The 55,903-nt window shown below is 60.3% G+C and carries 50 protein-coding genes, 2 tRNA genes and 3 rRNA genes (2 of these 55 cut by a window edge); 27 read left to right on the top strand and 28 right to left on the bottom strand.

All coding sequences use genetic code 11. The annotated features are described in order from the left end of the window. Together clpA and clpS are read right to left on the bottom strand one after the other, a co-directional pair. Nucleotides 1-2,036: the 5' portion of an ATP-dependent Clp protease ATP-binding subunit ClpA gene (gene clpA, locus ACMGGN_RS05700; RefSeq protein ID WP_414156515.1), read on the bottom strand. 235 nt of this gene lie to the left of the window's left edge; only the first 2,036 of its 2,271 coding nucleotides appear in the window; the start codon lies at nt 2,034-2,036; its stop codon lies beyond the left edge, outside the window. Between the two features lie 30 nt (nt 2,037-2,066). Continuing rightward, nucleotides 2,067-2,429, bottom strand: a complete 363-nt coding sequence (gene clpS, locus ACMGGN_RS05695; RefSeq protein ID WP_012315251.1) for an ATP-dependent Clp protease adapter ClpS — start codon at nt 2,427-2,429, stop codon at nt 2,067-2,069. A gap of 230 nt (nt 2,430-2,659) precedes the next feature. On the opposite strand from clpS, the gene cspD reads away from it, so the two are divergent. Then, complete coding sequence (gene cspD / locus ACMGGN_RS05690) at nt 2,660-2,911, top strand: cold shock domain-containing protein CspD (protein WP_046788266.1); 252 nt, start codon at nt 2,660-2,662, stop codon at nt 2,909-2,911. Nucleotides 2,912-2,981: 70 nt separating this feature from the next. On the opposite strand, the gene icd is transcribed toward cspD, so the two are convergent. Continuing rightward, nucleotides 2,982-4,238 (bottom strand): NADP-dependent isocitrate dehydrogenase, encoded by a 1,257-nt coding sequence (icd, locus tag ACMGGN_RS05685; RefSeq protein ID WP_012315253.1) that lies wholly within the window; start codon nt 4,236-4,238, stop codon nt 2,982-2,984. Between the two features lie 416 nt (nt 4,239-4,654). Between icd and ACMGGN_RS05680 the strand changes: the two genes are divergently transcribed. The 8 genes from ACMGGN_RS05680 to ACMGGN_RS05645 all read left to right on the top strand — a co-directional run bounded on the left by ACMGGN_RS05680 (nt 4,655) and on the right by ACMGGN_RS05645 (nt 14,708). After that, the gene (locus tag ACMGGN_RS05680; RefSeq protein WP_414156514.1) at nt 4,655-6,880 is read left to right on the top strand and encodes an NADP-dependent isocitrate dehydrogenase; all 2,226 of its coding nucleotides are present in this window, start codon (nt 4,655-4,657) and stop codon (nt 6,878-6,880) included. A gap of 113 nt (nt 6,881-6,993) precedes the next feature. Then, the gene (locus ACMGGN_RS05675) at nt 6,994-7,434 is read left to right on the top strand and encodes an NUDIX hydrolase (RefSeq protein ID WP_046788268.1); all 441 of its coding nucleotides are present in this window, start codon (nt 6,994-6,996) and stop codon (nt 7,432-7,434) included. 59 nt (nt 7,435-7,493) lie between these two features. Next, nucleotides 7,494-8,618, top strand: a complete 1,125-nt coding sequence (mnmA, locus tag ACMGGN_RS05670; protein ID WP_046788269.1) for a tRNA 2-thiouridine(34) synthase MnmA — start codon at nt 7,494-7,496, stop codon at nt 8,616-8,618. Then, a complete protein-coding gene (gene hflD / locus ACMGGN_RS05665; RefSeq protein ID WP_012315257.1) occupies nt 8,615-9,241 on the top strand; it encodes a high frequency lysogenization protein HflD in 627 nt (208 codons plus the stop codon). The genes mnmA and hflD overlap by 4 nt, the downstream gene beginning before the upstream one ends. 191 nt (nt 9,242-9,432) lie before the next feature. Next, nucleotides 9,433-10,803: an adenylosuccinate lyase gene (gene purB / locus ACMGGN_RS05660; RefSeq protein WP_046788271.1), complete on the top strand. Its 1,371-nt coding sequence runs from the start codon at nt 9,433-9,435 to the stop codon at nt 10,801-10,803. Nucleotides 10,804-10,884: 81 nt separating this feature from the next. Continuing rightward, entirely contained in the window at nt 10,885-12,051 is a 1,167-nt protein-coding gene (locus tag ACMGGN_RS05655) for a cupin domain-containing protein (RefSeq protein ID WP_039604938.1), read from the top strand. Continuing rightward, a complete protein-coding gene (locus tag ACMGGN_RS05650; RefSeq protein WP_012315260.1) occupies nt 12,044-12,478 on the top strand; it encodes a GNAT family N-acetyltransferase in 435 nt (144 codons plus the stop codon). Before ACMGGN_RS05655 ends, ACMGGN_RS05650 begins: the two co-directional genes overlap by 8 nt. A gap of 265 nt (nt 12,479-12,743) precedes the next feature. Then, entirely contained in the window at nt 12,744-14,708 is a 1,965-nt protein-coding gene (locus ACMGGN_RS05645) for a DNA topoisomerase III (protein ID WP_414156513.1), read from the top strand. Between the two features lie 24 nt (nt 14,709-14,732). On the opposite strand, the gene ACMGGN_RS05640 is transcribed toward ACMGGN_RS05645, so the two are convergent. From ACMGGN_RS05640 to ACMGGN_RS05625, 4 genes are all read right to left on the bottom strand, one after another. Then, nucleotides 14,733-15,311 (bottom strand): DinB family protein, encoded by a 579-nt coding sequence (locus ACMGGN_RS05640; RefSeq protein WP_115274330.1) that lies wholly within the window; start codon nt 15,309-15,311, stop codon nt 14,733-14,735. A gap of 12 nt (nt 15,312-15,323) precedes the next feature. Beyond that, nucleotides 15,324-16,430 (bottom strand): cell division protein ZapE, encoded by a 1,107-nt coding sequence (zapE, locus tag ACMGGN_RS05635; RefSeq protein ID WP_115274329.1) that lies wholly within the window; start codon nt 16,428-16,430, stop codon nt 15,324-15,326. Nucleotides 16,431-16,548: 118 nt separating this feature from the next. Further along, nucleotides 16,549-17,697 carry a PQQ-dependent sugar dehydrogenase gene (locus ACMGGN_RS05630; protein WP_046788276.1) on the bottom strand — a complete coding sequence of 383 codons (1,149 nt, stop codon included), beginning with the start codon at nt 17,695-17,697 and terminating at the stop codon, nt 16,549-16,551. Between the two features lie 22 nt (nt 17,698-17,719). After that, the gene (locus tag ACMGGN_RS05625; RefSeq protein ID WP_046788277.1) at nt 17,720-18,037 is read right to left on the bottom strand and encodes a hypothetical protein; all 318 of its coding nucleotides are present in this window, start codon (nt 18,035-18,037) and stop codon (nt 17,720-17,722) included. A gap of 264 nt (nt 18,038-18,301) precedes the next feature. Between ACMGGN_RS05625 and ACMGGN_RS05620 the strand changes: the two genes are divergently transcribed. Then, a complete protein-coding gene (locus tag ACMGGN_RS05620; protein ID WP_046788278.1) occupies nt 18,302-18,790 on the top strand; it encodes an LEA type 2 family protein in 489 nt (162 codons plus the stop codon). A gap of 14 nt (nt 18,791-18,804) precedes the next feature. On the opposite strand, the gene ACMGGN_RS05615 is transcribed toward ACMGGN_RS05620, so the two are convergent. Then, nucleotides 18,805-19,068: a hypothetical protein gene (locus ACMGGN_RS05615; RefSeq protein WP_012315267.1), complete on the bottom strand. Its 264-nt coding sequence runs from the start codon at nt 19,066-19,068 to the stop codon at nt 18,805-18,807. Nucleotides 19,069-19,193: 125 nt separating this feature from the next. Between ACMGGN_RS05615 and ACMGGN_RS05610 the strand changes: the two genes are divergently transcribed. Beyond that, a complete protein-coding gene (locus tag ACMGGN_RS05610) occupies nt 19,194-19,514 on the top strand; it encodes a DUF883 family protein (RefSeq protein WP_115274327.1) in 321 nt (106 codons plus the stop codon). A 34-nt stretch (nt 19,515-19,548) separates the two neighbouring features. Here ACMGGN_RS05610 and ACMGGN_RS05605 read toward each other — a convergent pair whose 3' ends face one another. After that, a complete protein-coding gene (locus tag ACMGGN_RS05605; protein ID WP_119687457.1) occupies nt 19,549-20,166 on the bottom strand; it encodes a tRNA-(ms[2]io[6]A)-hydroxylase in 618 nt (205 codons plus the stop codon). A 154-nt stretch (nt 20,167-20,320) separates the two neighbouring features. Here ACMGGN_RS05605 and ACMGGN_RS05600 point away from each other — a divergent pair, with 154 nt between their 5' ends. Continuing rightward, a complete protein-coding gene (locus ACMGGN_RS05600) occupies nt 20,321-21,184 on the top strand; it encodes a universal stress protein (protein WP_174142248.1) in 864 nt (287 codons plus the stop codon). A gap of 65 nt (nt 21,185-21,249) precedes the next feature. Here the strand turns inward: ACMGGN_RS05600 and rrf are convergent. From rrf to ACMGGN_RS05575, 5 genes are all read right to left on the bottom strand, one after another. Then, nucleotides 21,250-21,365: ribosomal RNA gene (gene rrf, locus ACMGGN_RS05595) — 5S ribosomal RNA — on the bottom strand. A gap of 131 nt (nt 21,366-21,496) precedes the next feature. Further along, a 23S ribosomal RNA gene (locus tag ACMGGN_RS05590) occupies nt 21,497-24,388 on the bottom strand. A 236-nt stretch (nt 24,389-24,624) separates the two neighbouring features. After that, nucleotides 24,625-24,700, bottom strand: a tRNA-Ala gene (locus tag ACMGGN_RS05585). A gap of 24 nt (nt 24,701-24,724) precedes the next feature. Next, nucleotides 24,725-24,801 (bottom strand) — tRNA-Ile (locus ACMGGN_RS05580). Nucleotides 24,802-24,887: 86 nt separating this feature from the next. Further along, nucleotides 24,888-26,424: ribosomal RNA gene (locus ACMGGN_RS05575) — 16S ribosomal RNA — on the bottom strand. Together the 16S, 23S and 5S rRNA genes with 2 tRNA genes alongside form the textbook arrangement of a ribosomal RNA operon. A 607-nt stretch (nt 26,425-27,031) precedes the next feature. Here ACMGGN_RS05575 and rhtA point away from each other — a divergent pair. Both rhtA and ACMGGN_RS05565 read left to right on the top strand, forming a co-directional pair. Then, nucleotides 27,032-27,919, top strand: a complete 888-nt coding sequence (gene rhtA, locus ACMGGN_RS05570; protein WP_046785186.1) for a threonine/homoserine exporter RhtA — start codon at nt 27,032-27,034, stop codon at nt 27,917-27,919. Between the two features lie 190 nt (nt 27,920-28,109). Further along, complete coding sequence (locus ACMGGN_RS05565) at nt 28,110-28,391, top strand: hypothetical protein (RefSeq protein WP_039602547.1); 282 nt, start codon at nt 28,110-28,112, stop codon at nt 28,389-28,391. A 56-nt stretch (nt 28,392-28,447) separates the two neighbouring features. On the opposite strand, the gene ACMGGN_RS05560 is transcribed toward ACMGGN_RS05565, so the two are convergent. Then, nucleotides 28,448-30,256, bottom strand: a complete 1,809-nt coding sequence (locus ACMGGN_RS05560; protein ID WP_414156825.1) for an aminopeptidase P family protein — start codon at nt 30,254-30,256, stop codon at nt 28,448-28,450. A 216-nt stretch (nt 30,257-30,472) separates the two neighbouring features. Between ACMGGN_RS05560 and ACMGGN_RS05555 the strand changes: the two genes are divergently transcribed. Further along, nucleotides 30,473-31,591, top strand: a complete 1,119-nt coding sequence (locus tag ACMGGN_RS05555) for a DUF3182 family protein (protein ID WP_115275506.1) — start codon at nt 30,473-30,475, stop codon at nt 31,589-31,591. Next, entirely contained in the window at nt 31,575-32,345 is a 771-nt protein-coding gene (locus ACMGGN_RS05550) for an alpha/beta fold hydrolase (protein WP_119687458.1), read from the top strand. The genes ACMGGN_RS05555 and ACMGGN_RS05550 overlap by 17 nt, the downstream gene beginning before the upstream one ends. On the opposite strand, the gene ACMGGN_RS05545 is transcribed toward ACMGGN_RS05550, so the two are convergent. Next, nucleotides 32,324-32,704 (bottom strand): antibiotic biosynthesis monooxygenase, encoded by a 381-nt coding sequence (locus tag ACMGGN_RS05545; RefSeq protein ID WP_115274323.1) that lies wholly within the window; start codon nt 32,702-32,704, stop codon nt 32,324-32,326. The genes ACMGGN_RS05550 and ACMGGN_RS05545 overlap by 22 nt on opposite strands. Before the next feature lie 86 nt (nt 32,705-32,790). Here ACMGGN_RS05545 and soxR point away from each other — a divergent pair, with 86 nt between their 5' ends. Next, complete coding sequence (gene soxR, locus ACMGGN_RS05540) at nt 32,791-33,243, top strand: redox-sensitive transcriptional activator SoxR (protein ID WP_046785190.1); 453 nt, start codon at nt 32,791-32,793, stop codon at nt 33,241-33,243. Nucleotides 33,244-33,310: 67 nt separating this feature from the next. Beyond that, nucleotides 33,311-33,859 carry a cysteine hydrolase family protein gene (locus ACMGGN_RS05535; protein ID WP_115274322.1) on the top strand — a complete coding sequence of 183 codons (549 nt, stop codon included), beginning with the start codon at nt 33,311-33,313 and terminating at the stop codon, nt 33,857-33,859. A gap of 4 nt (nt 33,860-33,863) precedes the next feature. Here ACMGGN_RS05535 and ACMGGN_RS05530 read toward each other — a convergent pair whose 3' ends face one another. Beyond that, the gene (locus ACMGGN_RS05530; protein ID WP_414156512.1) at nt 33,864-34,427 is read right to left on the bottom strand and encodes a helix-turn-helix domain-containing protein; all 564 of its coding nucleotides are present in this window, start codon (nt 34,425-34,427) and stop codon (nt 33,864-33,866) included. An 83-nt stretch (nt 34,428-34,510) separates the two neighbouring features. Here ACMGGN_RS05530 and ACMGGN_RS05525 point away from each other — a divergent pair, with 83 nt between their 5' ends. The 7 genes from ACMGGN_RS05525 (at nt 34,511) to ACMGGN_RS05495 (ending at nt 41,663) form a co-directional block, all read left to right on the top strand. Next, on the top strand, nt 34,511-35,455 hold the full coding sequence (locus ACMGGN_RS05525) for a DMT family transporter (RefSeq protein ID WP_414156511.1): 945 nt from the start codon (nt 34,511-34,513) through the stop codon (nt 35,453-35,455). A gap of 150 nt (nt 35,456-35,605) precedes the next feature. Further along, nucleotides 35,606-38,521, top strand: a complete 2,916-nt coding sequence (locus ACMGGN_RS05520; protein WP_115274320.1) for a monovalent cation/H+ antiporter subunit A — start codon at nt 35,606-35,608, stop codon at nt 38,519-38,521. After that, nucleotides 38,521-38,865 (top strand): Na+/H+ antiporter subunit C, encoded by a 345-nt coding sequence (locus tag ACMGGN_RS05515; RefSeq protein WP_012315281.1) that lies wholly within the window; start codon nt 38,521-38,523, stop codon nt 38,863-38,865. The genes ACMGGN_RS05520 and ACMGGN_RS05515 overlap by 1 nt, the downstream gene beginning before the upstream one ends. Beyond that, entirely contained in the window at nt 38,862-40,541 is a 1,680-nt protein-coding gene (locus tag ACMGGN_RS05510; RefSeq protein ID WP_115274319.1) for a monovalent cation/H+ antiporter subunit D, read from the top strand. Before ACMGGN_RS05515 ends, ACMGGN_RS05510 begins: the two co-directional genes overlap by 4 nt. Continuing rightward, the gene (locus ACMGGN_RS05505; RefSeq protein ID WP_046785196.1) at nt 40,538-41,026 is read left to right on the top strand and encodes a Na+/H+ antiporter subunit E; all 489 of its coding nucleotides are present in this window, start codon (nt 40,538-40,540) and stop codon (nt 41,024-41,026) included. Before ACMGGN_RS05510 ends, ACMGGN_RS05505 begins: the two co-directional genes overlap by 4 nt. Beyond that, the gene (locus tag ACMGGN_RS05500) at nt 41,023-41,301 is read left to right on the top strand and encodes a K+/H+ antiporter subunit F (protein ID WP_012315284.1); all 279 of its coding nucleotides are present in this window, start codon (nt 41,023-41,025) and stop codon (nt 41,299-41,301) included. Before ACMGGN_RS05505 ends, ACMGGN_RS05500 begins: the two co-directional genes overlap by 4 nt. Further along, nucleotides 41,298-41,663, top strand: coding sequence for a Na+/H+ antiporter subunit G (locus ACMGGN_RS05495; RefSeq protein WP_414156510.1), 366 nt, complete (start codon nt 41,298-41,300; stop codon nt 41,661-41,663). The genes ACMGGN_RS05500 and ACMGGN_RS05495 overlap by 4 nt, the downstream gene beginning before the upstream one ends. A 12-nt stretch (nt 41,664-41,675) precedes the next feature. On the opposite strand, the gene ACMGGN_RS05490 is transcribed toward ACMGGN_RS05495, so the two are convergent. Further along, nucleotides 41,676-41,888 (bottom strand): hypothetical protein, encoded by a 213-nt coding sequence (locus ACMGGN_RS05490; protein ID WP_115274318.1) that lies wholly within the window; start codon nt 41,886-41,888, stop codon nt 41,676-41,678. Next, the gene (locus ACMGGN_RS05485) at nt 41,885-42,355 is read right to left on the bottom strand and encodes a hypothetical protein (RefSeq protein ID WP_039602828.1); all 471 of its coding nucleotides are present in this window, start codon (nt 42,353-42,355) and stop codon (nt 41,885-41,887) included. Before ACMGGN_RS05485 ends, ACMGGN_RS05490 begins: the two co-directional genes overlap by 4 nt. Before the next feature lie 307 nt (nt 42,356-42,662). Between ACMGGN_RS05485 and ACMGGN_RS05480 the strand changes: the two genes are divergently transcribed. Beyond that, nucleotides 42,663-42,848 (top strand): hypothetical protein, encoded by a 186-nt coding sequence (locus ACMGGN_RS05480; protein WP_080952080.1) that lies wholly within the window; start codon nt 42,663-42,665, stop codon nt 42,846-42,848. A gap of 7 nt (nt 42,849-42,855) precedes the next feature. Here ACMGGN_RS05480 and ACMGGN_RS05475 read toward each other — a convergent pair whose 3' ends face one another. Beyond that, nucleotides 42,856-43,050, bottom strand: a complete 195-nt coding sequence (locus ACMGGN_RS05475) for a hypothetical protein (RefSeq protein WP_046785199.1) — start codon at nt 43,048-43,050, stop codon at nt 42,856-42,858. Nucleotides 43,051-43,232: 182 nt separating this feature from the next. After that, on the bottom strand, nt 43,233-43,637 hold the full coding sequence (locus ACMGGN_RS05470) for a TraR/DksA family transcriptional regulator (protein WP_043213866.1): 405 nt from the start codon (nt 43,635-43,637) through the stop codon (nt 43,233-43,235). Nucleotides 43,638-44,136: 499 nt separating this feature from the next. Between ACMGGN_RS05470 and ACMGGN_RS05465 the strand changes: the two genes are divergently transcribed. Then, nucleotides 44,137-48,468, top strand: a complete 4,332-nt coding sequence (locus ACMGGN_RS05465) for a hypothetical protein (RefSeq protein WP_414156509.1) — start codon at nt 44,137-44,139, stop codon at nt 48,466-48,468. A 45-nt stretch (nt 48,469-48,513) separates the two neighbouring features. On the opposite strand, the gene ACMGGN_RS05460 is transcribed toward ACMGGN_RS05465, so the two are convergent. From ACMGGN_RS05460 to ACMGGN_RS05430, 7 genes are all read right to left on the bottom strand, one after another. After that, entirely contained in the window at nt 48,514-49,287 is a 774-nt protein-coding gene (locus ACMGGN_RS05460; RefSeq protein WP_115274315.1) for an enoyl-CoA hydratase, read from the bottom strand. Nucleotides 49,288-49,300: 13 nt separating this feature from the next. Further along, entirely contained in the window at nt 49,301-50,428 is a 1,128-nt protein-coding gene (locus ACMGGN_RS05455) for an acyl-CoA dehydrogenase (RefSeq protein ID WP_404601418.1), read from the bottom strand. 8 nt (nt 50,429-50,436) lie between these two features. After that, a complete protein-coding gene (locus ACMGGN_RS05450; RefSeq protein ID WP_115274313.1) occupies nt 50,437-51,630 on the bottom strand; it encodes an acetyl-CoA C-acyltransferase in 1,194 nt (397 codons plus the stop codon). Nucleotides 51,631-51,642: 12 nt separating this feature from the next. Next, nucleotides 51,643-52,410 (bottom strand): SDR family NAD(P)-dependent oxidoreductase, encoded by a 768-nt coding sequence (locus ACMGGN_RS05445; protein WP_115274312.1) that lies wholly within the window; start codon nt 52,408-52,410, stop codon nt 51,643-51,645. A gap of 13 nt (nt 52,411-52,423) precedes the next feature. Then, nucleotides 52,424-54,067 carry an AMP-binding protein gene (locus ACMGGN_RS05440; RefSeq protein ID WP_414156508.1) on the bottom strand — a complete coding sequence of 548 codons (1,644 nt, stop codon included), beginning with the start codon at nt 54,065-54,067 and terminating at the stop codon, nt 52,424-52,426. 178 nt (nt 54,068-54,245) lie between these two features. Beyond that, the gene (locus tag ACMGGN_RS05435; protein WP_115274310.1) at nt 54,246-55,256 is read right to left on the bottom strand and encodes an AraC family transcriptional regulator; all 1,011 of its coding nucleotides are present in this window, start codon (nt 55,254-55,256) and stop codon (nt 54,246-54,248) included. Between the two features lie 64 nt (nt 55,257-55,320). Next, a protein-coding gene (locus ACMGGN_RS05430; RefSeq protein WP_119687466.1) for a LysR substrate-binding domain-containing protein crosses the window boundary here: on the bottom strand, nt 55,321-55,903 show its 3' portion. 281 nt of this gene lie beyond the right edge of the window; 583 of the gene's 864 nt are visible here — the last part of the coding sequence; the start codon falls outside the window, past its right edge — the gene reads right to left on this strand; it ends in the stop codon at nt 55,321-55,323.

The following is a 55,903-nucleotide window of genomic DNA, read 5'->3' as shown; positions in this document are numbered from 1 at the left end:
TCTTCCAGCTGCGCCTGAAGCTCGATGAGGAACTTGTCGACGATGCTCTTGATCGTCTCGTGACTCAGGCGACCGAACTGGATGATTGTGTCCAGACGGTTGCGAAACTCCGGCGTGAAGCTCTTGCGAATGACTTCCATCGCATCGGACGCATGGTCCTGATGAGTGAAACCGATGGAAGCGCGTGCCGCAGTTTCAGCGCCGGCATTGGTGGTCATGATCAGGATCACGTTGCGGAAGTCCGCTTTGCGCCCGTTGTTGTCGGTCAGGGTACCGTGGTCCATCACCTGCAGCAGCAGGTTGAAGACTTCGGGGTGCGCCTTCTCGATTTCATCGAGCAGCAGCACGCAATGCGGCTGCTTGGTGATCGCCTCGGTCAGCAGGCCACCCTGGTCGAACCCGACATACCCGGGAGGAGCGCCGATCAGGCGCGACACAGTGTGCCGCTCCATGTACTCGGACATGTCGAAGCGCACCAGCTCAACGCCCAGTGCCTTGGCCAACTGCCGCGCCGCTTCGGTCTTGCCCACCCCGGTAGGGCCGGCGAACAGGAACGAGCCGACCGGCTTGTTCGGTGCCTTGAGGCCTGCACGGGACAGCTTGATTGCCGTAGCCAGCGAGTCGATCGCCTGGTCCTGGCCGAACACGGTCAGTTTCAGGTCACGCTCCAGGTTACGCAGCAGCTCCTTGTCGGAGCTGGTGACGTGCTTCGGCGGAATCCGCGCGATCTTGGCCACGATATCCTCGACTTGCGGCACATCGATACGCTTGACCCGATTCGCCTCAGGCTGCAGGCGCTGATACGCCCCGGCCTCGTCGATCACGTCGATGGCCTTGTCCGGCATGTGGCGGTCATTGATGTAGCGTGATGCCAGCTCAGCGGCGGCGCGCAGGGCTTCATCGCTGTACTCGATGTTGTGATGGCTTTCAAAGCGCCCCTTGAGGCCGCGCAGAATGCCCACAGTGTCCTCGACGGACGGCTCGCTGACATCCACCTTCTGGAAGCGCCGCGCCAAGGCACGGTCCTTCTCGAAGATGCCGCGAAACTCCTGGAAGGTCGTCGAACCAATGCAGCGAATCTCGCCGGAAGACAGCAGCGGCTTGAGCAGGTTGGACGCGTCCATCACGCCGCCCGACGCAGCACCGGCACCAATGATGGTGTGGATTTCGTCAATGAACAGGATGGCCTGTGGGCGTTTGCGCAGCTCACCGAGCAACGCCTTGAAGCGCTTCTCGAAGTCGCCGCGGTACTTGGTACCCGCCAGCAGTGCGCCAAGGTCGAGGGAATACACCACGCTCTGCGACAGCAGGTCGGGCACCTGGCCATCGACGATGCGTTTGGCCAGGCCTTCGGCGATGGCAGTTTTGCCCACACCAGCCTCACCGACCAACAGCGGGTTGTTCTTGCGCCGACGGGCAAGGATCTGCGCCACGCGCTCGACTTCCTGCTCGCGCCCTACCAGCGGGTCGATCCGCCCAGCGCGGGCCAGTTCATTCAGGTTGCTGGCGTAAGCATCCAGCGGGTTGCTCGAGGACGACGTCTCGCCGCCCTCCTCGTCCTGCATTTCCGGGTCGCTGTCGCTGTGCGAGCCGTGGCCCGGCACCTTGGAAATGCCGTGGGCAATGTAGTTGACCACGTCGATACGGGCCACGCTCTGCTGCTTGAGCAGGAACACGGCCTGGCTTTCCTGTTCGCTGAAAATCGCCACCAGCACATTGGCACCGGTGACTTCGCGCTTGCCAGAGCTTTGCACGTGGAACACGGCACGCTGGAGCACACGCTGGAAGCCCAGGGTCGGCTGGGTTTCGCGATCCTCGTCGTTGACGGGAATCAGGGGAGTGGTGGAATCGATGAACTCTTGCAGGTCATGCTTGAGTTTGTCGAGATTGGCGCCACAGGCGCGCAGAACGGTCGCAGCAGCCTCATTGTCAAGGAGTGCCAGCAGCAGATGCTCGACGGTCATGAACTCATGACGCTTCGAACGAGCCTCCTTGAAGGCAAGATTGAGGGTGACTTCGAGCTCGCGGTTTAACATAGCTTCACCTCATACCCAAGTGGTCGGCGATTAACCGTCCTTCTCGATTTCACAGAGTAGCGGATGCTGGCTTTCCCTGGCGTATTGGTTGACCTGCATGGCCTTTGTTTCGGCGATGTCCCGGGTAAACAATCCGCACACTGCCCGCCCTTCGGTATGGACGGTCAGCATGATCTTGGTCGCCAGCTCGCGGTTCAGACTGAAGAACGTTTCGAGCACTTCGACGACGAAATCCATCGGCGTGTAGTCATCGTTGAACAAAACCACCTTGTACATCGGTGGCGCCTGCAGGATCGGCTTGGCTTCCTGTACCGCAAGCCCTGAGCCGTCGTCCTCATTCGATTGCGGGCGATCCTGATTGAATGTTAGTCGAATCTCGCTACGTGCATGCATGGAAAGAATTTCATCATGATCGACAGGTTAAGGTTGTGAGTTGACCGCTCAAGCCGCAGCCCGCGCGAAGACGGGGCGACCTTGACTATCGGCAAAACGGTGTTACAACCAATAAGAACCCACCGTGGTCGATAAAGATCCGCGCAGTCAACCAGATTTTTCGCAAGGTTCGTATGCGGATGAAGTGGATGATACTCCAGTGATGGAGTCCTTTGCAGAGGGACATAGGGATGGCAAGCGGTAAAGTCAAGTGGTTCAACAATGCCAAGGGCTACGGATTCATCAATGAAGACGGCAAAACCGACGATCTGTTCGCCCATTATTCGGCGATCAAGATGGACGGTTACAAAACCCTGAAGGCCGGACAAGCCGTGACTTTCGAGATCGTGCAGGGCCCCAAGGGCCTGCATGCGACCGAGATCGCCAACGCTGTTGCCAGCACCTCAACAGGAGCCTCGCAATCATCGACCGCTGAAGCCTGATCCCTGCTTTGCGTCGGCATAAGAAAAAACCGGCCGCCCCCTCAACAGGGGCGGCCGGTTTTCAATTGTTTCACATATGCTTGATCATTTCGTCGCCGAAGCCTGAACTACCCACCAGCTTCGCACCTTCCATCAGCCGCTCGAAGTCGTAGGTAACCGTCTTGGCCCCGATCGCGCCATTGGTGCCTTTGATGATCAGGTCGGCCGCCTCGGTCCAGCCCATGTGGCGCAGCATCATCTCTGCAGAGAGGATCACCGAGCCCGGGTTGACCTTGTCCTGGCCGGCATACTTGGGCGCCGTGCCGTGGGTGGCCTCGAACATGGCCACGGTGTCGGACAGGTTGGCGCCTGGCGCGATACCGATCCCACCCACTTCCGCCGCCAGTGCATCGGACAGGTAGTCGCCGTTGAGGTTGAGGGTGGCAATCACGTCATACTCGGCCGGGCGCAGCAGGATCTGCTGAAGCATGGCGTCGGCAATGGCGTCCTTGACGATGACCTCGCGGCCGGTCTTGGGGTTCTTGAACTTCATCCAAGGGCCACCATCGAGCAGCTCGGCGCCAAACTCATCCTTGGCCACCTCGTAACCCCAGTCCTTGAAGGCACCTTCGGTGAACTTCATGATGTTGCCCTTGTGCACCAGGGTCAGCGACTCACGGTCGTTGTCCACCACGTATTGCAGGGCCTTGCGCACCAGGCGCTTGGTGCCCTCGCGGGAAACCGGCTTGACGCCGATGCCGCAGTCCTGGTCGAAACGGATCTTGGTGACGCCCATTTCCTCCTTGAGGAACTTGATGACCTTGTTCGCTTCGGGCGAGCCGGCTTTCCATTCGATACCGGCGTAGATGTCCTCGGAATTCTCGCGGAAAATCACCATGTCGACATCGCCGGGCTTCTTGACCGGGCTAGGCACGCCTTCGAACCACAGCACCGGCCGCAGGCACACATAGAGATCAAGTTGCTGGCGCAGCGCCACATTCAACGAACGGATGCCCCCGCCGACCGGAGTGGTCAGCGGCCCCTTGATCGATACGACATAGTCGCGCACCGCGTCCAGGGTCTCCTGCGGCAGCCAGGTGTCCTGGTCATAGACCTGGGTAGCCTTTTCCCCGGCGTACACCTCCATCCAGGCGATCTTGCGCTTGCCGCCGTAGGCCTTCTGCACGGCAGCGTCCACCACCTTGATCATCACCGGTGAGACATCGACGCCAATGCCGTCGCCTTCGATATAGGGAATGATGGGGTTGTCGGGCACGTTGAGCGAATGGTCTGCATTGACGGTGATCTTGGCGCCGTCGGTCGGAACCTTGATTTTCTGGTATCCCATGCTTGCACTACTCCGCTTTCGGGTGTGATTGGACATCATGCGATCCCACTGAGCCTAAACCACATCTGCCGACCTGCAAGCGCTGCGACATCACGCCACATTGCCGCTACGTCTTTGGTCTTATAAATGGCGCCGATGTCACTTCGCCTTGCTGAATAGCCCGATTGGTTTGATATACTGCGCCGCGACCGAAGGGTCATCGGGGCGAATCCCAGGAAAATGCGGCTCGCCCTCGGCCAGTAACTGGCCAAAAAGCCTGAGCTGTTACCGCAGTTCAGCACTTGACGCTCGACTGATGCATCCACCATCACCGCTCGCAGCCTCTCGACTTTCCGCTCATGGCGTCGCCAGGGCGAAGCGCCTACCCTGCGCACCTCGAGACTCGAGTACGCTCAGCACATAGAGAGTTAACCCGCATGCCCACCCGTTCCAAGATCATCTATACCTTCACCGACGAAGCCCCCGCCCTCGCCACCTACTCGCTGCTGCCGATCGTCGAAGCTTTCACCGCTTCGGCTGACATCGCCGTCGAAACTCGCGACATTTCCCTGGCTGGCCGCATCCTCGCGGCATTCCCGGAGCAACTGGGCACCGAGAAGCAGGTAGGCGATCACCTGGCGGAACTGGGCCAACTGGCTACCACACCTGAAGCCAACATCATCAAGCTGCCGAACATCAGCGCCTCGGTACCGCAGCTCAAGGCCGCGATCAAGGAACTGCAAGGCAAGGGCTTCAATATCCCGGACTACGCCGACGAGCCGGCCACCGCGGAAGAAAAAGAATCCCGCGCGCGCTACGACCGCATCAAGGGCAGCGCCGTGAACCCGGTACTGCGCGAAGGCAACTCCGATCGCCGCGCACCCCTGTCGGTCAAGAACTACGCGCGCAAGCACCCGCACAAGATGGGTGCCTGGGCCGCCGACTCCAAGTCGCACGTTGCCCACATGACCCAAGGCGACTTCTACGGCAGCGAAAAGGCCGCACTGATCGAGGCTGACGACAGCCTGCGCATCGAGCTGGTCGCCAAAGACGGCAGCACCACCGTGCTGAAAGAAAAGACCGCCGTCAAAGCCGTCGAAATCATCGACTGCGCAACCATGAGCCGCAAGGCACTGAAAGCCTTCATCGCCGAGCAGATCGCCGATGCCAAGGCCTCCGGCGTGCTGCTGTCGGTGCACCTGAAAGCCACCATGATGAAGGTTTCGGACCCGATCATGTTCGGCGTCATCGTCGAAGCCTTCTACGGCGAAGTGCTGGCCAAGCACGCTGCCGCGCTGGCCGAAGTGGGCTTCAATGCCAACAACGGCATCGGTGACCTGTATGCCCGCATCAAGGATCTGCCAGCCGACAAGCAGGCCGAGATCGAAGCCGACATCCAGGCCCTGTACGCCGAGCGCCCGGCCCTGGCCATGGTCAACTCCGACAAAGGCATCACCAACCTGCACGTGCCGAGCGACGTGATCGTCGACGCCTCGATGCCGGCCATGATCCGTGACTCGGGCAAGATGTGGAACACCGCTGGCGAGCTGCAGGATGCCAAGGCGATCATCCCGGACCGCTGCTACGCCGGCATCTACCAGGCCACCATCGAAGACTGCAAGGCCAACGGCGCGTTCGACCCGACCACCATGGGCAGCGTACCGAACGTCGGCCTGATGGCACAGAAGGCCGAAGAGTACGGCTCCCACGACAAGACCTTCCAGGTCAAGGCTGACGGCGTCGTGCGCGTGGTCGATGGCAAGGGCAAGGTCGTTCTGGAGCAGAACGTCGAAGCCGGTGACATCTTCCGCATGTGCCAGACCAAAGACGCGCCGATCCAGGACTGGGTCAAGCTGGCCGTCAACCGCGCCCGCCTGAGCGACACCCCGGCGGTGTTCTGGCTGGACCCAGCCCGCGCCCACGACGGCGTGATGATCGAGAAGGTGCAGAAGTACCTGAAGGATCACGACACTGCAGGCTTGGACATCCGCGTTCTGGCGCCGGTCGACGCCATCAAGTTCTCGCTCGCCCGCATCCGCGAAGGCAAGGACACCATCTCGGTGACCGGCAACGTGCTGCGCGACTACCTGACCGACCTGTTCCCGATCATGGAGCTGGGCACCAGCGCCAAGATGCTGTCGATCGTGCCGCTGATGAACGGCGGCGGCCTGTTCGAAACCGGCGCTGGCGGTTCGGCACCCAAGCACGTGCAGCAGTTGGTTGAAGAAAACTTCCTGCGTTGGGACTCGCTGGGTGAATTCCTGGCCCTGGCCGCTTCCCTGGAGCACCTGGGCAACACCTACGACAACCCGCGCGCCAAGGTCCTGGCCAACACCCTGGACCAGGCCACCGGCAAGTTCCTCGACACCAACAAGTCGCCTTCGCGCAAAGTCGGTGGTATCGACAACCGTGGCAGCCACTTCTACCTGACCCTGTACTGGGCAGAAGCGCTGGCCGCCCAGACTGACGACGCCGCCCTGCAGGCGCGCTTCGCACCACTGGCAAAAACCCTGGCCGAGAACGAAGCGACCATCGTCGCCGAGCTCAACGCCGTGCAGGGCAAGCCGGCCGACATCGGTGGCTACTACGCTCCGGATGCCGAGCTGACCGCCAAGGTGATGCGCCCAAGCCAGACCCTGAACAGCGCCATTGCCGCCCTGTAAGGCTCGCTTGAGGTAACAGCACAAACCCCGGCCACGCACCGGGGTTTGTGCTTTCTGAAGCACAGACGCGCCAGCTGTGTAGGAGCGGCCCGCGCCAACCATAGGAAATGCCCATGTCCTGGCAACCCCACATCACCGTCGCCACCATCGTCGAGCACGCAGGCAAATTTCTCTTCGTCGAAGAGTTCAAAGCCGGCCAGCACGTGTTCAACCAGCCCGCCGGCCACCTGGAGCCAAACGAAACACTGCCCCAGGCCGCCCTGCGCGAAACCCTGGAGGAAACCGCCTGGGAAGTCGAGCTTACCGGCGTGGTCGGCATCTACCTGTACACCGCACCCAGCAACGGCGTGACCTACCAGCGCATCTGCTTTGCCGCACGCCCCGTGCACCACCACGCCGACCTTGCGCTGGACAGCGACATCGTCCGTGCCGTCTGGCTCACCCGCGAGGAACTGTTGGCTGCCCCCGACCGCTGGCGCAGCGAGCTGGTACCACGCTGCCTGGATGACTACCTTGCAGGCCCGCTGCATAGCCTTGATTTGCTGCGCGACTGACGCGCAGCCTCGGGTTTGGTAGACTCGGCGCTTTTCCCCCTTGATACACATCGGTAGCCATGACCAGCCCAGCACTCAAAGACCCCGCCAAGACCCGCGTCATCGTCGGCATGTCCGGCGGCGTGGACTCTTCCGTCTCCGCCCTTCTGCTCATGGAGCAGGGCTACCAGGTGGAAGGTCTGTTCATGAAGAACTGGGAAGAGGACGACGGCACCGAATACTGCACTGCCCGTGAAGACTTGGCAGACGCCCAGGCCGTGTGCGACCGCATCGGCATCAAACTGCACACCGCCAACTTCGCTGCCGAATACTGGGACAACGTTTTCGAGCACTTCCTCGAAGAGTACAAGGCCGGCCGTACACCCAACCCGGACATCCTCTGCAACCGCGAAATCAAGTTCAAGGCGTTCCTCGACTACGCGCTGTCGCTGGGTGCAGACCTGATCGCCACTGGCCATTACGTGCGCCGCCGCGACACCGGCGCGATCACCGAACTGCTCAAGGGCCTGGACCCGAACAAGGACCAGAGCTACTTCCTGCATGCCGTCGGCGGCAAGGAAATCGCCCGCACCCTGTTCCCGGTCGGCGAACTGGAAAAGCCCGAGGTTCGCGCCATCGCCGAAAAGCACGGCCTGGCCACTGCCAAGAAGAAGGACTCCACCGGTATCTGCTTCATCGGTGAGCGCCGCTTCAGCGACTTCCTCAAGCAGTACCTGCCGGCCCAGCCAGGTGAGATACAGACCACCGAAGGCGAAGTCATCGGCCGCCATCACGGCCTGATGTACCACACCATCGGCCAGCGCCAGGGCTTGGGCATCGGGGGCTTGAAAGACGCCGGCGACGAGCCGTGGTACGTGCTGCACAAAGACCTGACCCGCAATGTGCTGGTGGTCGGCCAGGGCAACGAACACCCTTGGTTGTTCTCCCGCGCCCTGCTCGCCTCGGAGATCTTCTGGGTCAACCCGATCGACCTCAGCAGCCCGCGTACACTCACTGCCAAGGTGCGCTACCGTCAGAGCGACCAGCGCTGCACCCTGGAGCTGACCGAAAGCGGCTACCGCGCTGTGTTCGACGAGCCGCAGCGCGCCGTTACCCCTGGCCAGTCGGTAGTGTTCTACGACGGCGAGGTGTGCCTGGGCGGCGGCGTGATCGAGACGGCCGAGCCGTGGAGCCCGCGCGCATGAACAAACTGCAGGAGCAATTGATTGCCCTGGGTGGGGTGTTTCAGGCCGCCGTGCTGGTCGACCGCATCGCCCGCACCGGCCAGGCCAGCGAGGCCGATATCGGCTGCATGCTGGGCAGCCTGCTGGTGCGCGACCCCAAGGACACCCTGGAGGTATTCGGTGGCGACGACCTCAACCTGCGCGACGGTTACCGCGCCCTGGTCGGCGCCCTGGAACGCGACCCCAGCAGCCTACAGCGCGAACCGCTGCGTTATGCGCTGTCGATGCTCGGGCTGGAACGCCAGCTGAACAAGCGTGGCGACCTGCTCGACACCATCGGCAACCGCCTGCCGCAAATCCAGTCACAGGCCGACCATTTCGGCCTGGTTCACGAAAACGTCATCGCCTCCAGCGGCGCCTTGTATCAGGACACCTTGAGCACACTGCGCCAGCGCATTCAGGTGCATGGCGACATGCGTTTCCTGCAGCAGGCCAGCAACGCGTCGAAGATCCGCGCCCTGCTGCTGGCAGGCATCCGCGCCGCACGCCTGTGGCGCCAGCTGGGCGGGCATCGCTGGCAGCTGGTGTTCAGCCGGCGCAAGTTGCTCAACGAACTGTACGATATGATGCGCACACCTTCCTGAAGGCGGCGCTGAACCCTCGGTAGGAGCGGCCTTGCGTCGCGAAAGGGCTGCGCAGCAGCCCCGGCAATCTATGCTGGGGCGGCGATTTGGGGGCCGCTGCGCAGCCCTTTCGCGACGCAAGGCCGCTCCTACAGGCATTTTTCATGTATCATATGCGCCCTTCCAAAAGCCTGACTGTCCGAGAACACCCCATGCAGCTTTCTTCGCTCACTGCGGTTTCCCCTGTAGACGGCCGTTATGCCGGCAAAACCCAGGCCTTGCGCCCCATTTTCAGCGAATTCGGCCTGATCCGTTTCCGCGCCCTGGTCGAAGTGCGCTGGCTGCAGCGCCTGGCCGCTCACCCGCAAATTGGCGAAGTGCCGGCGTTCTCCGCTGAAGCCAACGCCCTGCTGGACGGCCTGGCCACCGACTTCAAGCTCGAGCACGCTGAACGCGTCAAGGAAATCGAGCGCACCACCAACCATGACGTCAAGGCGATCGAATACCTCCTCAAGGAGCAGGCTGCGCAACTGCCTGAGCTGGCAAAGGTCAGCGAATTCATCCACTTCGCCTGCACCAGTGAGGACATCAACAACCTGTCCCACGCGCTGATGCTGCGTGCTGGCCGCGACGACGTGCTGCTGCCGCTGATGCGTCAGATCGCCGAAGCCATTCGTGCCCTGGCCCATGCCCACGCCGACGTGCCGATGCTGTCGCGCACCCACGGCCAGCCGGCTTCGCCGACCACCCTGGGCAAAGAGCTGGCCAACGTCGTCTACCGCCTGGAGCGCCAGATCGCTCAAGTGGCCGCCGTGCCGCTGCTGGGCAAGATCAACGGCGCCGTGGGCAACTACAACGCCCACCTGTCGGCCTACTCGCAGATCGACTGGGAAGAAAACGCCCGCGCCTTCATCGAAGACGAACTGGGCCTGGTGTTCAACCCGTACACCACCCAGATCGAACCGCACGACTACATCGCCGAGCTGTTCGACGCCATCGCCCGCTTCAACACCATCCTCATCGACTTCGACCGCGACGTCTGGGGCTACATCTCGCTGGGCTACTTCAAGCAGAAGACCGTCGCTGGCGAAATTGGCTCGTCGACCATGCCGCACAAGGTCAACCCGATCGACTTCGAGAACTCCGAAGGCAACCTGGGTATCGCCAACGCCCTGTTCCAGCACCTGGCCAGCAAGCTGCCGATCTCGCGCTGGCAGCGTGACCTGACCGACTCCACCGTGCTGCGCAACCTGGGTGTGGGCTTCGCCCACAGCGTCATCGCCTATGAAGCCAGCCTGAAAGGCATCGGCAAGCTGGAAGTCAACGCCGCGCGTATCGCCGCCGACCTGGACGCCTGCTGGGAAGTCCTCGCCGAGCCAATCCAGACCGTGATGCGCCGCTTCAACATCGAGAACCCCTACGAGAAGCTCAAAGAGCTGACCCGTGGCAAGGGCATCACCCCAGAAGCGCTGCTGACCTTCATCGACGGCCTGGACATGCCAGCCGAAGCCAAGGCCGAGCTCAAGCAATTGACCCCTGCCAGCTACATCGGTAACGCCGCAGCGCAGGCCAAACGCATCTAAGCTGAGCGTCGCCTTCAACGCCCGGCCTGGCCGGGCGTTTTTATTCCCGGACGAAAATTACGTTTTTTCAATAGGTTGAACATGAATCCTGATACTCCACTGCAGTTGCTCGGCGGCATCTCGGCCCGCGAATTCATGCGCGACTACTGGCAGAAGAAGCCGCTGCTGGTGCGCCAGGCATTCCCGGACTTCGAAAGCCCGATCGACCCCGACGAGCTGGCCGGCCTGGCCCTGGAAGAGGAAGTCGAGTCGCGCATCGTGCTCGAGCACGGCGCCCACCCGTGGGAGCTGCGCCGCGGCCCGTTCAACGAAGACACCTTCGCCGACCTGCCTGAAAAGGACTGGACCCTGCTGGTTCAGGCCGTCGACCAGTTCGTACCGGAAGTGGCCGAACTGCTGGAGCACTTCCGCTTCCTGCCAAGCTGGCGCATCGACGACGTGATGATCAGCTTCGCCACCCCCGGTGGCAGCGTAGGGCCGCACTTCGACAATTACGACGTGTTCCTGCTGCAAGGCCACGGCCAGCGCAACTGGAAGATCGGCCAGATGTGCAACAGCGACAGCCCGCTGCTGGACCATGCCGACCTGCGCATCCTCGCCGAATTCGAACAGAGCGGCGAATGGACCCTGGAGCCAGGCGACATGCTCTACCTGCCACCGCGCCTGGCCCACTACGGCGTAGCCGTGGACGACTGCCTGACCTACTCGGTCGGCTTCCGCGCCCCAAGTGCCGCCGAAGTGCTGACCCACTTCACCGACTTCCTCGGCCAGTTCCTGCCGGACGAGGAGCGCTACAGCGACGCCGACGCCGAGCCTGCCAGCGACCCACACCAGATCCAGCACGACGCCCTCGACCGCCTCAAGGGCCTGCTCGACAAGCACATGAACGACAAGGACCTGCTGCTGACCTGGTTCGGCCAGTTCATGACCGAGCCGCGCTACCCCGAGCAGGTCGTCGGTGAAGAACTGGACGAGCAGGAGCTGATCGAAGCGCTCGAAGATGGCGCCATCCTGATCCGCAACCCAAGCGCACGCATGGCCTGGTCGGAGCTTGGCGACGACCTGATGCTGTTCGCCAGCGGCCGCAGTTGCCCGTTGCCAGCCAAACTGCGCGAGCTGCTGAAGCTGGTTTGTGCCGCCGACGCGTTACACATCGACAACCTTGCACAGTGGCTGGAGGATGAAGATGGCCTTATGCTGGTACAGCAATTGATCAAACAAGGAAGCTTGGGATTCGCCAATGAATAAGATTCGTGTGCGCCTCGCCGACTGGCAGAAAGACAACGCCGATATCCGTCGTATCCGTGAAGCGGTGTTCGTCGCCGAACAGCACATTCCGCCGGAGCTGGAGTTCGATTCGGAAGACCAGGACGCGCTGCACTTTCTGGCGCTGGAAGGTGATTACCCTATTGGCACGGCCCGCCTGCTGGCGGACGGCACCATCGGGCGCATCTCGGTGCTCAAGGACTGGCGCGGGCTGAAGGTTGGCGACGCGCTGGTCAATGCGGTAATCCTTGAGGCACAGAACCGCGACCTCAAGCAGCAGATGCTGAGTGCTCAGGTGCATGCCACGCCGTTCTATGAGCGGCTGGGCTTTCGCGTGGTCAGCGAGGAATTCCTCGAAGCCGGCATCCCGCATGTGGACATGGTGCGCGACTCCCGCGAGATCGCCTGAAGCTTCAAACTTGCGCTAAACCCGTGTAGGTGCGGCCTTGTGTCGCGAAAGGGCCGCCCAGCTGCCCCGGGGCTTATTGCAGCGCCGTCTGTAACGTCGGGGCTGCTTCGCAGCCCTTTCGCGACGCAAGGCCGCTCCTACGCCAACTGCGTTGTTTGGGTAAACCATGCAATAAAAAACCTGTACATCCATCCAGATAAAACTTGCCACCGCGCCCCCGCTTGCGCATCCTACTGCCTATCACCCTCGATAAAGCGTCCCGGCCATGCGCCTGTTCCTCTGCGAAAAACCCTCCCAGGCAAAAGACATCGCCAAGATCCTTGGCGCCAACCGCAGGGGCGACGGCTGCTGGCAAGGCACCGACGTCTGCGTCACTTGGTGCATCGGCCACCTGTTGGAAACCGCTCCGCCCGACAGCTACGACGAACGCTACAAGCGCTGGAACCTCGCCGACCTGCCGATCATTCCGGAAAAGTGGAAGATGCTGATCAAGCCCAAGACTGCCAGCCAGTTCAAGGCCGTCAAGCGCCTGCTCGGCGAAGCACGCGAACTGGTAATCGCCACCGATGCCGACCGCGAAGGCGAAATGATCGCCCGCGAGCTAGTCGAACATTGTCGCTACCGTGGGCCCATTCAGCGCCTGTGGTTGTCCGCTCTGGACGATGCCTCGATTCGCAAGGCGCTGGCACGCCTGCTGCCGGGGCAGGATACCTTCAACCTCTATCACTCGGCGCTGGGCCGCTCACGCGCCGACTGGCTCATCGGCATGAACATGAGCCGGCTTTTCACCCTGCTGGGCCGCCAGTCCGGCTATCAGGGTGTGCTACCCGTTGGCCGGGTACAAACACCCACCCTGCGCCTGGTGGTGGACCGCGACCGTAGCATCGCTGATTTCGTACCGCTACCGTTCTGGGCCATCGACGTGCAACTCGAGCATGCCAACATTGGCTTCAACGCCCAATGGCGAGCACCGCAAGATACCTGCGACGACCATGGGCGCTGCCTTAACCAGGCGCTGGCCCAACAGGCCGCAACAGATATCGGCAACGCCCGCACCGCACGGGTGCTCAAGGTGGCCACCGAACGCGTACGCGAGGCAGCACCCCTGCCCTTCGACCTCGGCACCCTGCAGGAATTGTGCTCAAAGAAGTTCGGCCTTGGCGCCCAGGAAACCCTCGACATTGCCCAGGCCCTGTACGAAACCCACAAGCTGATCACTTACCCACGAAGCGACTGCGGTTACCTGCCGGTCAGCCAACACAGCGAAGCGCCGGCAATCCTCACTGCATTACAGCGCGCCGATAGCAGCCTGGCGCCGCTGCAAGCGCACCTTGAGCCGCACCGCCGCTCGCGGGCCTGGAACGATTCCAAGGTCACCGCGCACCACGGCATCATCCCTACTGCGGCCGCCAGCGACCCGTCACGCTTGCCGGCCAAGCACAAGGCGGTCTATACCCTGATCCGCGCCCGTTACCTGGCCCAGTTCCTACCCAACCACGAGTACGATCGAACCCAAGCCGAGTTCGACTGTGCAGGCCATGCACTGCGCGCCGTGGGCAAGCAGATCGCGGAGCCGGGCTGGCGTCGCGCATTACCAGAAGCGTTGGCCCCGGCCAAAGGCCGCGAAGCGCCGCCGGCGCAAGTCCTGCCAACGTTGCGTGAGGGCCAGGACTGCTCGGTGCAGGGCCTGCAGTTGAAAGACCTGTGGACCCAACCGCCCAAACCCTTCACCGAAGGCGACCTGATCAAGGCCATGAAGAACGTCGCCAAACTGGTGGACGACCCGCGGCTGAAACAGAAGCTCAAGGAAACCACCGGCATCGGCACCGAGGCGACCCGTGCCAGCATCATCCAGGGCCTGCTCGACCGCGGCTACCTGGTCAAGAACGGCAAGGCACTGGCCGCCACCCCAGCGGCTTTCAGCCTGATCGACGCAGTGCCACGCGCCATCGCCGACCCAGGTACCACGGCAATCTGGGAGCAGGCGCTGGACATGGTGCAAAGTGGTGAAATGAGCCTGGAGGACTTCGTGGCGCGGCAGTCGGCATGGATGGGCAAGCTGGTCGAGCGCTGCAGCGGCATGCGCATGACAATAAACGGGCCAGCGGTGGGCAAGGCGGCGCCGTGGAAGAAAAAGCGCAGGAGCGGGGGCAAAGGCAAGCCTGCAGCTAACGGCGCCAAGGCCATGGGCAGCAAGGCACGGCAGCCTCGGCGCAAGGCCCCCAACTGAATAGCCATCCACAACAGCACGGCATCACCTCCAGACGCGATCCTCGCTCCAGCCAAGCTCGGCAAAATCATGCGCCCGCAAACCGGCCTCTTCCTCACAGAAGAACTCATCCAGCTGGGGCGGTCGCACCGCTGTATCGCTGAGCATGGCATGGACCTGCCCACGGTGATGGATCTGGTGCTCGAACAGGTGGGCAAGCAAGCGCAACCGCTGTTCACGCTGCACACGGTCGGGCCTTACGATACTCACGTAGCGCGATAGCTGGTCGTCGCTCAGCACACTGCAGTAGGCGATCAGCCGGTGGTCAGCCTGGGCCTGTTCGGCGTGCAGGTCGGTGCATGTGGCAAAAGGTTGCTCCGGCTCGAAGAAGCGTTCGCCGTCGGGCTCAGGCGCCTCGCCACGCTGCTCGCACTCGAGCATGTGCAGGTAGAACCAGTCCACCGTCAGCAAATGGTTGAGGGTGGCCTTGATCGATGGGAAGAAGCTGCACCGAGGCGCGACGAACTCGTCCTGGGTCAGTTGCAGGCAGGCCTTGTACAGGCGGTGATTGGCCCAGCCATTGTTGTAGGCCTGGGTCAGCAGATGATGCGACAGCGGCTCCATGGTTCGGCTCCTTCAGGCGAAGCGTTGCAGTTGCATCTCCCGTAGCCGGCTCAGGGTCCTTTGGTACGGGAACGCCAGATACCCTTGAGTGTAGAGCGCTTCGAGCGGAACCTGCGCCTCAAGGTACAGCGCCACCCTACGGTCGTAACATTCGTCGACCAGGGCAATGAAGCGGCGGACGGCGTCATCCTTGGCAGCCAGCGCTGGCAGTTGCCGATCCCCCGCCTCTACCCGCGCGACTCCATCCTCGGTACCACGGGCAATACGCCCGGCCCGCTGCTCGCCGCTCAGGGCTGGAATGCCTTCGACCAGGATTGCCGAGAACTGATCGCACAGCGCCATGAACTCCATCGCCGCCAGTGGTTGCTCGCACAGGTCGGCGAAGCGACACCAGATCGCTTGGCTGCTACGCCGGATCACTTGGATTTGCCGTGAACCCACTGCGAACGGCTGCGCACTGCCCGGATCGTCGGGGCTGAGCTGCTTGAAAACCGCCTCGAGCGCCTTTGCCTTACCAGCTTCAGCCACCCAGTAGCGCTGGTGTGCGGCCCCAGGGTGAAGACGATGGTCTTGCTCGCCTGCCACCGCCAGGACCTGCATGTGCCGTTCGATGGCGGTGATGGCCGGCAGAAAACGATCGCGGTTGAAACCGTCCTGGTACAGCAGATGCGGCGGCTGGTTGGAGGTGGCAACCACCACCACGCCATGATCGAACAACACCTGGAACAGGCGGCCGAGAATGATTGCATCTGCGATGTCGCTGACAAAAAGTTCGTCGAAGCACAGCACGCGGATTTGCCCTGCCAGCTCTCGGGCAAGAGCCTGCAACGGATCGGCGGTGCCGTTGAGCTGGAACAGCCGCTGATGGACCCATGCCATGAAATGGTGAAAGTGCTGACGCCGGGCGGCAATGCTCAGGCCGCGGTGGAACAGGTCCATGAGCCAGGTCTTGCCGCGGCCGACCGGCCCCCACAGGTAAAGCCCCTGGGCGGGACTGCCCCGCTCGAGGGCTTCGAAACAGGCTTGCAAGGCATTGACGGCCTGCGCTTGCTGCGGGTCGGGGACGTAGCCTTGATCGGCAAGGGCCTGCTGATAGAGCGTTTTGGGGTCAAATGCCATGCAGCATTATGTTGAAGGGCCCCATCGTCGGCAAGCCTGCGCCCACTCATGCATCACCGCGCTTGCAATTAGCGAGGCAGCTTGCCAGCGATAGGGCCGGTAAAGCCCGGAATAGCTTTCAGCCCTCGCTCAGACCCACTTTGAGCAGCGACCCGTCCTTTTCATCGATGAGCACATACAGGTATCCATCCGGCCCAACCCGCACATCGCGGATTCGCGCCTTCAAATCCCCTAGCAAGCGCTCCTCATGGACGATCTTGTCGCCCTCTAGCTGCAGGCGAATCAGCTCTTGGGTAGCCAGCGCACCGATGAACAGATTGTGGTCCCAGGCCTTGAACGTGGGGCTGTCATAAAAAGCCATGCCACTGATGCCTGGGGACTTTTCCCAAACATGATGCGGGTCGACCATACCGTCGACATGTTCGCCCTTGGCCTCAGGGATCGGCATCAGCGAGTAGTTGATGCCGTGGGTGGCGATCGGCCAACCGTAGTTCTTCCCCGCCTGCGGGATATTGATCTCGTCACCGCCGCGGGGGCCATGTTCGTGGGTCCAGAGCTTACCGGTCCAAGGATTGAGGGCCGCCCCCTGCTGATTACGGTGGCCGAATGACCAGATCTCGGCGCGAACTGCTTTTTTCCCGACGAAGGGGTTGTCTTTGGGCACTTCACCATCGGGCAGGATGCGCACGATTTTGCCCTGCAGCTTGTCCAGGTCCTGCGCCGTGGGGCGCTGGTTGTTCTCGCCCAGCGCAATGAACAGGTAGCCGTGGCGATCGAACACCAAGCGCGAGCCGAAGTGATTGCCCACCGAAAGCTTCGGTTGCTGACGGAAGATCACGTCGAAGTTCTCCAAGCGTGCGCGATCTTCGGACAGTTGGCCACGACCAACGGCAGTGCCGGCCTTGCCATCACTGCCCTCTTCGGCATACGACAGGTATACGGTACGGTCCTGGGCAAACTCGGGTGACAACACCACATCGAGCAGACCGCCCTGGCCCTCTGCCCAGACCTTGGGCACCCCGCTTATGGGGGGCCCGACCTTGCCTTCGGCATTGACCACACGCAGGTTACCGGAGCGTTCAGTCACCAGCATATCCTTACCGCCTGGCAGGAACGCGAGCGCCCAAGGGTTGCGCAAGCCGTCGGCCACGGTGCTGACGGTTACCTGCCCCTCCTCGCTGGGGAAGTGCTCCTCGGCGGCGGCGTGCGCGAGCAGTGGCAGCAGTGTGGCAGCGGTAAGCGTGGTCAGCCAGGTAGCTTTGATCATGCAGGATTCCTTTCAGTGGTACTCAGGGCGCGCGCCGGGTGTCACGCGGTGGGCGGGTGGGTTCCAGATTCGGCGTCTGCTGCTGGCGGCGCAGGTTTTCACCATTACCGATGCCGCGGTTGTCCAGGGAAGGTGTGCGCTGGATGGGCTGGGTAGAAGGGCCGCGCACCGGTGGTGTGACAGGTTGGCTGCCTTGGCGGCTGTTGGGGTTGGCGCGCTGGATCGGGCTGTTGTAGGGGTTGTTGTTACTGGCAGCGAGCAGCAAGGGCTGCACGGGCGCCGCCTGTGCAGACAAGCCCAGCAACAAGCCGACGGCCAGGGCTGGCAATGTAAGATTCATACTCCACCTCGTGTACGAAAAGGTGCGCCTCATGCGTTTGATAGCGTAAGGCGCGAGGCGTTCGCAGAAAAAGGGTGAATGCGATTCGTGATGTTTCAGTATGAACCTCAGGCAGCCCTGCTCGCCTTGAAGACTATGCCAGGCATGGGCCTTCGATGCTCGAAGGGTGAAATTGCGGCATCCTCAGAAGTAGAACCGCTGCTTTCAACACTGACTTACATTTGCCACACTTAAGGCCAGTTTCCATTGGCAAGGTCCATTTGCATGACTGCCGCTTTGCAACGCTACGCCCGACTATCGCTGGTCTTGCTGCTGGCTGGCGTGTTAAACGCCTGCGCTTTGTTGCAGGCGCGCGACCCGCTGAACATCAGCGTGATCGGCATCGAACCACTGGCGGGGCAAGAGCTGGAGATGCGCATGGCGGTAAAGATGCGTGTACAAAATCCTAACGAGGCCCCAGTCGACTACAACGGCATCGCGCTGAATCTGGAGGTCAATGGCCAGGCACTGGCCTCTGGGGTTAGCGACCAGCAGGGGCATATTGGCCGTTACAGTGAAGCGGTGGTGGTGGTACCGGTGAGCGTCACGGCTTTTGCATTCCTGCGCCAGGCCTATGGTCTGAGCAGGCTCGACTCGCTACAAGGGATGCCTTATGTACTGCGCGGGAAACTGGCTGGCGGCCCCCTGGGCACCGTGCGCTTCACCGATGAGGGCAAGCTGGACCTGCCCAAAGGGGGCAACCTCTACTGGTGACAGGCTGCGGATCATCAACGGTTGGTGCTGGCGGCGGCCATCATCTTGTTGACCTCGCTGCGTACCATGCTGGCGTATTCAGGCGGCGACATGCCGTCCAGTTCGGCACGTACCCATTCGGCCCATTTGCCCTTGCGGCGCGGCTTTTCCGAAATCAGCCGAGCTGCGTCGCCCTTCGCCTTGCCCAGGTTGTTCTGCCACAATTCGAACAGCCGCGCCTTTTCTGCCTCGATCTGTGCCCGTTCCTCGAAGCTCCTGTTGGCCAGATTGAAACTCATGAAAGTACCTGCCAGTTGAAATGGCCGCTATCTTACACCGTAGTGCTGCTTCATCGCTAAGCCGGCGCAACTTTCCCGGCGCACCGGCATCCATTGCTTACCCCCCTATCGACGAGGACATGTTCATGGCCCGAAAATCAGCCATTGCAGCTAACAGCGAGCAGATCAAGGATCAGGTGTTCAGTGAGCTGCAGGCATTGATCGAAGAGTCGGAGAAGCTGCTCAACGACAGCGCCTCTCTGGTAGGTGAAGAAGCCGACACGCTGCGCGCGCAGGTCAGCCTGAAACTTCGCCAGGCTCGAGAGGCGGCCGGGCAGGTGCGCGCCAAGGCACAACCGGTAGTAGACGCAACCCAAGACTATATCGGCGGCCACCCATGGCAGACCGTTGCGGTTTCTGCCGGGTTTGGCCTGGTAATTGGCCTGCTGCTAGGCCGCCGTCACTAAACCGTTCCCCAGGCGTAGTGCCGGCTGCTGCAAATCAGGCGGCCTGCGCCATCGGAATACCACTGTGGAAACGCAATTCCTGGTCAGCAGACAGGATCAACTCCGCTTCCGCATCGCGCACCTGCTGAACCCGCTGGGCTATATCTGCTTCATCACCATACTGATGGGCGAGTTTCAGGTAGCCCTGGTAGTGACGCGCTTCGCTTTTCAGCAAGCCGTGATAGAAAGTGCCGAGCTCTTCGTCAAGGTGCGGGACCAATGCTGCAAAGCGTTCGCAGCTGCGTGCTTCGATAAATGCCCCTACCACTAGCGTATCCACCAGCTTGACTGGCTCATGGGCACGTACCAGGCGACGCAAGCCAGAGGCGTAGCGCCCTGCCGACACTGGCCGCAAAGGCACACCACGGCGCTTCATCAAGCGCAAAACCTGCTCATGATGTACTAGTTCCTCTCGGGCCAGGCGCGACATCATGTTGATCAGGTCCAGGTGGGTGTTGTACTTGGCGATCAGGCTCAGCGCAGTGCTGGCAGCTTTGAACTCACAGTTCTTGTGGTCGATCAGCAAGGTTTCCTGGTCGGCGATGGCCGCTTCGATCCAGGCGTCTGGAGTCTTGCAACCTAGGAAGGCATCGATTTCGGGGATCAGGGACATAACGTACAACCACACACAGCAGGCAGGACGGGCGATTATACCGGCGCCAATCATGAGCGCCAGTGGCTATGCTTGATGTACATCAAGCGGCGACGCAAGGCTCGCCTACTATAGTCAGGCATAGGCCACCATCTTTTGAGGGGAGTTCATGCCCATGCAAGCTGTCCGTAGCATTCTAGTGGTACTCGATCCCGATCATGCCCATAGCCGTGCGTTGACCCGTGCCAAGCTTATAGCCGGCGTAACCGGTGCGCGCCTGCACCTGCTCATGTGCGACAAAAAACAGGATCACAGTGCACTACTCAGCCTGCTTGGCAGTCAGCTACACGACGATGGCTACGATAACGTCTCTCATGAACAGAACTGGAACGAGACCCTGCACGAGTCGATCATCGCCGTTCAGCAGGCTGAAGGCTGTGACCTGGTGATCAAGGAACACCGGCCGGACAACCCCCTGCGCAAGGCATTGCTGACGCCAAGTGACTGGAAACTTCTGCGCCAGTGCCCTTGCGCCGTGTTGATGGTCAAGAGCGAGCGGCCCTGGACGGGAGGCAAGATTTTGGCAGCAGTGGATGTCGGTAACGATGACGAAGATCATCGGCGGCTGCATACCAGCATCATCGACCATGGCTATGACATTGCCAGCCTGGCAAAAGGTGAACTGCACGTGATCAGTGCGCATCCCTCCCCCATGCTGGCAGCATCCGATCCTGTATACCAGCTCAGTGAGACCATCGAAAAACGCTACCGAGAGGCGTGCAGTGCTTTCCAGGCCGAATATGATATCAGCGAAGATCGCCTGCATGTCGCAGAGGGCCCTGCGGATGTGCTGATACCTCATACCGAGCAGAAGCTCGATGCAGTGGTCACGGTCATTGGCACTGTCGCGCGCACGGGCATCTCAGGTGCCTTGATTGGCAATACCTCTGAAGTCGTGCTCGATACGCTGGTAGGTGATGTACTGGTACTTAAAAGTGAAGAGGCGCTCGCGCACCTGGCTGAATTGGCCCGAGGCTAGAATTTTTTTGCGCACAAAGACAAAACCCCTACCTGCTTGCGCAGATAGGGGTTTTGCGAAATGAATCTTGACGATGACCTACTCTCACATGGGGAAACCCCACACTACCATCGGCGATGCATCGTTTCACTACTGAGTTCGGGATGGGATCAGGTGGTTCCAATGCTCTATGGTCGTCAAGAAATTCTGTAGCCAGAATGTCCAGATGGACAGCCCAGCGAATTCGGATATGCGATAGTTGTGATGTTACGAACTTTCGGTTCTTTCGTCTTCACCACCACAATCTGCAGAAGCAAATTGCTTGGGTGTTATATGGTCAAGCCTCACGGGCAATTAGTATTGGTTAGCTCAACGCCTCACAGCGCTTACACACCCAACCTATCAACGTCGTAGTCTTCGACGGCCCTTTAGGGGATTCAAGATCCCAGTGAGATCTCATCTTGAGGCAAGTTTCCCGCTTAGATGCTTTCAGCGGTTATCTCTTCCGAACATAGCTACCCGGCAATGCCACTGGCGTGACAACCGGAACACCAGAGGTTCGTCCACTCCGGTCCTCTCGTACTAGGAGCAGCCCCTCTCAAATCTCAAACGTCCACGGCAGATAGGGACCGAACTGTCTCACGACGTTCTAAACCCAGCTCGCGTACCACTTTAAATGGCGAACAGCCATACCCTTGGGACCGGCTTCAGCCCCAGGATGTGATGAGCCGACATCGAGGTGCCAAACACCGCCGTCGATATGAACTCTTGGGCGGTATCAGCCTGTTATCCCCGGAGTACCTTTTATCCGTTGAGCGATGGCCCTTCCATACAGAACCACCGGATCACTAAGACCTACTTTCGTACCTGCTCGACGTGTTTGTCTCGCAGTCAAGCGCGCTTTTGCCTTTATACTCTACGACCGATTTCCGACCGGTCTGAGCGCACCTTCGTACTCCTCCGTTACTCTTTGGGAGGAGACCGCCCCAGTCAAACTACCCACCATACACTGTCCTCGATCCGGATAACGGACCTGAGTTAGAACCTCAAAGTTGCCAGGGTGGTATTTCAAGGATGGCTCCATGAGAACTGGCGTCCCCACTTCAAAGCCTCCCACCTATCCTACACAAGCAAATTCAAAGTCCAGTGCAAAGCTATAGTAAAGGTTCACGGGGTCTTTCCGTCTAGCCGCGGATACACTGCATCTTCACAGCGATTTCAATTTCACTGAGTCTCGGGTGGAGACAGCGCCGCCATCGTTACGCCATTCGTGCAGGTCGGAACTTACCCGACAAGGAATTTCGCTACCTTAGGACCGTTATAGTTACGGCCGCCGTTTACCGGGGCTTCGATCAAGAGCTTCGCTTGCGCTAACCCCATCAATTAACCTTCCGGCACCGGGCAGGCGTCACACCCTATACGTCCACTTTCGTGTTTGCAGAGTGCTGTGTTTTTAATAAACAGTCGCAGCGGCCTGGTATCTTCGACCGGCATGAGCTTACGGAGCAAGTCCTTCACCCTCACCGGCGCACCTTCTCCCGAAGTTACGGTGCCATTTTGCCTAGTTCCTTCACCCGAGTTCTCTCAAGCGCCTTGGTATTCTCTACCTAACCACCTGTGTCGGTTTGGGGTACGGTTCCCAGTTATCTGAAGCTTAGGAGCTTTTCTTGGAAGCATGGCATCAACCACTTCGTCGCCTAAAGGCAACTCGTCATCAGCTCTCGGCTTTGAGATCCCGGATTTGCCTAAGATCTCAGCCTACCACCTTAAACTTGGACAACCAACGCCAAGCTGGCCTAGCCTTCTCCGTCCCTCCATCGCAATAACTGGAAGTACAGGAATATTAACCTGTTTTCCATCGACTACGCTTTTCAGCCTCGCCTTAGGGACCGACTAACCCTGCGTCGATTAACGTTGCGCAGGAAACCTTGGTCTTTCGGCGTGCGAGTTTTTCACTCGCATTGTCGTTACTCATGTCAGCATTCGCACTTCTGATACCTCCAGCAAGCTTCTCAACTCACCTTCACAGGCTTACAGAACGCTCCTCTACCGCATCACCAAAGGTGATACCCGTAGCTTCGGTGCATGGTTTGAGCCCCGTTACATCTTCCGCGCAGGCCGACTCGACTAGTGAGCTATTACGCTTTCTTTAAAGGGTGGCTGCTTCTAAGCCAACCTCCTAGCTGTCTAAGCCTTCCCACATCGTTTCCCACTTAACCATGACTTTGGGACCTTAGCTGACGGTCTGGGTTGTTTCCCTTTTCACGACGGACGTTAGCACCCGCCGTGTGTCTCCCATGCTCGGCACTTGTAGGTATTCGGAGTTTGCATCGGTTTGGTAAGTCGGGATGACCCCCTAGCCGAAACAGTGCTCTACCCCCTACAGTGATACATGAGGCGCTACCTAAATAGCTTTCGAGGAGAACCAGCTATCTCCGAGCTTGATTAGCCTTTCACTCCGATCCACAGGTCATCCGCTAACTTTTCAACGGTAGTCGGTTCGGTCCTCCAGTCAGTGTTACCTAACCTTCAACCTGCCCATGGATAGATCGCCCGGTTTCGGGTCTATACCCAGCGACTAAACGCCCTATTAAGACTCGCTTTCGCTACGCCTCCCCTATTCGGTTAAGCTCGCCACTGAATATAAGTCGCTGACCCATTATACAAAAGGTACGCAGTCACCTAACAAAGTAGGCTCCCACTGCTTGTACGCATACGGTTTCAGGATCTATTTCACTCCCCTCTCCGGGGTTCTTTTCGCCTTTCCCTCACGGTACTGGTTCACTATCGGTCAGTCAGTAGTATTTAGCCTTGGAGGATGGTCCCCCCATGTTCAGACAAAGTTTCTCGTGCTCCGTCCTACTCGATTTCATTGATAAGAGATTTTCGTGTACGGGGCTATCACCCACTATGGCCGCACTTTCCAGAGCGTTCCACTAATCTCAAACCAACTTAAGGGCTGGTCCCCGTTCGCTCGCCACTACTAAGGGAATCTCGGTTGATTTCTTTTCCTCAGGGTACTTAGATGTTTCAGTTCCCCTGGTTCGCCTCTTGCACCTATGTATTCAGTACAAGATACTCAGCTTATGCTGAGTGGGTTCCCCCATTCAGAGATCTCTGGATCACAGTCTGTTTGCCGACTCCCCAAAGCTTATCGCAGGCTACCACGTCTTTCATCGCCTCTGACTGCCAAGGCATCCACCGTATGCGCTTCTTCACTTGACCATATAACCCCAAGCAATCTGGTTATACTGTGAAGACGACATTCGCCGAAAATTCGCATGTTGCTCTTTCGAGCAGAACTCACAAATTTTACCTTAGCCTGATCCACCAGCAGTGAAACTGGTGTTCAGTCTATTTCTATCACATATCCGAATTTTTAAAGAACGATCTGAAAAAAGCCAGAAATCAACATTCAAGCCGAATGTTCATTTCTAAGTTCTGACAAGTTACTGCAAAAGTGGTGGAGCCAAGCGGGATCGAACCGCTGACCTCCTGCGTGCAAGGCAGGCGCTCTCCCAGCTGAGCTATGGCCCCGTATTCTACGGCTGAACCATGTAATGGTAGGTCTGGGCAGATTTGAACTGCCGACCTCACCCTTATCAGGGGTGCGCTCTAACCAACTGAGCTACAGACCTATAACAGGGTCGCGTTACAGCATCGTCTTTATACAAAGAATCAAGCAATTCGTGTGGGAGCTCATCAGCAGGCTGATGTCGTCGATTAAGGAGGTGATCCAGCCGCAGGTTCCCCTACGGCTACCTTGTTACGACTTCACCCCAGTCATGAATCACACCGTGGTAACCGTCCTCCCGAAGGTTAGACTAGCTACTTCTGGTGCAACCCACTCCCATGGTGTGACGGGCGGTGTGTACAAGGCCCGGGAACGTATTCACCGCGACATTCTGATTCGCGATTACTAGCGATTCCGACTTCACGCAGTCGAGTTGCAGACTGCGATCCGGACTACGATCGGTTTTGTGAGATTAGCTCCACCTCGCGGCTTGGCAACCCTCTGTACCGACCATTGTAGCACGTGTGTAGCCCAGGCCGTAAGGGCCATGATGACTTGACGTCATCCCCACCTTCCTCCGGTTTGTCACCGGCAGTCTCCTTAGAGTGCCCACCATAACGTGCTGGTAACTAAGGACAAGGGTTGCGCTCGTTACGGGACTTAACCCAACATCTCACGACACGAGCTGACGACAGCCATGCAGCACCTGTGTCAGAGTTCCCGAAGGCACCAATCCATCTCTGGAAAGTTCTCTGCATGTCAAGGCCTGGTAAGGTTCTTCGCGTTGCTTCGAATTAAACCACATGCTCCACCGCTTGTGCGGGCCCCCGTCAATTCATTTGAGTTTTAACCTTGCGGCCGTACTCCCCAGGCGGTCAACTTAATGCGTTAGCTGCGCCACTAAAATCTCAAGGATTCCAACGGCTAGTTGACATCGTTTACGGCGTGGACTACCAGGGTATCTAATCCTGTTTGCTCCCCACGCTTTCGCACCTCAGTGTCAGTATCAGTCCAGGTGGTCGCCTTCGCCACTGGTGTTCCTTCCTATATCTACGCATTTCACCGCTACACAGGAAATTCCACCACCCTCTACCGTACTCTAGCTTGCCAGTTTTGGATGCAGTTCCCAGGTTGAGCCCGGGGCTTTCACATCCAACTTAACAAACCACCTACGCGCGCTTTACGCCCAGTAATTCCGATTAACGCTTGCACCCTCTGTATTACCGCGGCTGCTGGCACAGAGTTAGCCGGTGCTTATTCTGTCGGTAACGTCAAAACACTAACGTATTAGGTTAATGCCCTTCCTCCCAACTTAAAGTGCTTTACAATCCGAAGACCTTCTTCACACACGCGGCATGGCTGGATCAGGCTTTCGCCCATTGTCCAATATTCCCCACTGCTGCCTCCCGTAGGAGTCTGGACCGTGTCTCAGTTCCAGTGTGACTGATCATCCTCTCAGACCAGTTACGGATCGTCGCCTTGGTGAGCCATTACCCCACCAACTAGCTAATCCGACCTAGGCTCATCTGATAGCGCAAGGCCCGAAGGTCCCCTGCTTTCTCCCGTAGGACGTATGCGGTATTAGCGTTCCTTTCGAAACGTTGCCCCCCACTACCAGGCAGATTCCTAGGCATTACTCACCCGTCCGCCGCTGAATCAAGGAGCAAGCTCCCGTCATCCGCTCGACTTGCATGTGTTAGGCCTGCCGCCAGCGTTCAATCTGAGCCATGATCAAACTCTTCAGTTCAATACTGATTGGGTTTTTAAGAAACCCTAAACTTGGCTCAGCAATCTCAAATGACTATGTGATTTCTCGCATGATCACTTGTGATGCTGATAATCTTTCTGACTATCAGTCCGTACTCACAAGCACCCACACGAATTGCTTGATTCGATTTGTTAAAGAGCGTTTGGTTAAGAGCTTTTCGTCTCAACCGAGGCGCGCATTCTACGCTTTCCTCAGAGCCTGTCAAGCGTTTATTTTGAAGTTTTTTGCGAGAAACTCGTTCAACTTCAAACACTTGGCTCGCTGCGATCTCTCGTAGCGGGAGGCGAATCATACAGCACTTAGAAGCGCTGTCAACCACCATTTCAACCGCTATCGATCAGGCGATCGAAGCACCACCAGTACTACCTGGATTAAGCAACTCTTTGAATTTCAAGGAGTTTCTCATTCCGACTACGCTGGAAGTGGGGCGCATTATAAGGGGATTCAAGAGGGCGTCAAGGCTTTATTTCAAATCACTGAACATACATGCAAGAAGGTGTTTTGGCGGGCACCTTGCACCTCACCCTTGCAATTGCGCACTATATTGCACACCCACACCCATCATTAAAAGGATTGCCGCGTACAAATGAACACCCAGCCCCGCAGCTTGGCCACCATGCTGTTTCCTATAGGCCTGCTGCTTATCGCCATGGCATCGATACAGTCCGGTGCCTCCCTGGCCAAAAGCATGTTCCCGATCATCGGCGCACAAGGCACCACAACCCTGCGCCTGATCTTCGCCAGCATCATCATGCTTCTAATTCTGCGCCCTTGGCGCGTACGGATGACCACCAAGACGCTGCGCAATGTGATCATCTACGGCATGGCCCTGGGCGGGATGAATTTCCTCTTTTATATGGCACTGCAGACAACACCACTGGGCATCGCCGTAGCCCTCGAGTTCACCGGCCCATTGGCCGTAGCGCTTTTCGCGTCGCGGCGCGCCATTGATTTCCTGTGGATTGCACTGGCAGTCAGCGGCCTGCTGCTGCTGATCCCGGTCGGCCATGGCGGCCAGCCCCTCGACCTCACGGGAGCCGCCTATGCACTGGGTGCCGGCGTGTGCTGGGCCCTGTATATCCTCTTTGGCCAACGCGCCGGAGCAGAACACGGGATTCAGAGCGCAGCACTGGGTGTAGTGGTCGCGGCGATATTTGTTGCGCCGATCGGTATCGTTCATGCCGGCACCGCACTGTTGACACCTGCGCTCATACCACTGGCCCTAGGGGTCGCAATACTCTCGACCGCCCTGCCCTATAGCCTGGAAATGGTCGCCCTGACCCGCATGCCAGCCCGCACATTCGGCACTCTGATGAGCATAGAACCGGCCATTGGTGCCCTTTCCGGTTTATTGTTCCTGGGCGAGTTGCTGAGCGTAACCCAGTGGCTGGCCATTCTCGCCATCATTGCCGCATCAGTGGGTGCCACGCTGTCCATGCGCCGCGACGCGAAGCCCCCTGTTGCAGCCGACTGATTTGAGAAATATTTTCATTTGACCCGGAATTGGCCATTGTAGCGCGCAGTCCTGCTGATTAAGCTGTCACAAAACCATAATCTTTACGCTATCTACTTGCATGCACACGGATGTCAAAGGCTATTCAGGAAGAACCGAAGCGATAACGACAGGGTCAGACAACTGATCAACCCTGCATTTAAGGACAGGAATGAAACGTATTTTGCTCATCCTGGCCGTCTTGGCCATTGCCGGATGTGCCGCAACGGCCAAGACTGAGGTCAAAAAAGGGAAGAAGGGCCTGCACATCAACTGCTCCGGCCTCTCCTCATCCTGGGACAAGTGCTACAGCAAGGCCGCCACGGCCTGCAGCACACGCGGTTACAAGGTCATCGCCCGTTCTGGAGACACCGACGAAGAGCCGGGTGATTACCTCTTCGGCATCAACCCAGCCGGGTATACCAGCCGCAGCATGATCGTCATCTGCAAGTAAACAGAAAGGGCAGCTCGTGAGCTGCCCTTCTTTTATCTACTGCCCACCGCGGCTGCTCACAATGCTGCTGTGCGAGCTTCAAGCCAAGCCGATGCGTCGCCTGACAGCAGGGGAGCAAGGCGCTCGCGAACCGTCGCGTGGTAGCCGTTGAGCCACGCCAGTTCATCCTTGGTGAGGCACTCGGTGAGCAGGCAGCGTGCATCGATAGGGCATAACGTCAGGGTCTCGAAATCGAGGAAATCACCGAACTCACTTTTGCCCGATGCCCGGTTGACCACCAGGTTCTCGATGCGCACCCCCCAAGCGCCAGGGCGATAGGTCCCTGGCTCGATGGAACTGATCATCCCTTCCTGCATAGCGGTCTGCGGCGCGGTAGCAGCCTGATAGGCAATGACCTGCGGCCCTTCATGCACATTCATGAAATAGCCGACACCGTGCCCGGTACCATGGCCATAGTCGACCTGATCCGCCCAAATCGGCGCCCTCGCGATAGCATCGAGCAAGGGCGAAAGAATACCGCGCGGGAATGTGGCGCGTGACAGAGCGATCATACCCTTGAGCACCCGAGTGCAATCCTGCTTCTGCTCAAACGTCGGAGTGCCCACCGGAACCATCCGCGTGATGTCGGTGGTTCCGCCCAGATACTGCCCTCCCGAGTCGATAAGCAGCAAGCCATTGCCTTCAATGACCGCGTGAGATTGCTCGGTGGCACGGTAATGGGGCATTGCACCATTGGCATTGAAAGCTGCAATGGTCGAGAAACTCAGCGAGACGAAGCCGGGGCGCCGTGCACGCGCAGCACTCAGTTGTTCATCGATGGTCAGTTCGGTGATGGGTTCCTTACCTTGACTCGCCTCAAACCAGGCGAAGAACTCACACAGCGCTGCGCCATCCTGCTCCATGGTGTGGCGTATATGGACCAGCTCATCTTCACCCTTGCGTGATTTGCTCAATGTGGTCGGGTTCGGCCCTTCAATCAGCGAAACCTGGGGGCCTAGGTTCTTGAGCAGGCCACAGGTCACGCGCGCAGGATCGACCAAAAGCCGGCCGCCGGCAGGTACCTGTGACAGCGCTTCGCCGATCTCCGAATAATCACGCACCTCGATACCATCGGCTTCCAGTACATGGCGCAAATGCGCGTCAAGCTTTCCAGCGCCAACGAATAAAGCGGCGCGCCGCTGGCTGATCAACGCAAAGGAAACGAATACCGGGTTGTAGGAGACATCACTACCGCGCAAATTGAACAGCCAGGCGATGTCATCCAGGGTCGCAATGAAGTGCCAGTCTGCGCCCTTCTCTTCCATGGTGCGGCGCAACTGGGCAAGCTTTTCCGACCGACTGACTGTGGCGTGAGGCGGCAGGTGCTGATACACAGGGTTACTCGGCAGCGCAGGGCGCTCTTCCCAAACCTCGGCAAGCAAATCCTGGCTGGTTACCAAGCGAATGCCGCGCCCCCTGAGGCGCTCCTCGAGCTGGCGCGCAGACGCCAGCGCCATGACCGCCCCATCCACGGCCACTGTTCCTTTGGCCGGGACATTGTCGCCCAGCCATTCCAGCGCACCCGGCTTACCCGGCTGCAGCTTCATGAGTTCGATGCCGCTACCCGCCAACTCCTTGATAGCTTGCTCCCAGTAACGGCTATCGGCCCACACCCCTGCAAAATTTGCAGTGACCACCAACGTACCCACCGAACCATCGAAGCCCGACAGCCACCGCCGCCCCTGCCAATAGCCCGGCAGGTACTCAGAAAGATGAGGGTCGGCTGAGGGCACCAGCAGGGCATCGACCCCCTCCCTGGCCATTACCTCGCGCACACGCATCAGGCGCTCGGGAACCCTCTGCTCACGGGTGGTATGAACGTTCATTCGCACTCCTGCGGTAACATCTTGGTTGATCCAGATGCACGATAATGGAACAGCCAACCTCACCCTGCAATCGCGACGACTGACTCGCGGCCTGCAAGCCATCGTTGCGCGTGCAAAGGAACAGCGGTTCCTGCCACTACGAACCATCGATCGCTTCCACCTGAACTTCCCCAAACCATGGGCTTCACAATCAGTACATTCATTGCAGACAGGCTGATGCCCATGCCCAGCACCTGCGAATCAAAAGCGGGGGTCGTCCTCCTCGATGCTCGCGATCACACCCCTGAGCACGAACACGCAGTGCACCTGAAGCTGGCTGATGGCCTGGCCGAGCTTCTAGGGTGCGCGCGAGCAACCCCTGATCTGCCACCCAAAGCCGCCGACCACTATTACTACCTACCCACTGAAACCCTCATCGACCCGCAACGTTATGCCCACCTCGGCATCCGAACGGAACATGACCTGTTCGGGGGCTTGGTCAGTCATCCTTATATGGCAACCAAAGCGATCTCCCACCCGCTGCCTGCCAATGCCACCTTCCCCCCAGGCTGGACTGACGACTTCGCCCGCCAGGCCAGCGATGCCCTGCTGTGCGGTTACACCGTATTCAGCAAAGCCGATGCCCGGCGGGCCGCGCAGTTACTGCTGCGCGATGGCGCAGTACGGCTCAAGCCGGTGCTGGCATGCGCGGGGCGTGGGCAACAGGTGATCGTTCAACTGGATGAACTGGAACCATTGTTGGCCAACATTGATGATCAGGGCCTGGCCTTGTGGGGGCTGGTGCTGGAGGAGGACCTCAGTGAAGTGGAAACCTTCAGCGTTGGCCAAGTGCGTGTCGCCGGCCTGACCTGCAGCTACCTCGGCACCCAGCAGTTGACCCAGGACCACCAAGGTACCGAGGTATACGGAGGCTCCGACCTGCTGGTGGTGCGCGGCGACTACCAGGCCTTGTTGCAACTGCCACTGGAGGACCACCTGCGCCTTGCCATCAACCAGGCCCTGACCTATGAGCATGCAGCCGAGCAGCACTTCCCAGGCTTCATCGCCTCCCGGCGCAACTACGACATCGCCCGCGGCAAAAACCCTGAGGGCCACCTGCGCAGTGGCGTACTTGAACAATCCTGGCGTTTGGGTGGGGCCAGCAGCGCTGAGCTGCTGGCCCTGCAGGCCTTTGCCGATGACCCGGCACTGCAACGGGTGCGAGCCTCCACCCATGAAATATTCGGTACACCCAACCTTCCCACTGACGCCACCCTCTTCTATCAAGGAAACGACAGTGAACTCGGACAATTCTGCAAGTACGCGCGGATTCGCGAGTATGGCCATTCAGAGTGAAACCGTCGAACTGCAGGTCGACGACGACAGCATCGCCGGTACCTTGGTCAGCCCCGGAAGCAAGATGCCCGGGATCCTTTTCGTACATGGCTGGGGCGGTAGCCAGCAACGCGACCTTGCACGGGCCCGGCATATCACAGGGCTCGGTTGCGTGTGCATGACCTTTGACCTGCGGGGCCACGAAAAAACCGAAAGCCAGCGCCTTACGGTTACACGCGAGCAGAACCTCAAAGATTTGCTGGCTGCTTATGACCGCCTGGTCAGCCACCCCGCGGTGGACAACAGTGCGATCGCCATCATCGGCAGCAGCTATGGCGGCTACCTAGCCACCTTGCTGACCCTGCACCGCCCAGTGAAGTGGCTGGCTCTGCGCGTACCTGCGATGTACTGGGACGACGAATGGGACAAGCCCAAACAGACCCTGGACCGTCAGCGCCTGAAAGCCTACCGCCAGCGCCTGCTTGGCCCAGGTGACAATCGCGCCCTGGCTGCCTGCGCGGAGTTCGCTGGCGATGTGCTGCTGGTCGAGTCGGAACAGGACGACTATGTGCCGCACACCACGCTGATGAGCTACCGTTCGGCTTTCGTCAGCGCCCACTCGCTTACCCACCGCATCGTCGACGGCGCCGACCACGCACTATCGAGCGAGCAAAGCCAGAAAGCCTACAGTTCGATCCTCGCATCGTGGATCAGCGAGATGGTGATAGGCGCGCGCCTGGACCGCTATCCCCACTATGCCCCTTGGTATGCCTGAGGCGCGCCGACCTGGCAGTGCAGGCCACCGTCGACACCCCGCGCCAGGCTTCGTAACGCCTGATAAGCGGCAAAGTTGACGCTGCGCGCCTGATGTCGACGCACGATTTCGAGGAAGGGCTCTTCGACAAAAGACGCAGTTGCCGCTACCCAAGCCTGTCGTGATTGCCACTGTAGACACTGCAATACGCGGCTACCGTCATCGCTGGCCTGGATGCTGACTTCTTGCAGTCCCTCAAAACGCGAGGCCAGCTCCTCAGCGCGAATTACCAATGCGTGGGCAAGTGCCTCCTGGCGGGTGGCAGGCACTTCATATTCGATCATCTGGGTGAACCACAGCGGTTGCGGCATGGCCAACATGGGCAGTCTCCTTGCTCCGGACGCTTGCAGCGCGATGATCGGCAGGGTAAAACCTCCAGTTAACTCAAGGTCAAGAGCTTTTTCGCATGCCCAGACATACGCCGACCACCCACGAAAAGCTGCTCAGTGTCGGCCAGCTGGCCGCGCGCAGCGGTGTGGCGGTAACCGCTCTGCACTTTTATGAAACCAAAGGCCTGATCCAGAGTTCCCGCAACGCCGGCAACCAGCGCCGTTACCCACGGGCGATGCTGCGCCGCGTGGCGGTGATCAAGATGGCTCAGCGCTTGGGCATCCCGCTGGCCAACATCGCCAGGGCCCTGGCGACGCTACCAAATGATCACATTCCTACCGCCGAGGACTGGCGACGATTGTCCGAAGGCTGGCGCGAAGACCTCGATCGGCGCATTGGCGAAATGATCCTGTTGCGCGATCAACTTGACGGCTGCATCGGCTGCGGTTGCATGTCGCTGAAGGACTGCCCGCTTCGCAACCGCCAGGATCACCTCGCCGGCGAGGGGCCCGGGCCGCATCTGCCCTGAACTACGCATTCATCCCGCGCACCGCCTATAACTAATGGCACCCGATGCTACTGACCCAGGAGGCAACATGAGCAAGCAGGCGCTGATCATCATCGACATCCAGAACGACTATTTCCCCGGAGGCAAGTGGCCCCTGGAAGGCGCCAACCCGGCGGCCGACAATGCGGCAAAGCTGCTGGCCGCGGCACGCCAGCGAGGCGACCTTGTGGTGCATGTGCGGCATGAGTTCGAAAGCGAAGACGCGCCGTTCTTCGCTCCCGACACCCAAGGCGCTGCGATTCACGCAAAAGTCCAGCCGCTGGAAGACGAGCCCGTCGTGCTCAAGCACAAGGTGAATGCATTTCTTGATACCGATCTCAAGCGCACGCTCGATGACCAAGGTGTAAAAACACTCACCATAGTCGGCAGCATGAGCCACATGTGCGTCGATGCCGCCACGCGAGCAGCAGCTGACTTTGGCTACGATGTCACGGTGGCGCACGATGCCTGCGCCACCCTGCCTCTTGAGTTCAATGGCAAGCAAATACCGGCAGCCCAGGTGCACGATTCGGTGATGGCTGCACTCGCGTTTGCGTACGCCAAAGTGGTGAAGACCGATGAGCTTCTGAAAAACTGACCGTTCAAATTACCACGTTGCGTACGAAGCGCGTCGGCACGGCACCATCGTTGCGGTAGGCATAGCGGCAGTTACTGGGAAATACATGGAACTGACCGACGTGCAGACAGTGCTCGACCTGCTCGATGATCAGCGTCAGTTGCCCTTCAGCCACATAGATCTGCTCGCTCCAGCCCTCGGCATCGGCTTCACTGGTGTAGCACTCTCCCGGCGCCAGGGTCCACTCCCAGATCTCCACCTCTCGCCGAGCGGTGCTGCTGGCCAGCAGCACCGCCTTGCTCTGGGGATGCTCACCGGCCCAGGCCAGTTCGTCGATGCGGCTGGTATCGCGCTGGTCGGGCGCCTGGATCAGCCGGCTGAAGGCAACCCCCAACGCTTCAGCTATCAGGTCGAGCGTAGTCAGGCTGACGTTCTTCTCACCAGCCTCGATCGCCACCAGCATGCGCCGGCTGACACCTGAGCGCTCGGCCAAGGCACTCTGGCTCATCCCCACCGCATTGCGCAGACCACGAACGTTGAGGCTCACATGCTGGAGCACCGAAGCACGGTGCGCGGAATCTTTGTGCACTATATTGCTCACTTTTAAAGGTTGCGCAGTATACTGCCCACTTTGCGGCGATTGTGCGCTGCCACTTCCGAGTAAGCAAGACCATGAGCCAACCGATCAACCGCCAGCAGACCACCGTATCCTTGCGCCTGAGCAAGGCCGAGGTGCTACTGGTGTTCATCACCATGCTGTGGGGCGGCACATTCCTGCTGGTGCACAACGTCATGACCGTGAGTGGCCCGATGTTCTTCGTCGGCCTGAGGTTTGCTGCAGCCGCCTTGTTCGTCGGCCTGGTCTCGATACGCGCGCTGCCCGGGCTGACATTCACCGAATTGAAGGCCGGCGCGCTGATTGGTGCGACCATCATGCTCGGTTATGGTTTGCAAACCATGGGCCTGCAAACCATCAGCAGCAGCCAGTCGGCCTTTATTACTGCACTGTATGTGCCCTTCGTACCGCTGTTGCAGTGGCTGGTGCTTGGCCGTCGGCCAGGGCTGATGCCAAGCCTGGGAATCTGCCTGGCGTTCCTCGGCCTGATGCTGCTCGCTGGCCCCGAGGGCGGTACCCTGCGTTTCAGCGAAGGCGAAATCGTGACCCTGGTAAGCGCCGTGGCCATTGCGGCCGAGATCATTCTGATCAGCCGGTATGCCGGGCAGGTCGATGTGCGCCGCGTCACCGTAGTGCAACTGGCCACCGCCTCGCTGCTGTCGTTCCTGATGATCGTACCGACTCAGGAGCGCATCCCCGACTTCTCCTGGCTATTGTTGCTAAGTGCACTGGGCTTGGGTGCCATGAGCGCAGTGATCCAGGTGGCGATGAACTGGGCGCAGAAATCGGTATCGCCAACCCGCGCCACACTCATCTACGCCGGCGAGCCGGTGTGGGCTGGCATCGTCGGCCGTATCGCAGGCGAGCGTCTGCCCGGTGTGGCACTCATAGGCGGCCTGATGATCGTCATCGCCGTGGTGGTCAGCGAACTTAAAGTTCGACGCCTGCGCAATGAAAGCGAAGAGCTTGAGGTAGAGGGCGAACGCGAAGGCGGGCTGTAAAGTAGTGAACGGCAGCTATGCTCTGTAAAAAACTGTTATAAAAAAACAGCTTGTCACACCCTGTTTGTATGATTCTGCGACAGCTTGCGTGTTGGTGATCAACTGCACGGCACGTATGATCCTTGGCAAACCTTTCCAGAATAGAACGCTATGTCCTTGATAGTGCTACTGCTTCTGCCGTTCTTGGGCAGTTGCCTGGCAGCTGTGCTGCCGCACAACGCACGTAACGCCGAGTCCATCCTGGCTGGGCTCGTGGCCCTGGTCGGCACCGTCCAGGTAGCACTGCTGTACCCCCAGGTTGCCCACGGCGGTGTCATCCGCGAGGAGTTCCTCTGGCTGCCCAGCCTGGGCCTCAACCTGGTCCTGCGCATGGACGGCTTCGCCTGGCTGTTCTCGCTGCTGGTACTGGGCATAGGCACCCTGGTGTCGCTGTACGCGCGCTACTACATGTCGCCACAGGACCCGGTACCACGCTTCTTTGCCTTCTTTCTGGCGTTCATGGGCGCCATGCTCGGCCTGGTGATCTCGGGCAACCTGATCCAGCTGGTGTTTTTCTGGGAGCTGACCAGCCTGTTCTCGTTCCTGCTGATCGGCTACTGGCACCACCGCGCCGACGCCCGACGCGGCGCCTACATGGCGTTGATGGTTACCGGCGCCGGCGGCCTGTGCCTGTTGGTCGGCGCCCTGTTGCTTGGCCATGTAGTGGGCAGCTATGACCTGGACAAAGTGCTGGCTGCCGGCGAGACCATTCGCCAGCACGCGCTGTATCCAGTGCTGCTGCCCCTGATCCTGGTCGGAGCATTGAGCAAGAGCGCGCAGTTCCCCTTCCAGTTCTGGCTACCTCATGCCATGGCAGCACCGACCCCGGTTTCAGCTTATCTGCACTCGGCAACCATGGTGAAGGCCGGGGTGTTTTTACTGGCCCGGTTGTGGCCGGTGCTTTCGGGCAGCGAGGAGTGGTTCTGGATCGTCGGTGGCGCGGGGGCCATAACCCTGCTGCTGGGGGCCTTCGCAGCGATGTTCCAGAATGATCTCAAGGGCCTGCTGGCTTACTCGACCATCAGCCACCTGGGCCTGATCACGCTTCTATTGGGTTTGAATAGCCCACTCGCCGCAGTGGCCGCCGTGTTTCACATACTCAACCATGCCACTTTCAAGGCCTCGCTGTTCATGGCCGCCGGCATCATTGACCACGAAAGCGGCACCCGTGACATCCGCCGCCTCAGCGGGCTGATCCGTCTGGTGCCCTACACCGCGACCCTGGCGATGGTGGCGAGCGCCTCGATGGCCGGCGTGCCATTGATGAACGGTTTCCTGTCCAAGGAAATGTTCTTCGCCGAAACCGTGTTCATCAGCTCCACCGCTTGGGTCGAGGCCGCGCTGCCGGTAATAGCCACCTTGGCCGGCACTTTCAGCGTTGCCTACGCTTTGCGCTTCACCGTTGACGTGTTCTTTGGCCCTGCCGCCCAAGACCTGCCTCACACACCTCACGAACCACCACGCTGGATGCGCGCGCCAGTCGAACTGCTGGTGCTTACCTGCCTGGTGGTGGGTATTTTCCCTGCCCAGTCGGTCGGCCCGTTACTGGCCGCTGCAGCCCTTCCAGTGGTGGGTGGTACTCTGCCGGAGTACAGCCTGGCCATCTGGCACGGCTGGAATGCCCCGCTGATCATGAGCCTGGTGGCCATGAGCGGCGGCATCGTGCTCTACCTGCTGCTGCGCAACCAGTTGCGCCGAGGGCGCTTCCCGTATCCACCCCTGCTTGAGCATTTCAATGGCAAGCGCCTGTTCGAGCACGGCCAGGTGCACCTGATGTTACTGGCACGGCGCATCGAGGGGCTGCTGACCACTCGCCGCCTGCAGGCGCAACTGTTCATGCTGGTGCTTGCCGCCTTCCTCGCGGGGCTCACACCAATGCTGTACAGCGGCCTGAGTTGGGGCGAGCGCCCTAAAATCCCGGGCTCAGGTGTGTTCGTCGCCCTTTGGCTGATCGCTATCGCCTGCGCCATTGGCGCCGCCTACCAAGCCAAGTATCACCGTTTGGCCGCCTTGATCATGGTTGGCGTCTGCGGCCTCATGACCTGCATCACCTTCGTATGGTTCTCCGCACCTGACCTGGCGCTGACCCAACTGGTCGTCGAGGTTGTCACGACGGTACTGATCCTGCTCGGCCTGCGCTGGCTGCCGCGGCGTATCGAGGGCGTCTCACCGCTGCCCGGCAGCCTCGACCGTGCCCGCATGCGGCGCGTGCGCGACCTGCTGCTGGCAATCCTGGTCGGCGGCGGCATGGCGCTGCTGTCCTACGCCATGCTGACACGACCAACGCCGAACGACATTTCCTCGTTCTACCTGAGCCGAGCATTGCCACAAGGTGGCGGTACCAACGTGGTCAACGTGATGCTGGTTGACTTCCGCGGCTTCGACACCCTGGGCGAGATCACCGTGCTGGTGGCCGTCGCCCTGACCGTATTCGCCCTGCTGCGCCGCTTCCGCCCACCCAAGGAGAGCATGCAACTGCCAGCTCAGCAGCGCCAGCTTGCACCCGACGTGGTCACCGACCTGATCAACCCGCGCCATGCCACCGACACAGCTTTGGGCTTCATGATGGTGCCTGCGGTGCTGGTACGACTGCTGCTGCCGATCGCCCTGCTGATCTCGATGTACCTGTTCATGCGGGGCCACAACCAGCCTGGCGGTGGCTTTGTCGCTGGCCTGGTGATGTCGGTGGCATTCATCCTCCAGTACATGGTCGCAGGGACCCAATGGGTCGAAGCCCAGATGAGCCTGCGCCCACTGCGCTGGATGGGCACCGGGCTATTGTGCGCAACACTGACAGGGGTCGGCGCCATGCTGCTGGGCTACCCGTTCCTGACCACGCATACCGCCCACCTGCACCTGCCAGTGCTGGGCGATGTGCATGTGGCCAGCGCGCTGTTCTTCGACGTGGGCGTGTACACCGTTGTGGTCGGCTCGACCCTGCTGATCCTCACAGCCCTGGCACACCAGTCGGTGCGAGCCTACCGCCCGGGTAATCCGTCCAAACCCAGCCAAGCAGGAGCCGCCTGATGGAAGAAGTCATCGCAGTCGCCATCGGCGTACTGGCAGCATCGGGCGTGTGGCTTATCCTGCGCCCACGGACCTATCAGGTGATCATGGGCCTGTGCCTGCTGTCGTATGGCGTCAACCTGTTCATCTTCAGTATGGGCAGCCTGTTCATCGGCAAGGAGCCGATCATCAAGGAAGGCGTGACACAGGACCTGCTGCACTACACCGACCCACTGCCCCAGGCGCTGGTTCTGACGGCCATCGTCATCAGCTTTGCCATGACCGCCCTGTTTCTGGTGGTGCTGCTGGCATCTCGCGGCCTGACCGGCACCGACCACGTGGATGGCCGGGAGCGTGATGAATGAGTGAGATGAGCCGACTGATCATCGCCCCCATCCTGCTGCCGTTGCTGACCGCAGCAGTGATGCTGATACTGGGCGAGAAGCACCGCCTGCTCAAGGCGCGCCTCAACCTGCTGTCCACCTTCAGCGGCCTGGTCATCGCCGTCAGCCTGCTGCTGTGGGTGCGCGTCCAGGGCCAGGCGGAATCGATCGGTGTGTACCTGCCGGGCAACTGGCCCGCGCCTTTCGGCATCGTGCTGGTGGTTGATCACCTGTCGGCGCTGCTGCTGACTTTGACCGGGGTCATCGGCATCAGCGCCCTGCTGTTCGCTCGCGCCCGCTGGGACAGCGCCGGCGCCAGCTTCCACGCACTGTTCCAGATCCAGCTGATGGGCCTGTATGGTGCCTTCCTGACAGCCGATCTGTTCAACCTGTTCGTCTTTTTCGAAGTGCTGCTAGCGGCCTCTTATGGCCTGCTGCTGCACGGATCGGGGCGAGCGCGGGTGCGGGCCGGCCTGCACTACATTGCCATCAACCTGTTCGCTTCTTCGCTGTTTCTGATTGGCGCCGCGATGCTTTACGGCGTAACCGGCACCCTCAACATGGCCGACCTCGCGCTGAAAGTACCGTTGGTGCCCGAAGCCGACCGTGGTTTGCTGCACGCGGGCGCGGCAATCCTGGCCATAGCCTTCCTGGCAAAGGCCGGCATCTGGCCGCTGAATTTCTGGCTGGTTCCGGCCTATGCCTCGGCCAGCGCACCCGTAGCCGCATTGTTCGCCATCATGACCAAGGTTGGCCTGTACGCTGTGTTACGGCTCTGGTCCCTGTTGTTCTCGGGTCAAGCCGGTGCATCGGCGCATTTCGGCGGGCAATGGCTGATCTATGGGGGCTTGGTCACGCTTGCCATCGCAGCCGTGTCGATACTTGCCGCACAACGCCTAGAGCGCATGGCAGCACTGAGCATACTGGTTTCGGCAGGCACCCTGCTTGGCGCGATCGGCTTTGCTCAGCCAGCCCTGACCGGAGCAGCGTTGTTCTATCTGGTCAATTCAACCCTGGCACTGTGTGCATTGTTCCTGCTCGCCGAGCTGGTGGAGCGCTCTCGCTCGGCCAATGAGCCACCACTGGAGGACGAAGAAGGCAGCATGCCCTCGCCACTCGAGTCGTTGCACCCACCTAAAGGCATAAACCTCGACGATGAGCAGAAGGCAGTCATAGGCCAGATCATTCCCTGGACCATGGCGTTCCTGGGCCTGAGCTTCATTGCCTGTGCGTTGCTGATCATCGGCATGCCACCGCTCTCCGGCTTCGTCGGCAAACTCAGCTTGATCAGCGCGCTGTTCAACCCACTGGGGTTGGGCGTGCCGGCCGAGCAACCACTGTCAGCAGCCGGCTGGGCGCTGGTAGCCCTGCTCATCCTGTCCGGCATGGCCTCGTTGATCGCTTTCGGCCGCGTGGGCATCCAGCGCTTCTGGAAGCCTGAAGAGCGGCCCTCCCCCGCGCTGCGACACTACGAATGCCTGCCGATCGTCATTTTGCTGGGCCTGTGCATCATGCTCAGCTTCAGAGCCGAGCCGCTGCTACGTTACACCCAGGACACTGCAGCCAGCCTGCAGACCCCTGACACCTACATCAGGGCCGTAATGGCTGTACAGCCTATCCCTGGCCCGACCACGCTCGACGCACAGGTGCAGCCATGAGCCGACTTTTCCCCGCACCGCTGTTGTCTGTAGCACTGTTCATACTGTGGTTGCTGCTGAACCTCTCGGTCAGCCCGGGTAATCTGCTGCTCGCAGCCGCGCTTGGCTTTCTGGCGCCACTGCTGATGGCACCGTTGCGCCCCCAGCACGCCCATGTGCGCAGGCCGCTGGTGATAGCGAGCCTGATTGGCCGGGTGGGTATCGATGTCATCCAGTCCAACCTGCAAGTAGCCCTGCGCGTGCTGCGCGCCGGGCAACATCCGCCTCGCTCTGCCTTTGTCCATATCCCGCTGGACCTGCGCGACGCCCACGGCCTGGCGGCACTATCGATGATCACTACCGTAGTGCCCGGTACCGTCTGGTCAGAACTGGCCCTGGACCGCAGCGTCCTGTTGCTGCACGTGTTCGACCTCAAGGATGAGAACGCTTTTATCGAGCACTTCAAACACACCTATGAACGACCGCTGATGGAGATTTTCCAATGACAGGCCTGCTAGCCTATGCAGTGCTCGCCAGCTTGTTCATCTTCGCCTTGGCCATGGGCCTGACGCTGATCCGGTTGTTTCGCGGCCCCTCCGCCCAGGACCGGGTACTGGCACTGGACTACCTGTACATCCTGGCCATGCTCATGATGCTGGTATTGGGAATCCGCTATGCCAGCGATACCTACTTTGAAGGTGCTCTGCTGATTGCGCTTTTCGGCTTTGTCGGCTCGTTTGCCCTGGCCAAGTTCTTGCTGCGTGGTGAGGTAATAGAATGACCGAAGTTCTTGAACTACCGCTCTGGCTCGAGCTAGTTACCGCTGCCCTGCTGCTGCTCGGCAGCCTGTTCGCGTTGATCGGGGCCATTGGCCTGCTGCGCCTCAAGGATTATTTCCAGCGCATGCACCCACCAGCACTGGCCTCGACCATCGGGGCCTGGTGCGTTGCCTTGGCTTCGATCATCTACTTCTCATGGCTCAAGCAAGGCCCTGTACTGCACGCTTGGTTGATCACAGTTCTACTGTCGATCACATTACCGGTCACTACGCTACTATTGGCCAGGGCGGCACTGTTTCGCAAACGCATGTCCGGGGAAGCAGTACCCGAAGAAGTCAGTAGCGGCCAAGCGGGGGGCAATTGATGTGCGGCACGCTCATTCCTGGGTGATCCGCTGCAACTCCCGGCGCACCATGGCGACGTAGGGAGGCGGGCCTGATTGATAGAGCTGGGCCGCCACCCAAGTCAACCAGGCGGCCTGCATCTCATCGCGCCGCGCCAGCAAACGTTCTGCCTGAGCCACGGCCATGGCCTTATGTTGTCGATGGAACGCGGCACGGCTGCCATCCGCCTCCTGCCCCTCGTTCATTCACTCGCCTTGAACGTGGTCAACTCGCCCTTGCGCCATTTTGCGACCTTACCGGTCACGGCCTTGAGCAGCTTGCCAAGGCCCTCTTGGACTTGCTGTTGAGCCGCGAACACCAGCATTACGCCTTGGCCTTCACGGAACACGATACCTTCACCCTCCGGCACCGAGACAAAGGCATAGTCCCCCACGCCGTAGACGTTCAGTTTGATCTCACGAAAGCGCATTTCCAACTTGCCGCCTTCACGACTGGGCAATACGGCAGCACGAAAGTGGTCACCCACCTTCAATTCCAAACGCTGCTTGTCATCGACCACCAACGCACTCTCGGTGTCGATTTCGGCCATATAGAGGCCTTCAGGGTTCTGCTCGGTGACATAAACGAAGCGGCCCTGAAACAGCTTGGCCAACTTACCGCGCAAATCGCCAAGGGCGAACAAAGCGTGGGTATCCAGAGTACTGACTGCCAATGAAGTAATCCTCAAACCGGTAACATCCGCCCCCACTCACCACCGGTGAGGCACGGCCCTTTCATTTCGATAGGCGAAAAGAGTAATGAAGCGATGTGCATAACGTCTGTGCCTTCTGGCTATACAGCATGGAGGAAACTTTACTCCTGCTTGCCAGACTTTGCCCAAATGGCGGGTTTAGGCACATTCCCCAACCGGGAAGCGTAATGCCCTACAACTATTCCGTCAGAAAAGATGCGATAGATAACGCCAGGCCCTTCGGCAGAACGGGCTCTGCAATCCATCAGCGCATTACTGGGAAAGAAATATGCACGAAAACACAGAAACACGTCGAGAGGCAAAGCGCATTTATTCTCGCTCCATACCGCGTTACGTCGTCATACCTGCCGGCATCGAGTTCTTCCACGTCACTGAAAGCGCTACCGGCAGAGTAAAGGGGTTTCGACGTCGTCACCATGAAGCCTGCGAACTGGCCCGTAGCCTCGAAAACTGAACCACAGTCAGGCAGCGCGGCCTTTCTCCAGCTGTTTAAGCCAGGCCGCCTGACACTCCAGCGCCTCACCACGTGTTGCATACGCAGTGCCGCGACGCTCGCCATTCACCAGCACCACCCAACATACTCGGCGGCCCAGCGCCTGCAGGGTAGCGGGCACACCTGAGCCAATCATCACGGCCACATCGACTCGGCTATTCATCATTCCCTCCGGAATTTACTTAGCAACCTAACGATAGAGCCATGATACGCCCGCCAACACGCCGGAGAAAGCCAACATTGGTACAGCAGTATTGCGCCAGCAGCAACAAAGTGGCCGGTACAAGGTAGCAAGCGCAAAAAGCCCCAAGGATCGCTCCGTGGGGCCTGGCACACAACGCTCGGTCAGATCTGGCGCTGGTGGCGATCGAGCTGCTCGTGGCGCTCCTGGGCTTCGATGCAGTACTTGGTGGTCGGGCTGATCAGCAGGCGCTGCAGGCCGATCGGCTCACCACTGTCGTCACACCAGCCGAAGCTTTCGTCAGCGATACGGCCCAAGGCCATTTCCAACTGCGGTAGCAGGCGCTGGTCACGCTCGATGGCATTTACCAGCCAGTGACGTTCTTCTTCGACCGAGGCCACGTCGGCAGGATCCGACGGGGTATCCAGGCTTTCGATAGTGGCACGGCTCAGCTCGATGCGTTCATGGGTTTCTACTTTCATCGCCTGCAACAGGCCAGTGAAGAAGGCCAGTTGTTCAGCGTTCATGTAGTCATCGGCCGACATGGCCAGCAACTGTTCCTTGGTCATCGATTTCTCTATGAAAAAATGTGCATTTGGGCGATTCGTGTGTCGCCGACACCTGGGCATCGGCACCAGAATTCTTCAAGCGCCAATCGGCACTCTTTTGCAGGGGGCGGCAGTCTAAGGCCCCTCGTCGCAAGGGGCAACACCAATGACGGGGTAATTGAGCGAAATGACGTGGTTTGCGCCTGACGGGGGCGGTTTGCCGATTCGCGGTACTGCTGGCAGTACATCTGTATAGCCCCGACCCATCCCTCAGACGGTTTCATGGCGCCCTTCTCACACAAAGATCCCAGCCATGACGCCCTCTATCAGACTCCCACGCAGCCCCACATTGCCTTGCGCCGTTGCCGACAGGTTCGCAAGCCGCCCCACTCTGTTCGAAGTGGCTGCACGACTGTTGGTCGAGCACTGGCATGACTATGGCCTGGATACCCGCCTCGACCCATTGTCCCTGCAATTGGCCAGTTTCGGGCAGGTGGAGGATACAGCCTACATACGCCCTTTGTACCAGGTGCTGGTAGAGCGCTATTGCCGGCGCGAAACACTCAACCTGACTGCAAAGCAGGACGTACTCTGTCGCAACCATATGGTCGACCCGTCTCACCCCGTTCCGGTTGACCTACATGCGCTCGAAAAGCTCTTGAACGACTGCGGGCCCATCCTACTGGATACCTACCGCAGCGCGATCATTGACTACTGGTGCGACGCAGACAACCAAGGGGAAACCCCTTGGTTGTGGCTCGCCCGGCACCTGCAGGGGCTGCTGCGCAGTGCCGCCGAACAAGCCAGCGCCGAGGACCGGCTGGTCGCTGCAGAACCAGCACTCAAGTCCTTGTCCAAAGGAGCGGCCGGGCCTGCCGACCTGCTCACCCTTTCCAGCAGCCAAGGCATTTCCATCAAGACACTGGCATGCAACTTTTCCGCCGACTGGCAGCAAGACCCCTTCCTCGCCAGCGCTCTGCTGATCGAACGTGCCGAGGCACCTGGCCAACAGCCCTTTACCCTGTTGTTTACCCCAGTGGGGCGGCTACTGTCGTTTTCTTCGCGCGCACAGTTGCTGGAGGGCATCGCTCGGCACTGGCCAACAGTCTTGGCCAAGTCGCCGCCAACCGTGCACCTGGGCACTCCCGAGGGGCAGTTGTTCCACGCCCAAGCCGCAAACCTGCTGCAGCAACAACTGGAAGGCATGGACCTGGCCGCCTCTGCCTTCAATGACCAAAGCAGCGCGCAGCAGCTTGCCGACGCCCTGGATCGCCTCACCTCCATGGCGCATATATGCAGCATCAAAGACCAGGCCCGCCAGGAAGCGCTAGCCAACCAGTTGCCACGCTGGATACAGAATGCAGCGCCCCTGGCCTTGATCGTTTATAGCTCGATGCTTAGGGATGTCGCTCGTAACACCTTCCAGGCCGAGGGCAGGACTTGGTTGAGCGGCGTGCCAAACGCACAGGCGTTTGCCTGCGAGCGCCTGGCCGAACTGATCCGCCGTGATCACCCGGAGTCCACCTTGGTTCCAGCAGCTGTGCGCGTGATCAATCATCAGGTTACCTCGACCGGGATCCCGCTTCCTGGCGAAATATCCAACGGTGGGGCCATCAAACCTGTCAGCTTTACCCTGGCACAGCTGGCCATCGCCAATCTAGGGCTGCTCCGACCTGGCGAAGTCACATTGGAAACCACAGACGGTCAAGCCATACCTGGCTGGCTCGACACGCTGGCACTGCGCGCCCTGATAACCGAGGCGGACATTGGTGCCACCTACCCTGCGCGGTTACGCGCGCTGCTGCTCGATGACGTGAAGACGCGCGCCAGCCGCGAAAGACTGTTCGCAAAACAGCTGAGCACACAACTGCCAACAAAGATCATGAGCAGTTACCTTGAGCATGGTCGGCCCACGCCGACGGCAGTGCTGGCAACGGAGCAGGTCTTCGCGCCCCTGCCCAACGAGCACAGCACGTGGGTATTGCGGCCCTTGGGTCTGCTGCGAACGATGGACGCGGCCGCCGATCATCCGCTCAACACCTGGCTCATCGAGGATGACTCCCTGAAATGCACACGTTGCCTGCTGTACCGCCCCCTGCACAGCGAGCCAGTAGTGGAATACGCCGACCGCACCGCATTACTGGTGGCTATCGGGGAGGCCGGCGAGCTGCAGGATGATGTGCTTCATCGCCTGCCTGAGCTGGACCAGCGCATCTATGCCCACGGTGGCTTCAGGGAACCACACCTGTTCCACCCTCTGGACGATGACTGGGCGGTACCGTGGGGCAAGCCAGCACCCGTTACCTTGTCGCGCGAAGCCGCCATAGCCAATCCTGCGCGTGTCATTTACCAGGCCTGCGTGCTGGAGACCCTGAGCAACTTCAAGGCGCAATCGGCAAGCAGCGCGCAATCCCGCTGGCAGCGCTGGGAGGAACTGGGCTGGTTGCTGCTCAACACCGTATTACCGTTTGTCGAAGGGCCGCTGGCCGAAGCAGCCTGGCTGGCTCAGATGGAAACTGCATTCGCTCGCCTGTTTGTTGCCAGTGATCAAGCCGGGGCAGATAACCACACGGGCGACTGGATCCAACTGTTGGTCAATGTTGCTTTTCTGATCTTCACCCATACCATGAAGCGGCAGGAACTGGATCACCCGCTGGACGCACTTCATGCGCCTGGCCAACCTGATGTATCAGTATCGGTTCCTGTGGTGCTTACCCGCCCGACTCCGGCACAACTCGACTTCAGTTGGGCTCAGCCCACGCTCAGGCTTGACAACAACCAGGCCCGAGCGCTTGCCGCCCTGCGTTCAGATGTATCACCAACGGCGCTCGGCTCGCCGACTCCGAGTGGACCGATGCGTGGCTTGTACGTGCATGGCGGTCACCTCCTGGTGCAGATCGAGGCCGCGGTGTTCAAGGTTCAGTTGGACACGACGCTTGACCAGTTGCGTATTGTTGGCGGCGAGAAGGATGAGAAACCAGGACCATTGCTAAGACGCGACGAGGCGGGGCGCTGGCAACTGGACCTGCGCCTGCGTCTGCGTGGCGGCATGCCGCCTTCCAAGCGGATCGCCCAGCTTCGGGAAGCGCGTAAACAGAAGACTCAGGAGATGATCGAACGCGTGGCGAACGACTCTAAGAGCATCGCAGACCAATTGCCTTATCTGGACAAATTGCGCGATCTGGCAAAGCGTTCAGATGAACGGAGGGTGCTACAAAACTGCCTCGCCAAATTGCAGGCCTTTGAAACGTTGGTAAATGAACATATTCAGCGCTTTGAGCAACTGAATGAACTGGCGCCTGTGGCCGACTACAAGTCCAAGCGCGCCGGCACGCTCTATCATCACCTCAATTGCCAACTGCAAGTCAGTGATGTGCTAATGCGCCTATACAAACCCGAGCGAGCTCATCTGTTGGACATGATCGAGCACAAAAGCAAGGAGACACCGCAGGACCAGGCCATTCTTGCAACGCGGCTGGGTAACTTGGCACCACTGATCGATAGCCTGTTCGACAACGCCACCGCGTTCAATCTGACCCTGGAACAGCTACGGCAGCTGGCCAGCCCTTCGCTACCCAGTGCAATGAAGATGGTGGAAAAACTGCAGCAGTTGAAGCAAACCCCGCAAGGCAGATCGTCGCCCTTGCACTGGCGCCTGATGCGCATCGAAAACTGTATCAACCGCTTGGCGCTGGAGCCACTGGACGATGCGGGCCAATACTGGCTCAACCGTACATGGGGCAACCTGGAGTTGGCCATCGGCCAGCAGTTGCAGTTGAACAAACGGATCAACGCCAGTGACGAAGCCAAGCGTCGCTTGCTGGAAAATATCGTACAGCATCTGCAAAGTGCCAAACGCCAGGGGCTGAACCTGCAAAGTCAGTTCGACGAGCCTGCGATCCCCCCGGCCTTGATTACTTTACGTAGTGATATCAGGGAGTTGACCACAAACACGGTCAGCGAGCTCGCAGAATACCCCGAGCTGCCCCAAAGTAGCTCCGTAAGGCAGCTCAGCCAGCATTTGCCCGGCCTTATCGAAACCCGCGATGATGGGTTGCTGCTGGGCCAACCGCGTACCGACGACAACACCATCATCGATATTCCTGGCAGCGATGACGGCGCGGTTGTACGCAGTTACAAGCGAGAGAATGAGCAATGGCTGCCTACTCCTGCAGAGCAGCACAGGCCGGGGCCTCAGCCCCCCAGGAAGCTCAAAACACTGTTCAAGGAAAGCAACAAGCGCCTGGCCAGCGCCAGAAAGAGCCTGGCCGTCATGCAAGGCATCAGGGCCGACACCTGCCTGCCAGTGGAGATCGAGGAGATACTACTGCAGCATCGCGATGAACTTGACCGTCAACGCGCGGCGATCGAGCTGCGCTTGACCCGCGACAACCAGACTGACGAAAGCACTCACGGTGAAGATGCCGCGCTGATCATAAAAGACATCGAAGACGTGTCGGCTACGCTGACGAAGCAGGCGGTCGAGCAGCGAACACGTGTAGCGCTTTTGCAAAAGCCACGGATGGGTGAGCTAAGCTTTTTGCTCGAACATCATCAGGTACTAATCCGTAGCACTGGACCTAGGCGGCAACTGGCAAAGGTTGCAGGGCGGCCTGCTGATTACCTGCAAGAATACGCCATCAGCCATGATGGCACTGACCTCTGGTTCGCACATTTCCATTATCCGGACATTGATGCGGAGCGAACCGCCTACACCGCCGGGCATCTGAAAGCGGCAGAACAGCGCTATGCACAGGGCCGCCTCATAAAGGACGCGTCCGGGCCTGCGGTCGAGGTGTACCGCAGCCCGATCGACCTGGCTGCGGCCAAGCAGTACTTCTTCAACCATTAGCCGTGATCTCCGGCAGGGGCAGTTTCGCTGCACCTGCCGGCATGGTCAGCAGTCCTTGAACTGCGCATCACGCTTGGCAATGAAGGCAGACATACCTTCCTTCTGGTCTTGAGTTGCAAACGCCGCATGAAACACCCGACGTTCGAAGCGCACGCCTTCACTGAGAGTGACTTCAAAGGCCCGGTTGACGCTTTCCTTGACCATCATGCTCACCGGGATCGACTTGCCAGCAATGGTGGCAGCCACCTTCAATGCCTCCTCGACCAGTTCGGCCTGTGGCACCACGCGCGCAACCAAGCCTGCACGCTCCGCCTCCTCAGCCCCCATCAGCCGCCCCGTCAGGCACAGCTCCATGGCCTTGGCCTTGCCTACGGCCCGGGTAAGGCGCTGGGTACCACCCATGCCCGGCAGTACGCCCAGATTGATTTCCGGCTGCCCGAACTTTGCGTTGTCGGCCGCCAGAATGAAGTCGCACATCATCGCCAGCTCACAACCACCGCCCAACGCAAAACCCGATACCGCAGCGATGATCGGCTTGCGGCGATTGGCAATACGATCGGCATCACTGAACAGGTCATCGACGTAGATCTGCGGGTATTTGAGCTCGGCCATTTCCTTGATATCGGCACCGGCGGCAAAGGCTTTGGCAGAACCGGTCAGCACCACGCAGCCGATATTCGGGTCACGCTCGAGCTGGTCCAGGGCCTGGTTGATCTCACTGACGATCTGCGCGTTGAGCGCATTGAGCGCCTGGGGCCGATTAAGGGTAATCAGGCCGACCTTGCCGTGGATATCCAACAGGATGGTTTCGAATGCCATGCAGACTGCTCCTTCAAAGATTGCGCGCAATGACCATGCGCTGAATGTCGCTGGTGCCTTCGTAGATCTGGCAAACCCGCACGTCGCGGTAGATCCGCTCCAGCGGGAAGTCACTCAGATAGCCATAACCGCCTAATGTCTGCAAGGCATCCGAACAGACCTTTTCGGCCATTTCCGAGGCGAACAGCTTGGCCATCGACGCTTCCACCAGCGCAGGGCGCCCGGCATCGCGCAGTGCTGCGGCGTGCAGCACCATCTGCCGTGCCACGGCGATTCTGGTGGCCATGTCCGCCAAGCGGAAGGCTACCGCCTGGTGCTCAATCAAGGGTTTACCGAAACTGCAACGTTCCTTGGCGTAATCACGGGCCACTTCGAACGCAGCACGGGCCATGCCCACCGACTGCGAGGCAATGCCGATACGCCCGCCCTCAAGGTTGGCCAGGGCGATCTTGTAACCCTGCCCCTCCTCGCCCAGACGATTGGCAACTGGAACGCGCACATTGTCGAAAACGATCTGGCAGGTGTCGGATGCGTGCTGGCCGAGCTTGTCTTCGACCCGCGCCACCTGGTAACCCGGTAAGTCGGTAGGCACGATGAAGGCGCTGATACCACGCTTGCCTGCCTCTGGGTCGGTGACAGCGAAAACGATCACCACACCGGCGTTCTGCCCGGAGGTAATGAACTGTTTGCTGCCGTTGAGCACATAGTGGTCGCCATCCAGCCGCGCACGGGTTTTCAGGCTGCTGGCATCGGAACCGGCCTGGGGCTCGGTGAGGGCGAAGGCACCGATCATCGACCCGCTGGCCAGCGGTGCAAGGTACTGCTGCTTTTGCAGCTCGCTGCCGAACTTGAGGATGGGCACGCACCCTACCGAATTGTGCACACTCATGATGGTCGAGCAGGCGCCATCGCCAGCAGCGATTTCTTCCAGGGCCATGGCATAGGCCACGTAGCCGGTGTCACTGCCACCATACTGCTCGGGTACCAGCATGCCGAACAGGCCGAGTTCGGCCATCTCCTGGATGGCTTCCCGGGGGAAGCGGTGTTCCTTGTCCCATTGTTCGGCAAAAGGCTTGAGGCGTTCCTGGGCAAAAGCCCGGACCGCATCGACGATCTGTTGTTGCTCGTCAGTTACCAACATGGTTCACCTCAATACAGACATTCGACAGCCATGGCCGTGGCCTCGCCACCGCCGATGCAGATGGCCGCAACGCCACGTCGCAGGTTGTTCTGGCGCAGGGCAGACAGCAGGGTTACCAGGATCCGCGCGCCCGATGCCCCGATCGGGTGCCCCAGGGCGCAGGCACCGCCATGAATGTTGACCTTCTCGTGAGGCAGGTCGAGTTGCTTCATGGCGGCCAAGGTGACCACGGCAAAGGCTTCGTTGATTTCGAACAGGTCGACCTCGGCCAGATTCCAGCCAGTGCGCTTCATCAGTTTGTCGATAGCGCCGATAGGCGCCGTGGGGAACAGTGCCGGCGCGTCGGCGAAGGCAGCGTGCCCATGGATCACAGCCAAGGGCGTCAGACCGCGCTGCTGCGCCTGGGAGCGGCGCATGAGCACCAGTGCCGCAGCGCCGTCGGAGATCGAACTGGCGTTGGCGGCAGTTACGGTGCCGCCCTCACGGAACGCCGGCTTGAGTTGAGGGATCTTGTCCAGGCGCGCCTTGGGAGGCTGCTCGTCGTCCTTGACCAGGCGCTGTTCCTTGCCTTCGCTGACCTGTACCGGAACGATCTCGGCGCTGAAGCGGCCTTTGCTGATCGCCTCTTGGGCGCGGGTCAACGAGGCGATGGCGAACTGGTCCTGGGCTTGGCGGCTGAACCCGCCGGCCTGGGCGCAGTCCTCGGCAAAGGTGCCCATCAGGCGGCCCTTGTCGTAGGCATCTTCCAAGCCGTCCATGAACATGTGGTCGATGATCCTGCCGTGGCCCATGCGGTAGCCGCCACGGGCTTTGTCCAGCAGGTAGGGCGCGTTGGACATGCTCTCCATTCCGCCCGCCACGACTACATCGGAAGTGCCGGCCAGTAGCAGGTCATGCGCCATGATCGCGGCCTGCATGCCAGAGCCGCACATCTTGTTGAGGGTCGTGCACGTGGTGTGCTTGCCCAGGCCGGCGCCCAGCGCAGCCTGGCGCGCGGGGGCCTGGCCCAGGCCTGCCGGCAACACACAGCCGAACAGCACCTGCTCGACACTTGCGGCATCCAGCCCGGCACGCTCGACCGCAGCGCGAATCGCTGCAGCGCCCAATTGCGGCGCGGTAAGGCTTTTCAGGTCACCTTGCAGGCCGCCCATGGGCGTGCGCACGGCGCTGACGATGACAATCGGATCATTGGCGAGGGTCATTAGGGTCTCTCCTTACTTGGCAGCCATGCGCAGCGCACCGTCGAGGCGGATCACCTCGCCGTTGAGCATGCTGTTCTCGATGATGTGGCGGGCCAGCGCCGCGTATTCGCCTGGCCGCCCCAGGCGCGGCGGGAACGGCACCCCGGCGGCCAGGGAGTCGCGCACTTCCTGGGTCATGCCGGCCATCATCGGGGTTTCGAAAATGCCGGGGGCGATGGTCATCACACGAATGCCGTAACGCGCCAGCTCGCGGGCAACCGGCAATGTCAGGCTGGCGATGGCGCCCTTGGAGGCGGCGTAGGCAGCCTGGCCTATCTGACCGTCATAGGCGGCGATCGAGGCGGTATTGATGATCACCCCGCGCTCGCCGCTTTCGTCGGCAACGCCTTCGGCCATCGCAGCAGCGGCCAGGCGCAGCAGGTTGAAGCTACCGACCAGATTGACGTTGATGACCTTGGCGAAACTGGCCAGGCCGTGTGGCCCTTGTTTGCCCAGCACTTTTTCGGCACCGACGATGCCCGCACAATTGACCAGCCCGTGCAGGCTGCCAAAAGCCGTTACAGCGGCATCGACGGCGGCCTGGGCCGCTTGCTCGTCGCTGATGTCGGCGACCGCAAAGCGGGCGTTGTCACCCAGCTCGCGGGCCTTGGCCTCGACGGCCTGGGCATTGAGGTCAACCAGCATGACCTTGGCGCCGGCCTCGACCAGCATCTGCGCGGTGGCAGCCCCCAGCCCGGAAGCTGCGCCGCTGACGATAAAGTGTTTGTTGGCGATGTGCATGATCGGGTTCCTTTCAGGCGCGGGCAGGGGTGGCCTGTTGCGCTTGTTGTTTGGCAACTTCCTGATTGCGCAGGATGAAGCGTTGCAGCTTGCCGCTCGGGGTCTTGGGCAGCTCGCTGACGAATTCGATTTCCCTGGGATAGGCGTGGGCATACAACCGCTGGCGAACGTGCTGGCGCAGGGTCTCTTCCAGCTCGACACTACCGTGCACACCGCTGGCCAGCACCACAAAGGCCTTGATCAGTTCGGTGCGCTCCGGGTCCGGTTTGCCGATCACTGCGGCTTCGATCACCGCCGGGTGCTCGATCAGTGCGCTCTCCACATCGAACGGCCCGACGCGGTAGCCAGAGGTGGTGATCACGTCGTCGCTGCGGCCGACGAAGCTGATGCTGCCGTCGGTGTTCAACTCGACGGTATCGCCGCTCAGGTAATACTTGCCGACGAAGGCCTTGGTGGGCAGGCCGTGATAGCCACCGAACCAGCAAAGCGGCGACCGCTCCCGATCCACTGCCAGAATGCCAGGCTGCCCGGCGGGCAATTCGGCGCCCTGATCGTCCAGCACCACGATGCGGTGGCCTGGGATGGCGAAGCCGGCAGACCCTGCCCGCACGGGATGCTCAAGGCCGTGGTGGTTGCACAGCACCATGCCCAGCTCGGTCTGCCCGTAGTGGTCATGGATGGTCACGCCCAACTCATCGGCGAACCAGCGGATCACCTCGGGGTTGAGCGGTTCACCGGCACTGCTGACGACCCGCAGGCGGCCCTGGACCGGCGTTGAGAACGCCTTGCCAGCGGCGATCAGCAAGCGATATGCGGTGGGCGAACCTGCCAGGTTGGTGATGCCCAGCTTGTCGATCACCCGCGCGCAGCTTTCGACACTGAACGGGCCATCGTAGAAGGTGGTGGCGTGGCCCAGCGACAACGGCCCGGTGACCGCGTAGTAAAGGCCATAGGCCCACCCTGGGTCGGCCAGGTTCCAAAAGTTGTCTTGTGGCTGCAGGCCAATGGCATCGCGCATGTAGCCCTGGAACGCGACGATCGCGCGTAGCGGCACTTCCAGGGGTTTGGCAGGGCCAGTGGTGCCCGAGGTGAACATCAGCAGGAAGGGATCGTCGCCCGAGCGCATGACTGGCTCGCAATCGGCAGGGGCGGCATCGAGCAGGCGCTGGAAGTCCAGTTCACCCTCCTCAGCGCCGACGATGATCGGCACGGGGCACACGGCCAGATCGTCCAGCTTGGCGCGGTTGCCACGGTCGGTGACCACCACCTTGGCATGCGACTGCTCCAGGCGGTGCTCGATAGCTTTGGGGCCAAAGGCAGTGAACAACGGCTGGTAAACAGCGCCCAGGCGCCAGGTGGCGAGGATGGTCACCAGCAACTCGGGGGTGCGTGGCATCAGCCCTGCTACCCGGTCACCGGCCTTCACGCCTTGGGCCCTCAGGACATTGGCAAAGCGGGCCGCCATGGCTTGCATCTGCCCGAATGTGTAGAGCCTGCCATTGCCCTCTCGGTCCTCGTAGACCAGGGCGATACCACCTTGGGCCACATGGCGGTCACAGCATTCGACGCAGGCATTGAGGGCTGCAAGACTGCCGTGCAGGCCCATTGCGGCCTCGGCATGATTGAATGAAAGGACGGCGTCGCCATACTCGCGCATCGTCAGACTCCTGGGTTCTTATTGTTGGAGTGCACCATCGGTCTGACGATGTTCGCGCCGCCTGCCTACCCGGGCAATGGCCAAAGCTGTCAATCTGAATGAGCGTTTTGGCCGCGTGGCTTCTCAGCCTTCGCGATGCGCCAAGCGCCCGCCGGAGCATTGCTGGTGCAGGGCCGGTTTACACCTGCAGGAAGACACTGCGGTAATGCCCCGGATTGCACCCGAACCATTTGCGAAACGCCTTGTAGAACGAACTGCTGTCGGCAAAGCCCAGCCTCTCGGCGATTTCGCCAAGCCCAAGCTGCGGCTGCGCCAGCCAGGCAATCGCCAACTCGCGGCGAATGCTGTCTTTGAGCGCCTGGTAGTTTTGGCCCTCCTCGCTCAAACGGCGCCGCAAGGTTGACGCCGACATGCACAACGTTGCCGCCAGTTGCTCGGCGGCAGGCCACTGGCTGGGGGTTTGCTGGCTCAGCGTCTGGCGGATACGGCGGGCCAGGCTGTTCGGGTCGCGATACTTCACCAGGATGTTGCCAGGTGCCTCTGCCAAAAAACGCTGAAGCTCGTCCTCGCTGCGGCGCATCGGCATGTCAAGGCAGTCCCCGGCAATGATCATGCGGGTCAAGGGGCGTTCGAACTGCAGGTTTTCCGAGAACATCACCCGGTAGTCATCACAGAAAGGCGGCTCGGCGCACCGCAAGTCAATCGCAAGGATCGGAATACGCCGCCCTGCCAACCAGCAGGCGACGCCGTGGACGATCATCCAGAAGGTGAAATAGGTGAACGCACGCCGAGGCTGAGCATTGGGTTCAACGATGACGATTTCGGCCAGGCTTTTCTGGCGCACCAGTACCGGTTGCAGGTCCTGCAGCATCAGCGAAAGAAACGCCAACGCCGTTTCCACGCCAGCCTGCAGGGTGGGCTGGGCCATGCTCGCCCGGCACAGGAATGCCAGGCTTCCGGTACGCAGCCCACGCGGGTCCATGGCGAAGAATTCATCGTTGCAGCGTTGCGCCAGCAAGCGCCAAAGCCGGGAGTAGGCCTCGGCGCTGACGCGCGCATCAGCCTGGTCGAGTTGACCGATGTCGATGCCGGCCTGCGCCAGCAGGCCGGCATCCGGCTCACCCGCCGGGCAGGTCTGCAACAGGGCTTCGCGCACCAGTTGCATGGAGATGGTGTCTTTCTCGCTCATCGGCCCTCCTGGCTGTTGCGTGCCGCCCATGTTAGGCCCGCATGGAAAAAACACCAGCCTTGGATTACAGGCTGGCAGCCAGGGCCAGGAACGCCTGGATCAGCCGCAGCTCGCGGCGCCGCTCCAGGCACCCCACCAGGTGCTGGTTGCGCAAACCGTGCCCGGCCAGCGGCCGCGCCACCACACGTGGGTCATTGGCCACCTCGGTCGAGGAAACGACACCAATCCCAAGCTCCGACGCCACTGCCTCGGTGACTGCCTCACGGCTGTCCAGCTCCAGCAACACCCTGGGCCTGACCGACGCCTGGTCACACGCCTTGTCGAAGGTACGTCGGGTGGTCGAACTGGGTTCGCGCAGCACCATGATCTGCTCATGCAAAGCAGCCAGTGGCAAGTCACCCTGCCCGCTGGCCCAGGCATGGCCTGCCGGCAGCAGTGCGCACAAACGCGACTCGCAGAGGTTTTGCAAGTAAAGGCCCTTGCGCGGTTCGATTTCGGTCAATACGGCCACGTCGGCATGCTCTGACAACAAGGCGGCCAAGGTCTCCTGGGCATTGCCCAGGCGCAGGTTGACGGTGATCCCCGGGTAGCGTTCACGCAATAGCGCCAGCATCGGCATGACCCGGTGCGGCCCATCTGCGGCCACC

The sequence above is a fragment of the Pseudomonas sp. BNK-30 genome, assembly GCF_047456185.1.
Lineage (GTDB): Bacteria > Pseudomonadota > Gammaproteobacteria > Pseudomonadales > Pseudomonadaceae > Aquipseudomonas > Aquipseudomonas putida_E.
This window is presented reverse-complemented; position numbering and strand designations above follow the sequence as displayed.

Excerpts from the sequence above, each read along its gene's own strand:
- clpS (WP_012315251.1), bottom strand. The coding sequence starts at position 2,429 with ATGCATGCACGTAGCGAGATTCGACTAACATTCAATCAGGATCGCCCG.
- cspD (WP_046788266.1), top strand. The coding sequence starts at position 2,660 with ATGGCAAGCGGTAAAGTCAAGTGGTTCAACAATGCCAAGGGCTACGGA.
- icd (WP_012315253.1), bottom strand. The coding sequence starts at position 4,238 with ATGGGATACCAGAAAATCAAGGTTCCGACCGACGGCGCCAAGATCACC.
- ACMGGN_RS05680 (WP_414156514.1), top strand. The coding sequence starts at position 4,655 with ATGCCCACCCGTTCCAAGATCATCTATACCTTCACCGACGAAGCCCCC.
- ACMGGN_RS05675 (WP_046788268.1), top strand. The coding sequence starts at position 6,994 with ATGTCCTGGCAACCCCACATCACCGTCGCCACCATCGTCGAGCACGCA.
- mnmA (WP_046788269.1), top strand. The coding sequence starts at position 7,494 with ATGACCAGCCCAGCACTCAAAGACCCCGCCAAGACCCGCGTCATCGTC.
- hflD (WP_012315257.1), top strand. The coding sequence starts at position 8,615 with ATGAACAAACTGCAGGAGCAATTGATTGCCCTGGGTGGGGTGTTTCAG.
- purB (WP_046788271.1), top strand. The coding sequence starts at position 9,433 with ATGCAGCTTTCTTCGCTCACTGCGGTTTCCCCTGTAGACGGCCGTTAT.
- ACMGGN_RS05655 (WP_039604938.1), top strand. The coding sequence starts at position 10,885 with ATGAATCCTGATACTCCACTGCAGTTGCTCGGCGGCATCTCGGCCCGC.
- ACMGGN_RS05650 (WP_012315260.1), top strand. The coding sequence starts at position 12,044 with ATGAATAAGATTCGTGTGCGCCTCGCCGACTGGCAGAAAGACAACGCC.
- ACMGGN_RS05645 (WP_414156513.1), top strand. The coding sequence starts at position 12,744 with ATGCGCCTGTTCCTCTGCGAAAAACCCTCCCAGGCAAAAGACATCGCC.
- ACMGGN_RS05640 (WP_115274330.1), bottom strand. The coding sequence starts at position 15,311 with ATGGAGCCGCTGTCGCATCATCTGCTGACCCAGGCCTACAACAATGGC.
- zapE (WP_115274329.1), bottom strand. The coding sequence starts at position 16,430 with ATGGCATTTGACCCCAAAACGCTCTATCAGCAGGCCCTTGCCGATCAA.
- ACMGGN_RS05630 (WP_046788276.1), bottom strand. The coding sequence starts at position 17,697 with ATGATCAAAGCTACCTGGCTGACCACGCTTACCGCTGCCACACTGCTG.
- ACMGGN_RS05625 (WP_046788277.1), bottom strand. The coding sequence starts at position 18,037 with ATGAATCTTACATTGCCAGCCCTGGCCGTCGGCTTGTTGCTGGGCTTG.
- ACMGGN_RS05620 (WP_046788278.1), top strand. The coding sequence starts at position 18,302 with ATGACTGCCGCTTTGCAACGCTACGCCCGACTATCGCTGGTCTTGCTG.
- ACMGGN_RS05615 (WP_012315267.1), bottom strand. The coding sequence starts at position 19,068 with ATGAGTTTCAATCTGGCCAACAGGAGCTTCGAGGAACGGGCACAGATC.
- ACMGGN_RS05610 (WP_115274327.1), top strand. The coding sequence starts at position 19,194 with ATGGCCCGAAAATCAGCCATTGCAGCTAACAGCGAGCAGATCAAGGAT.
- ACMGGN_RS05605 (WP_119687457.1), bottom strand. The coding sequence starts at position 20,166 with ATGTCCCTGATCCCCGAAATCGATGCCTTCCTAGGTTGCAAGACTCCA.
- ACMGGN_RS05600 (WP_174142248.1), top strand. The coding sequence starts at position 20,321 with ATGCAAGCTGTCCGTAGCATTCTAGTGGTACTCGATCCCGATCATGCC.
- rhtA (WP_046785186.1), top strand. The coding sequence starts at position 27,032 with ATGAACACCCAGCCCCGCAGCTTGGCCACCATGCTGTTTCCTATAGGC.
- ACMGGN_RS05565 (WP_039602547.1), top strand. The coding sequence starts at position 28,110 with ATGAAACGTATTTTGCTCATCCTGGCCGTCTTGGCCATTGCCGGATGT.
- ACMGGN_RS05560 (WP_414156825.1), bottom strand. The coding sequence starts at position 30,256 with ATGAACGTTCATACCACCCGTGAGCAGAGGGTTCCCGAGCGCCTGATG.
- ACMGGN_RS05555 (WP_115275506.1), top strand. The coding sequence starts at position 30,473 with ATGCCCATGCCCAGCACCTGCGAATCAAAAGCGGGGGTCGTCCTCCTC.
- ACMGGN_RS05550 (WP_119687458.1), top strand. The coding sequence starts at position 31,575 with ATGGCCATTCAGAGTGAAACCGTCGAACTGCAGGTCGACGACGACAGC.
- ACMGGN_RS05545 (WP_115274323.1), bottom strand. The coding sequence starts at position 32,704 with ATGTTGGCCATGCCGCAACCGCTGTGGTTCACCCAGATGATCGAATAT.
- soxR (WP_046785190.1), top strand. The coding sequence starts at position 32,791 with ATGCCCAGACATACGCCGACCACCCACGAAAAGCTGCTCAGTGTCGGC.
- ACMGGN_RS05535 (WP_115274322.1), top strand. The coding sequence starts at position 33,311 with ATGAGCAAGCAGGCGCTGATCATCATCGACATCCAGAACGACTATTTC.
- ACMGGN_RS05525 (WP_414156511.1), top strand. The coding sequence starts at position 34,511 with ATGAGCCAACCGATCAACCGCCAGCAGACCACCGTATCCTTGCGCCTG.
- ACMGGN_RS05520 (WP_115274320.1), top strand. The coding sequence starts at position 35,606 with ATGTCCTTGATAGTGCTACTGCTTCTGCCGTTCTTGGGCAGTTGCCTG.
- ACMGGN_RS05515 (WP_012315281.1), top strand. The coding sequence starts at position 38,521 with ATGGAAGAAGTCATCGCAGTCGCCATCGGCGTACTGGCAGCATCGGGC.
- ACMGGN_RS05510 (WP_115274319.1), top strand. The coding sequence starts at position 38,862 with ATGAGTGAGATGAGCCGACTGATCATCGCCCCCATCCTGCTGCCGTTG.
- ACMGGN_RS05505 (WP_046785196.1), top strand. The coding sequence starts at position 40,538 with ATGAGCCGACTTTTCCCCGCACCGCTGTTGTCTGTAGCACTGTTCATA.
- ACMGGN_RS05500 (WP_012315284.1), top strand. The coding sequence starts at position 41,023 with ATGACAGGCCTGCTAGCCTATGCAGTGCTCGCCAGCTTGTTCATCTTC.
- ACMGGN_RS05495 (WP_414156510.1), top strand. The coding sequence starts at position 41,298 with ATGACCGAAGTTCTTGAACTACCGCTCTGGCTCGAGCTAGTTACCGCT.
- ACMGGN_RS05490 (WP_115274318.1), bottom strand. The coding sequence starts at position 41,888 with ATGAACGAGGGGCAGGAGGCGGATGGCAGCCGTGCCGCGTTCCATCGA.
- ACMGGN_RS05480 (WP_080952080.1), top strand. The coding sequence starts at position 42,663 with ATGCACGAAAACACAGAAACACGTCGAGAGGCAAAGCGCATTTATTCT.
- ACMGGN_RS05475 (WP_046785199.1), bottom strand. The coding sequence starts at position 43,050 with ATGAATAGCCGAGTCGATGTGGCCGTGATGATTGGCTCAGGTGTGCCC.
- ACMGGN_RS05470 (WP_043213866.1), bottom strand. The coding sequence starts at position 43,637 with ATGACCAAGGAACAGTTGCTGGCCATGTCGGCCGATGACTACATGAAC.
- ACMGGN_RS05460 (WP_115274315.1), bottom strand. The coding sequence starts at position 49,287 with ATGGCATTCGAAACCATCCTGTTGGATATCCACGGCAAGGTCGGCCTG.
- ACMGGN_RS05455 (WP_404601418.1), bottom strand. The coding sequence starts at position 50,428 with ATGTTGGTAACTGACGAGCAACAACAGATCGTCGATGCGGTCCGGGCT.
- ACMGGN_RS05450 (WP_115274313.1), bottom strand. The coding sequence starts at position 51,630 with ATGACCCTCGCCAATGATCCGATTGTCATCGTCAGCGCCGTGCGCACG.
- ACMGGN_RS05445 (WP_115274312.1), bottom strand. The coding sequence starts at position 52,410 with ATGCACATCGCCAACAAACACTTTATCGTCAGCGGCGCAGCTTCCGGG.
- ACMGGN_RS05440 (WP_414156508.1), bottom strand. The coding sequence starts at position 54,067 with ATGCGCGAGTATGGCGACGCCGTCCTTTCATTCAATCATGCCGAGGCC.
- ACMGGN_RS05435 (WP_115274310.1), bottom strand. The coding sequence starts at position 55,256 with ATGAGCGAGAAAGACACCATCTCCATGCAACTGGTGCGCGAAGCCCTG.